Raw genomic sequence first — 47,157 nt, forward strand, 5'->3', positions numbered from 1 at the left:
TTTAGCCCACTGTTCTGTCGGGAAGGACACATCGGTTAAGTTCTCTTCCATTAATCCTTGAATATCCGCTAGCCAAAGTTCCATTGTCAGCAAATCGGATTCAACACTCGTTAACGATTCAGTTTGTGTCCTATCAAAAGCATTCAAGTCGGCGATTGTCTGGTCTCTTCGCTTCTTCGAATTTCCGATGCCTGTCTGGACGTCGCTGTCATTTAATTGGGGTAAGGTGGCAATGTCAGAAACCTTCGCGATAATTGCATTCGCTTCCTCTGTTAGACTCGCAGTCACCCTTGAAATTTCAGACAGTCCCTCTTCCACCTCTCCCAACAAAAAGCTTTCTTGAATATAGCCGTCCGGATTCGGTTCAAGCGCTTCGAGTGCACCTTTTATTTGGGAAAGGACGCTATATAAATTGCTTTTGAAGAGTTGCATGAACTGAAGGAACGGCAGATGACATTCCTTGTAAAAGGATCGGATTGCACTGCCACCCTTCCCTTTTAACTCTTCTTCCAGCCCCACAAGTTTTTGGATCGTCTCATCTATTTTCTTCATTTCCCCTTCGAGACGATCGAGCATTTCCTTATTGTTTTCAAGCCCTTCTGATAAGGTGCTGACCTTGAGGATTTTCATTCGATCGCTCCCTTCAGACCCATTGCACTTCCTGCCGCGGCAATCCCCTTCCCGATTGTTTCGTCGGCGGCCTGCACGAATTGAACTGAGTTCTCCGTTGTTTCTACATTTTTCAGCAGCAGCGTTTGGTAATTGGTCAGGAGTGTCTCCAATTTCGTTTGCAATTCAGTTAGTTTCGTTACGACATCCATTTGGTTTTGAGAGATGGCAGGTACGGCTGTAGGATCCAGCCCGTCTGTCGCCCCTTGGATTTCACCCAGTTTGCTTTCAACCTCTTCATAGACAATTTTCATTTCCGTCATGAGAAAGCCTCCTCTGTAGAACGTTCATCTAGCTTCATCTTTGTATACGGAGATTGACAAGAACCCCGTTTATTTACTTCCTTGCTTGGCGGTTTCCTTTGCCGCCGCTTCCTTTGCCGCCTGCTCTGCCAACAACCGGTCAATCGTTGCCTGGATACTTGCGATCTCGGCATTCAACTCTGCAATTTTCGCATCGATTGCATCGTACACTTTCGTAAATTGATCTCCGGAAAGCTCCACATAGGAGGCGTGAATATCCGCTTCCCGAATCTCATCAAATTCATCGGCGTGCTTGCCATGCCATGTCGTGAGGGTCAGTTCAGGCTCCATGCACTTCTTTTCGTTGTCGTGAAACTCGCTCTGCTTGCCGGAAAGTTCCCCTTTGCATGCTTGCAGCCTGGCCACATCGTTCATTTTTTTCGCCTTCAAGGCAATATAGAAACCTATCAAACTGTTTTCCTCCTTTTCCTCTCCCTGACAGGGGATTCCTGTATGGTTTTTGGAATGAACACGGTGAAGAGAATGACCGTTCCGATCACGATCAACAAAACGAATAGCAGGGTCCGGCCGTTGCTGTCACGCTGTTGCTCCACTGGGATATACGAACTGACAGTTGCCTCATTCTTGCGGACGGCTGTCTTGGTAAACAGGCCAATTTCCTTCGACCTTGCCGCGACGGTGCTTCTCTCCCCACGTACATCGGTCCTGAACAGATAGGAACTGTCGCCACGTGCAGGCAACCGGCGACTCCCGTCGAAATGCAAGTTGAATTGCTTCTCGGGGAGTGTATTTTTCATTTCGATTTTACCTGCATCATGTAAGTAATCAGTGTTCTTGTTAAACTTCAATTTCTCATAGAGGACCGGCTCCAAATCTTCGATCGAGCCATCTGTGGCGGCCGATCCCCTAGCCTGCATACTGAAAATGACGCTGCACAGTAGCACCATCACGACGATGGATTTCGCTGCTTTCATATCTCTTCCACTACTGGCGGTTCCCCATTTTTTGGCCGGTTCACAAAATATGAAATAGTTAACATGCAAATCGCTATTGTCGCTACGATGGCAGTTCCCCAGCCAAAGAGTGTTTCAGGGTCATATTTAATGGAGATAAACACTTTTGAAACCAAATCAGGAATTTTGATTTCCGGTACGCCAAGCACGAGTAACGGCATAATATATAGTCCCATCAATACGATGGACGCAAGCCACCCGAGTCCCAGGCTTATATCGAGTGCCGTTTTGATAATAGCCGATCCAGCGAGAAGTAACAGAATGGTGAAAATGGTCCACTGGATGGCACGATCGTCGCGTAGAATATACATATTCACGCTATATAAGCTGATGATCAAGCCCACTAGCAATGAAAGAATCGTAATCATTCCAAGGTCCCATAAAACGGAAGCCCCTTTAATTCGATGGGCGAAAAAGCCGATCGCGAGACTGCTGAGCAGCAAGATGATAAAGAGGATGAGTGGCGGCACTTTGGTCATCTCATCTGCCACGACTGCCTCTCCTTTCACTTCCAATGGGTTCACTAAATAGTTGAAGACATACCCGTTTTCTTGCCCATCCACGTAGGTGTTCGCCAAATAACTTTGAATGTCATCTTTGAATGCTGACATCTCTGTTAGATTTTTCTGCCATTTATTTCCGAACGCTAATGAGCTCTCTTTTATATCATTCGCTTTTCCATAAAGATCGGAAGCATAATTGACCAAGCCGTTTTGTCGCTCAGATAGTGAAACCATTTGACTACTTAAGGAAGCAAGCTGTGAACTGACATTTTGTTGGCCGCCCATGACTTGCCCTTCAGATACATTTTGAGCAGGTTCCCCTTCCGTCGATTGCAACTGTGCCAAAAGGGCGGATGCCTGCTCGTCGAGCGTATTCAGGTCGTTCTGCAGCTCAGTATGCTGCTCTTCCATTGATTTTTCATAACCGGACATGATTGCGGCAAATGAGGTGCTGACATTCTCCATGCTGAGTTCAGTTTCCGGAATGCTGGTGCCAAGATCTTTCCAGCTTTCCAATTCCTCAACATTGAGCTCCACAACCTCTTCCAGCATCTCCTTCGTCCTGTCATCCTGCAGCAGCTCTTGCTTTGTTGTTCCTCCTTGACGCTCTTCCAGCATGAATTCGTATTGATCTAACTTCGCAAAATAGGCTAGAAGCGAGTCAAAGTTAACATGTGCATTATTTTGCTTGAAGACATTACCGAGCTGCTCTTTTTCTACAGCTGATAATGCCGGATTTTTCAGCAACTCCTGTTCTTTCAATTCAATGGCATATCGGATGGCGGCCTGATCCGGTGTATTGTTTTCCAAAATCGTTTTCAGGCTCTCATATTTTTCGGCCAGCATCTCAAATGAAGCCTGCAATTCATTGAACTCCGAGGACGCGTTCCTGTAGTCACCCGTGTCTGTGCTAACCATCTCGTTAAGTGTTTGGGCCTTCGTCATGATGGCTTCGTTCAACGTTTGCATGTCAGATTCCAACTGGCTAATAGTAGTACCCAGCTGCTGGCTTGCTTCATCTTCTCCCAATTGGGATTTCAGCGAAGATAAGCCCGCTAGAATTGCCTGCATTTCCTGTTGTTCCTCCGCCAGATTCGGCGTTGTCCGGCCGGCTTTTTCTGTTGTCTTCGCCGCCAGCTGTTCTTTAATAGCGGCCCAGTCTTTTACATAAGGGAGTCCGTCAATCTGCCCGGAACCCGTCGACAGCTCGCCTTTTTTCCCGGCCTCCACTTCTTGGCCGACTCGATTGAATAATCGATAGGCATACCTGTCAATTGCTGTTCCTTGCACCGTCAGCAACTCTTCCACTTGACGGGATACTTGCTGCTGCCGCATTTCCGCCAAAGCGAGGAGCCGCTCTTTATTGGCATCGATCGCTTCATTCACTTCCGTGATGCGGGAATTCAGTTCCTCGTTATTCTCCTCCAAAGTTTGCAAGGACTCGTTGTAACGCTCCGTCTGCACAGCAGCTGCCTGTTTAATTTTCTCCAGGCTGCTGCTCTGCATATGGAGGAGCAGTTCCTTTTGTTCCGCCTGATAGTACTTATACTTCTCAACGTATGAAATGAACTCCGACAGTTCAGAGCTGAAAGCTTCTGTGCTTTGAATATGAGATGCGTGGGCTTCGCCTGCATTGCCGATCAGGGACCGGAGCCCTTCCACCTGCTCCTTCTGCTGTCTCATCTTTTCCGCCAATTGTTCGGAGCCCGGCATGTAGTAGGCTGACATGGCGTCGAGGAATTCGGTCTCCTTCGTCAGAATCTTATCGAATTCTTTTTTGATATGATCCATTTCATTGGCGACATAGCTCCAGTAAAGGGTAGATATTTTTTCATTCACCCGATTGGAGGCTTCATCTATCTCACGCAGAACTCGTTCCTTTTGCAATCCGTCCTTTTGCCGTTGCACTTGATACGTGAATTCCGCTTTTTCAGGACTTTGCTCATTGTAAGACATGACACGATTTGAAAAGTCGGATGGGATATAGACGATTGCATCGTACTGGTTGGATTTCAAGCCGTTTGTCGCCGTTCCTCGCCCCATCACTTTCCATTCGTACTCGGAATTGTCGGATAGGATGGAGACGACCTCCTTTCCCATCTCGACCGGTTCCCCATCTCTCGCAACGCCAAGATCTTCGTTAACAATGGCGATGATCCGCTTCTGATGGCCGTTCATATGCAATAGACTGCCGCCCATTAACTGAAAGAACAGGACGGGGACGGCGAGTATTACTAACAAACCGGCGATCAATTGTATTTTTTTTCGTTTGCTGCTATTCATTGCGCTATCTTCCTCTCCAGCTGGCATAAGGGCGTAAGTAGTTTCCAATCCTGGCCGTTAAGAATGTAGTGGGCATAGCCCATCGGCAACTCCGGCTCTTTGCGCTCGTAAGGGATTGTATATAAGGTCTGCTCTGATTTCCTCATGAACAGAACAGCCTGTCGGACCAGTTTCAGCTCATTCGTCAATACATCGTATCCTTTGGTCACTTCCGCATTGCTGATGGAGACGATGATATTGAAGCCTAGATGTGTATATTTCTTCATCAACTTCGCCAAGCGGTCTTGGATGCCGGCATCGACCGTTTGCAAGAATCTTGTATATCCATCGATAATGAAATAGGAAGGCAGGATCGGAGTCTGTTTCCCTTTTTGGAGATTCTCCAAATAGACTTGCTCCGTCCGCTCAAAGTAAAGCTCCACTACTTGCAGCCAATCTGTAAGCCGCTCCTTCGTTTCCAAATAGTCCACTTCATGTTCCTTGCCGAATTCGGCCAAGCCTCTGTCGAACGAATCGAAAATGCCGATGAATCCTTTTTCTTGCTCGTTCAATTGTTGGAGGAGCAATTTCAACAAGTTGGTCTTTCCTCTTTGCGGCTGTCCGATGATCAAGCAATGGTTTGTTTTTGTAAAATCAAGGACGATCGGCTGAACGGTATTTTCGTCCAATCCAATTGGCAGCTGTCCTGCTTTCAGACGACGATCCATATAGTCATAGAAATTGTTGGTCGTCAATTCAAGCGGCAGCATTGGAATCGACTTCGGCGTTCGGCATCCTTCGTACTTCATTTTCAACGAACGAACCGTTTCTTTCATGGAATCGAGTACTTCCCAATCATTTGCACCAGGTGCCGGCAAGTAAAGTTGGGCAAAATAGGACTCTTCCTTTTTGATCGCGGCTCTTCCCGGAAATGGTTCCAGATCAAACGGCAGTCGCCCAACAACACCAAATGCCTCTGACGAATCCATTAAGTAATGAACGATCTTCGTCTTCAAATTATTCATGAGGGACTGGCGAATGGATTGCGCCCTTGTCGTACTGACAAATAAATAAATCCCGAGCGCCTGCCCGTCTCTGCCGAACTGATTGATCGCAAGCTCGGTCTCTTCCATTTCCTCTCTGACAATATCGTAGTTATCGATGACGATAAACCATAACGGGAATGGTTCGTCCGCCACTTCGTTATACATCCGAATCGTGTTTACTTCGGCCTGCTGGAATGCCCGCTTGCGCTTTGTCATCTCTTCTGTGATCCGCTTGATCAGTTTCGTACGCTTCAAATCTTCCCCAAGGGTCAGATAATCCGCAGTGTGCGGAAGCTGCCTCAATGGCAGAAGCGAGCCATTACCGTAATCCAAAATATAAGCATGCGCCTGCTCCGGCGACAGCTTCTCACAGATGCCTAACAGCATCGTTAGAAGTGTATAGGATTTGCCGTAGCCCGGAGAGCCAAATACGCCGACATTTCCATCTTCCATTAGCTGATAGCCGATCTGGGTTTGACTCTGTTTCTCTGCTTCATCAATCATGCCAATCGGCACGGCTGCCGTATCCTTTTCAATCAAAGCCGGTTTTTCGATCCGCATAGCAAGAGGCGGCAGCCATGGACTTCTCAGCTTGCGAATCCCCATATCGTGTTGCGCAGATACAATTTTCTCCGTTACCACTTCAATTTCGGTAATTTTCGCTTTGCCTTTATCGGAACGTGTCCGGATGCCGGATAGTGGATACAGGCCGAGATCGGTCACGATAGCGATCTCATCCTCCCCCTCGAATGTCTCCTCTAAATACGGAGACCGGCTATACGCGGATTGGAAAAGTTCGTACACTTCATTGTTGCCGACTTGCATATAGCCCCGGCCAGTTACTGTAATGGAAGCCGCGTCATTATTTTTCAAGATTTCCTTACTATCGGATTCGTCTTGCACCTTCAATGCGACGCGGAAACGGGCATTACTCCAGATTTGCTCATCGATGACACCACCTGGCTTCTGTGTCGCCAGTATGAGATGGACACCTAAGCTCCGCCCGATACGCGCCGTACTGACAAGTTCCCGGATGAACTCCGGTTCTTCACTTTTCAACTCGGCGAATTCATCTGAAATAAGCAATAAATGCGGCATCGGCTCTTCAGCGACCCCTTCTTTATAGAGCGCTGTGTAATCATCGATGTGGGACACGCTGAACCGGTCAAATAGGATTTGCCTGCGTTTCAGCTCGCTCTTGATAGAGGTCAGCGCCCGCATACTGAAGTTTTTGCTGCCCTCGATATTCGTAATTGTCCCTAGCAAATGCGGGATTTTCCGGAAAGGCTGTGCCATCCCGCCGCCTTTATAGTCAATTAATAGAAAGGCGACTTCGTGAGGATGAAAGTTCACGGCGAGCGATAAGATCAATGTCTGAAGGAATTCACTCTTCCCTGAACCGGTCGTTCCTGCTAACAATCCATGAGGTCCGTGCGCCTTTTCATGTAGGTTCAATTCAACAAGCTCCGAATTTCCTTTCATACCGATCGGGACGGCAAGTGATTTCGCCGATTCATTAGATAACCAGAACTCATGGATCGGCAGCTGCTCCACTTCTTTCACGCCATACATTTCAAGAAAGCCGACCATTTTCGGTATGGAACTGACCATGCCGACTTGGTGGTTCAGCGTCTTCAACATCCGGGCAAACGTTTCATTCGTTCGGTCCTCCACCGTATCCAGGCGAAAGGGAATCCGGACAGCCCGTTTTTTATTCATGACGATTTCGCCTTCCCGCTCATTTAAATACCGGACTAGCGTTTTCGCATTCTCAGGTATCCATTCTTGGGCGGATGCCGTAAAAATAACGGAAATCCCGAGTTCCTCCAATTTATTGCCTTCCAAATACTCCAAAATCATATGTTCAGCAATTAATTGATAATCAGAGATGATAAATACCAGATGAGGAGAATAGATCACCTTTCCTTTGTTTTCATCCACATCCCGCTCCCTGATCATTTCATACAGAGAAGACAACAGCTGATCACGCGTCTGCTCGTTATGAATAAATCCTTTTGCATGCATATGCGGAAGCGTGAACTGTGGAAGCCATTTCATCCATTTCACCTTTGAATAATCGGCGTGCTTGCAAATGTAGATAAACCGCACATCATGATAGCTATGGAAAAATGCAAGCTGGCCGAGAATTTGATTCAACTCTTTTCGGATGATCGAATCCTTTCCGATCAGACCGACCATTCCGGAAGCGAGTCCTACTGTAATGGGTGCGTCCTGGATTTCCTTGAACGCTTCCTCCATCATCCGGGACTGTTCCAGCAAATCATCTGTATCCCGGTTGGCAAGCTCTGATGTCGACATCGTGATTCCGTAACTTGACGGCACACTGCCGGTTCCAAGGCGGAATTCGAACGCATCATGGCTATCCAGTGTCTTCTCCCAAATCCGGCCGGATAGTTGGTTCGTCATATGTTTCATTTGCTCGAAAGAAGGAAAGTGGAAAGCGAGCACATCCTTCTGTTTTTTTGCTAATGTATAAAGCTCTTCGCGCATATTGCGTAAATATGCTGTATAGACTCGCTTCCTTTTTTCGTTACTCTGTTTTCTTCTTTTCTTATCATTGAAATATTGAATCGTGGAAGTTATGAGCGTCACGGTGAACATGGTGACCGAAATGATAATGAAAATCCCACGTGGAATGAGAATCGCCACAAGCCCAAGCACGATGAGCATAGCAAGAGGCGGAGCAACAATGAGCCACAGCCCTCTTCCTGTATACTCACTTTCCTGCGTTGGAAATGTGATTGTCACTCGTTCATCCGGCAAATCGTAAATCATACGGGGGGTCCGGCGGTATTCAGGATAGAGCGCAGCCATTTCTGAAGCAGGCAGCTCCATTTCCGGAAGTACAGTTTGCACTGGCGTAATCGAACGGATTGCGAGCACATCCTCTTCCAGCAAACGAAGCTCCATACCACCCCACTGGAGGATATCCCCGCAAGCGAGCGCCGGACTCCCTTCCTGTTTTTCTCCGTTTATGTATAGAGGACAGTTCTTTTCCATCTCGATTCGCCAGCCTGTTGATAGTTTCAACAGTGAAAAACCGCCTGATGGCTTTCCGAGTGGATGCTCTGATTGGATGTTGCTGATTACCGCATCTCCATCCATCCCGACGGTTATTTCTTTTTCATCTCCGATAAAATACGCCTTTTCTTTCGATAACGATTTCGTTAAGCGTAATGTCAGCAATCGCCCTTTTCGTGAAACGGAAACACCGTCTTCCATTGATAAAATGCCGAGTCTCTTTCCGGATTCCCGTATCGCAAAGCCATCCTTCACTTCCTCAATGACAATCGAACCTTGCGGAAATGGAAAATCCAGCATGGTGATATCATCATCAACGGAAGAACCGATCGTCATGCGGTCAAAATCGTATTCATTGATCGGCACCCGTTGGTAATGCCGATCATAGAACAGCCAGAGTTCCAACATTATCCTCACCTACTTTCCAATGGCGATTTCTTTTATTCATCGTCCTCTTCTTCTACCATTAACTTTTCATACTCTTCTACTTCATGGTCGATATCTTGCAGCAGTTGCTGTTTTTCTTCCCCGGTCAAATCCCGATCTGCTTGGATTTCCTCCCGTCTTTTCAACAGCCCGTAGACGATCAATTCCCCGTCCTCCATGGACCGGGCCAAATCCACCGCTTCTTCCGCTTCCGCTCTCCCGATATAGATCCAGTACTTTAAATAATCTTCATCGGTCTGCAAAGTAATATTAGAGAGAACATTCTTTTTCTGTTCCTCATCCAGCCGTTCATTCGTCACGTAAGAAAGGGCGGCTTCGTACAGAACGACATAAGGCATGTTGTTTACCTGAAGAGGTTCCAGCGTCGTTACTACTTCGCTGTATCGGTGCGCCAAGAATAAATGGTGGCTCGTCATATAGGCATCTGTCGTCGGTTTAGTATAGATAAAGTAATAACATACGAAAATAAGTGCAGGGACTAGCAGGGCACCTAGACTGATGGCTGTAATTTTCCACGACTTCCATTTCTTCTTCGGCAGCTTGATATAACGTTTTTCATTCTCCTCAATCAGCTGAATCTGTTTCTTGCAAAACACCCGCAGCTCTTCCGGATCTTTTGCAGACAGGATCGATTGCTCCACTGCATTTAACGGCAGAGCATCTTGGTATTTGATATAGTCGTCAAACGTTCTGGAGTTGCTTACCGCCGCAGCGACCGCAGCTTTTGTTTCGGCCCAGACGCGGTCTGGATTCTTTTCCATCGGCGGTAGGGCATCAATCATTCCGTAATGTATGAAATAAGGTGTCATTCCTGTGTTGTACACGATATTTTCAGGACAGACAGCCAGCGTAATGCGATCGTAAGGATGCTTTTCCACCTTCTCAATTAATTGGTGGGCAAAGATCCATCTCGTTTTCATATTCTCTTGGCGCAACGCCTCAAACGGCTGATGCAATTCTGGAATGATTGCCGTTATGATCAATTCATCATCTGTCGTCGTGATCGCTTTAGGGATTTCTGGTTCGACTTCGCTTAGGAATTGGACGACCGACGGACTTTTGAGACCAATCCGTTCCCGTTGAAATGACAAGGTGATTTGATTTTCTTCCCGCCGCACTTCCGTATCGATTAAACTTTCGAAATAGGAGCTTTTCTGTTTCGACATCCCAATTCCCCTCACATGACTTCCACCCGGTCACCCGTCGTAATGCCGCACTCGGCCAGCGTCAGGTATCCCGGATACGCCTTATTTTTGTTGACAACTCGAATCCAATGCCCTTCCCGCTGCTTTTCCGAAATGGAACGGACCTGCCAGGCGATATCGATCAATTTCTTCAAGCTATGCAAATCGGATAAGCGAAGGTCGAATTCCTCGGCTCCATATCGCTTCACATCAATTGTCACTTCTACATACACGAGACTTCTCCCTCCAAGCAAAGAAGCGCCTTCCACTTAACAGAAAGACGCTTCCGAATACGTAACATATGGAATGCATTCAGCCGCGAATTTGACTTGCAACTTGTTGATCCGCGTCTTGAAGAGCTTCTCCTGCGCGATTCAACTGGATTCCAATCTCGCTCAATAACTCTCTCATTTCATTGAAGTGCGGCTTGAGGCGCTCATACTGTTCAGCAAACGCAACGCTGGAAGCACCTTCCCAGACCGATTGCAATTCACCGATCATCCCATCAAGACGTCCGATTTGAGAAGCGACCTCTCCAGACTCGTGGTTATAACGGTTTGCCATTGCCGATAGTTCTGCGGGTGTGACGCGAATAATTCCTGACATGCTTCATCTCTCCATTCAAAAAATTTTTTATAAAATAACTGCGTGGAATCACATAACCCACGACAGATATTTCAACTATGAATCTTTGAAAAGCTAGGTACTTACTGTAATCAATAGCACATACTTAAATTCATTGTCAAAAAACTTTAAAAACACGTATTTGCCGGATAGGAAAAGGGTAATGAGGTCTTGGTCATATTCTCCAATTTCCATCACATAACACTCTGTCATCCCGACTCGAAATATAAGTATTTATTTCCAAAAAGTCACAAGTTTTCTTACAATTTTAGACCTTTTGATTCATTTATGGCGAAATCATGTACATGAAGAGCAAAGAGAAAATAGACTGTACACCAACTTCCATATTGTGGTTAATCATACGACCTCAATTCGTACTGTAAATGTATAACAAATTCTTAGGATTCTATCGTGAATACATAAAAAAGCATTCCAATGCACAATAGGCATTGAAATGCTTCGTCGTCAGCTGATGAACTTTCGTAAAATTTCCTCGACGGTTCCTTCTGTTGTGGAATGCACCTGTTCACCCGCCCACATGGACATGAATTCCGGCTTCCCTTGTTTCCCCGCTTCGCTGCGTATCTTTTTCGTTAAATCGTTTTGAACTGGATAAGGCGCGATCCGTGCGTTCTGCATCATTTCGATAAATTCATTGTGAATGCCCCTCGCCATTTTTCCGGAGAAGGTATCGGTTAATACTGTACTTCCCGCTTGAGCCCGCAATACTGCCTGCTTATACAGAGGATGCGCCCCGCTTTCTCGGGCGGCGAGCAAGGCGGTCCCGATTTGCACAGCTTGTGCTCCATAGGTCAGCATTTGGTTCATTCGAGCCGCATCCGCGATTCCGCCTGCTGCGATGACTGGTATGGAAACAGCCTTAGCCACATCTTGCAGCAACGTTTGCAAAGGAATCAAAGGCAACCCAATAAAGGAGCCTCGATGCCCGCCTGCCTCACTGCCTTGCACGACAACAGCATCCAGCCCCGCTTTCTCGACAGCAAGCGCTTCTTCGACCGAAGTTGCTGTGCCGATCAATTGGACACCCGCTTCTTTCAAGATTTTTATGTCACCTGGCTTTGGCAATCCGAATGTAAACGAACAGACCTCCACTTTTTCTTGAATGATTACATCCAGTTGCTGTTCAAATTGAGAAACAGAAAGCGTCACGTCCCATAATGGCATCCCCAGCTTTGCACCGATTGGCTGCAATGCCTCATATGCTTCCTCGTACAGCTCTTGTTCCATCTGCATCTCTTCTGGAACAAACAAATTCACCGCGATTGGCCTCTCCGTCCGCTTCTTTACCGCCTGAATAAACTCCCGCGTTTCATCTGCAGACAAATAGCCTGCCCCAATCGAACCAAGCACGCCAAAGTTCGACGATGCCGCCACGAATTCGGGCGTCGTCACACCCGCCATCGGAGCTTGGATGATCGGATGCTCTATTCCTAACAGTTCCAACAGTTTCATTCGTGCACTCTCCCTTCTCTTCGGTAAATAAGAAATAGAAGCAACAGAGGTAGTAAAGGAAACAATGCTATCCATTTAACTGCATGGTTGACTCCCCAAAAATAATAGGAGATCGGCAAAAACATAACTGCACATAGAAGCAAGGCTCGTTTCTGCCTCGTCAACAAACCAAAAAAGAACAATAGAATTGATATGATCAATGCTGCCTGCCAAAGCACAACCGCCACAATCCATCCCCTCCTAGTCTTTTCTCCAGTCATACACATCTCGCCTGACATCCAATTTGTGGCCGTTGATGCGCACTGTATGGCTATCCAGCCACTCAATAGAAGCTTCATCCTCCCGATATTGCCAATAAATATTTTTCTTTTTATCTTTCTTTCTATGATAAACCACTTCAGCTCGCACCGCATAAGAAACGGTCGCTCCCCCATCTACCAAGTATGCCGTTACCGTATAATCACCACCGGGCGAGGACGACTCTGTTAAAAAGACCCCTTCGGGCAGCCGCTGCGTGTTGTAAAAGAATTGATACCAAATAATAGAGAGAACTACGGCGAATATTAGGAGCGGTATAAAAATCGTTATGATAATAGTAGATCTTTTCTTCATCGCTCTTTCATTCCCCTACAGGTAGGTAGCCAGACTTTTTCACGATTTCTTGTCCTTGCTTTGAGCGCATCCATTCAGTAAAGGATTCTACATGGGGATTGTCAGTTCCTGCGGTAATAAGAAGTACTTTGAATCGTTTCTTTCGCAAACTAATCCTCATCCCCTTGCCGATTGGTCTACTTACTTGAACCATTTGGCTATCAATTATAGTTAATTCCACTATTATCATTTTACCATAGGTAACTAAATTTCCCAGGAGATGTTTTTATTTAAACTAATATCATAGAACGAATCATTCGATAAATATTGAACAGTAAAATTAAATCATCTATACTCAATTAAAAGGAGATGTGCGTTATGAACACTTTATCGATTACCGGCAGAAAAAAGGAAACCTATATTGTCGAGCTTGAATACTCGTTGCTTTTGGAAAGTGCGTTAGGAATCGCTGCCTTCACCAACACCCCGTTGCTTGATACGCTGGAAAAAGAGAAGTCCTTTGAGATGCTTCGAAAAAATATGCCCGACCCATTGCTTGCGGAATTGAAATATGTCGAAGCGAATAATACATGGAAGAGTTTGCTGCAATTGTTGCACGTCTGCACGGAAAGCACATTGGAGGGATTTGCTGTATTCCTCAAAACTCTATCTGACAAGGAATTAAAGTATCACTGTTTGCCTTATACAGGAGGCAGGAACGAGAACACAAGAATTGCTGCCTCAACAGGAGACTTGAATGCTGTCAAACAGTTGCAGACCGTAACGGAAGACATTGGCTTTTTCCCTACTTACATAACGTTCATTCATGAAGTGAACGGAGACGACTTAAAGAAACACCTTACAAAGGTTCTCACCTTATGGCATGAAATTGTCGTTCTGCCTGAGGCGGATCAATTGTTAGCAATTGCCTCTCGGGATATGAAACAGAAGAGAATGATGCAGGAAAAGCTAAGTGCTGAAGAATTTGTTACGTGGGCGACAGGCGGTACTGAATATTCGCCTGAGCCGAGTGTCAGCCGGGTTTTATTAATACCACAAATGAGTTACCGACCGTGGACAATTGTCTCCGATATTGAGAATACGAAAGTCTTTTACTATCCCATTCCGAGTACCAGCATTTATCCGGACGATCCGTATCTTCCCGATTACCTGCTTATCCAGAAGTATAAAGCGCTGGGAGATGAAACACGGCTTCGGATGATTAAACTATTGTCCAAAAAGGATTACACGCTCAAAGAGATAGCAGAACAACTGAATATCGGGAAATCCACAGCCCACCACCATCTGAAACTGTTGCGCGCAGCGTCCCTTGTAGGAATCCGTTCTTCTAAATACGTGATGAAGCCAAAATCGATTACTTCGTTGCCTACAGAACTGCAACAGTATTTAGATTTCCATCCAGTTGGAGAAAACGAATGAAGGAGGGGATCACCCGCAATAAAAATTTCTTGTTGCTTTGCACAGGGGCGACGGCATCCGAACTCGCCGGTGCCTTTGGAACATTCACCAATTCGGTTCTCGTCTATGAACTTACGGGATCCAAACTGGCACTTGGAACCATGTGGTTGTTTTACTATGTCCCGTCAATTTTGTTCCAGCTCATCAGCGGTCCTCTCGTTGACCGCTGGAGCCGAAAATGGATCATGGTCTTCTCCCAATGGACAAGGGGCTTCATCTTCCTTCTCCCCCTTCTCATCATGAATTTTGGGAATTTGGAGACCTGGCATATCTATATGGTGCAGATTGTTATTAGCTTTATGACTCCCCTTTATGTTCCGGCGAGCCAAGCAATCGTACCTACCATTGTCCCAAGTGAAAATTTACCTTCAGCAAATGCCTTTTTAGATGGGATGACAAGGATGATGCTGTTCACGGCTCCAGTTCTAGGCGGTATTGTAATTCAGTCGCTCGGTTCTTCCTTAACTTATCTATTGGTCAGCGTTTTACTTTTGTGTTCAGGTTTTCTTCTAGTCTCTTTACAGGAAGAACGATACCCTTTATCCATTCGCAAGTCGTGGCTGGGACAGCTGCGTGAAGGGTTCACGTACTTCTTCAAAATGCGCATTGTCGTATGGTTGGGTATTTTTCTCGCGTTCGTCCAATTTGGGGTTGGCGTCACAATGGTCATCAATTTACCATACATCACGGAACTTTTAGGAGGAGATTATAAAGACTATGGATACTTCATGGCCGGGTTCCCATTCGGCTATATTCTCGGATCCTTTTTGATTGCCAAACTGCAAAAAATGAACAGACGCTATCTAATGCTGGGCTCATTAGTAATGGGGGGATTCACCTACATGGCCCTTGGTGTTGTCCACTCCATCCCTCTTGCTATAGCCTTTGAAGTGATAGCAGGTATTGTTATGGCTATCTTTAGCATCCACAATCTATCCATCTGCCAACTGACTATCCCCAATAACATGATGGGAAAAGTCATGTCTGTCCGGTTAGCCCTCATAAAATCCGCCATGCTGCTTGGCATACTGGCAGGCGGTGCAATCAGCGAACTATGGGGCATTCGTCCGCTGTACCTGTCAATCGGCTCCATTATTGTGCTCGTCTCTTTAGCAGGCATGGCGATGCCCTATTTTTCTTTTATTGACAAGCCAACCGCCCAAAATTCATAAAAAAATAGGACGGTCGTCTTGAAAGCAACCGTCCTAGCAGTGGGTTTATTCTCTCTTTAAAAATAATTTCTTCGTCAGGAAAAAGCCTGCCACCACATAAACCATTACCCATAGCGTATCCAGCCAAAAACCATTTCCAACCACATAGGGCGTGCCATCCGTAAAGTGAAGAATGACTTGATAAATAGGCGGAAACGGCAGCAATAGCCATTTGAAGAAGGATGCCTTTTCGACAATCCCTTCCGCTGCCAATGAAATAACGATGACGAACATGGCGGAAAGCCAGGCAAATCGTTTAGACTCTATTTTCAAGGTCGAGAAAAAAGAACCGACCAATACTCCGAAGAATCCGCATATTATATGGCCGTAAATGGCCGCCATGAGCTGGACTGGTTGAATCGGCTCCTTAAAGATTGAAAAAACGAGCGGGTATACAAGAGCGAAAGCCCCCAGGACAGCAGTCACCAGGAAACAGACGGCCCATTTCCCGATTAAGTAAGCACGTTTTCCATTTAGTTGGACAATCAATAAGTTTTTCTCGGTTTCATCTTCCAATGAAAAAACATTCATCGCTACCCATGTCATGACTAAATACATCGAAACACTTGTTATGACATAGCTGCTCATAATCGGAACGCCGCTGTATGTATAAAAAATAATGACCCAGGCTCCGAAAAGAGTGACCGGCGGTATGAAAGTCAAAGAACGGAGGTAGCTTTTCATTTGATATTGAATAAAACTCGACCGAATCATGATTTCACCTTCACTTCCAATATGGAACAATCCGCTCCCAGCAGTTTTCGCAACAGGTTGTCACTCTTATCCTCTTCCACCGTAATGACCGCCGTCTTTCCGTCAAAGTGTATGCGGTCAGATGGCACGAACGCCAAATCCTGTTCTTCTTGGAACTTCACGCGGATCAGTCTTTGCGGTTTCCTTTGCCTATGCGGCTGATAGATGCTCATTTTTCCAGTCTCTATTTGTAAGGTCTCTGTTGCAACCTGTGTGATTGGGCCTTCCTCATGTGCGGTGAAAATAATTGGTATCTGCCCTCGTAATTCGTGCAACAGGCTGACAAATGCTTTTTGCGCGCCTTGATCCAATCCTGTGAGCGGTTCATCCAATAGAAGGAGATCAGGCTGCATGAGAAGAGCCTGAATAATGCCGACCTTCTGCTTTGTCCCTTTGGAGCAATTGGCAAGAGGGGTATTCTGAAATGAACTTAATCCGAATAGATCCATGTACTTCGCAAGGAGCAACTCACTCTCCTTCGCCGAAGTATGGAAGGAAGCTGTTAACAATAAATATTCTTTCACTTTAAAGCGCAGCCCTTCTGGAAAATGCTCAGGGACATAGCCAATTTTGTTTGTGTTCCATCGTACGTCCCCATCGGTCGGTTCATAAATACCTGCCAGTATCTTCAACAACGTACTCTTCCCCGAGCCATTCCCCCCCTGAACGAATAAAATGGTATCCCGTGTGCAAGAAAACGTAACGCGTTGAAATAACGTGCGCCCGGCTACTTCTTTGCCGATATTTGTTACTTCCAGAACGACTTCCATTCCCATCCCCCATTTAACATTCACTTAAAGCACTAGTATACAGTAAATCTATTGGAAAAATAAAAAAACACCGGATTTCTCCGGTGCCTTTTTCCTACTCATGCAGTTCCCATTTTCACGCCGAGCTCTTTCAAATACTGACGATAGGCGATACTCATGCGATCACAGACAAGCGATAGTTCTACCTGCAAATCGAGTGGCAATTCTTCAGGTTTTTGATTTTCCACAACTGGCTTATCTTGTGCGAAAATTTCATCCTGGAATTGAATCAATGCTTCATCACTTAGACCTGTATCGTAATTAAATGACAGGATGCCATAGGCCATGGAACGATCCTCATCGATCGGGCGAACTGTCAGCAGGATGGTCATCAGTGTATTGTTCTCCTTGTCTCTCTTCGTAAAGCTCACCGTGAAAGGTCGATGGATTTCATAGGTGTAGTAGACATATTTCGGGATACCCGAGCCATCCGGATCCGGCTGATAAATCGCGATTTCATCGGAGAAGATACGGTCTCCTTCTTTGTGCACCTTGTAATCATGCACTTCCCGGTGTGATTCTGTCCCTAGTGCGCCGACATGAACGACCGCAAGATGGCCGACATCGAGAAAGTTTTCAATAATGCGCGGCGGCTTTGCGACCACTTCTTGAGGACCCCAGATGACATGATGGTAGCTCTCATCATTCATTGGCTTATATTCAAATAGCTCAGGATCATTCCCCGCAAGGTTCACCCAAATCAATCCATACTTTTCTACGCATGCATACGAAGTGGCCTTCGCTTTTTTAGGAATCGCCCGCCCTTCCGGAAGCTGCGGAATATGAACGCATGCCCCTTCATCGTCATACTCCCACGCATGATACGGACAAACGAGACAGTCATTTTTCACTTCCCCTAGCGAGAGGGCTGCCCCTCTATGGATACAAAGATCCTTGAAGGCGTGAACCCCTTTGCTGTTGCGGAAAATCGCCAGACGTTCTCCCATTAACACGACTTGGATCGGCGACTCCTTGACGTCTTCTGAACGGCATGCAACTAGCCAATCTTCCAGTACCACTTGATCATCTATCATTTTCATCGCTCCTTCTGTCTGCTTTGCTCTTTGGTTGCTTTACGTGTTTTTTGACCTTTGCGTTTAATCAATCTATCTACATAGTACGGGAAAATTCTATAGCCCGTCAACCCCAAACACGAACTATATTTAATACCAATATTTTTTTGTTCGTTTTTTATATACAAAACCGAATAAAAACTATATAATTCACTTGAAAAGTTCGTAATAAGCCAAAAAGAGAGGTTAGCAACTATGGAAAAGAAACCGGATGGCATCATTATTGGCGTCAATGAAAAAGTAAGCGCCCCAAAAGCCTTGGTTCTCGGATTACAGCACGTACTCGCGATGGACTTATATATCGCCCCGATCATCATTGCAGGACTTCTTTCTTTAACAGTAGAAAATACGTCTTTCTTTATCCAAATGTGTTTCTTCGCAACAGGCATTGCCACATTGATTCAAACCGGTGCCGGCATCAAGCTCCCTGTTGTGCAAGGGCCATCCTATGTTCCGGTTGGCGCCATTGCGGCAATCGGCAGTAAATTGGGACTTGGCGCTATCGCAGGGAGTTTGATTCCCGGTGCTATTTTTATCGCCCTACTTGGCTATCCTTTGAAATGGTTCGCGAAAGCGGTCCGCAAAACAATTCCTCCACTCGTTGGCGGAACGGTTATTATCATCGTAGGAATTGCGTTAATGCCGATCGGCCTGAATAATATTTTCCTTGCGGAAGGCAGTATTGGCACGAATATTATCGTAGCTTCCGTTTCAGCTATCATTGTGATTGTTTGTATGCTGCTCGGCCGGAGACTTGGCGGCATTGGTACCTTCTTCCGCTTGGTCTCTGTCATTCTCGCAATCGTTGGCGGCACCATTACGGCAAGCATTCTGGGAACCGTTGATTTCTCACCTGTCTGGGACGCAGCCTGGTTCTCCTTGCCATCACTATTGCCATTTGGTAAACCGGTCTTTAACACGGGTGCTATCATCTCCATGATTTTCGTCTATTTAATTATCTTGATTGAAACGACCGGTACCTGGTTTGTCGTCTCGACAGTAACAGGAGAAGAGCTTGACGAAAAGCGGTTAAACCGTGCTTCGTTCGGAGAAGGGCTCGGCTGTCTTGCTGGATCGCTCGTCGGCAGTACACCGATGACCGGCTACTCTTCCAATGCCGGACTTCTTGCAATTACAGGCGTCGCCAGCCGGACCGTCATCATGGTCAGCGGAGGGATTCTCGTCTGCCTTGGCCTAGTTCCTAAACTGTCGACTGCCATTACATGCATTCCCGAACCTGTCATCAACGGGATTTTCGGTATTGTCTGTGTAGCCATTGTTACGAACGGCATGAAAGTCATTCAACCTATTGTCATCGACGACCGCAATATGATGGTCATCGGCCTTCCAATCCTCCTGACAATCGCCGTCACGGTACTTCCGAAAGAAGTATTGGCGAACGTTCCGGACTGGGCCAACTATATCCTGTCATCCGGCATCACAGTCGGCGCGCTGGCTACGGTTTTATTAAACCTAATTATTCCTGTCGCCAAAAAGGAGAAAGCTGAACCGCAATCAATCGAATAAGAGAAAAGAGTGCAAACACGGATTGTGTCTGCACTCTTTTTTAGTTTTTATTCCAAAATGTCGCATACCCTGCCGACTTGGCCATCAGCCAGGCGTACTTTAATGCCATGCGGATGATAGCTGGAATTCGTCAACAAATCTTGTACGATACCTTCCGTTTTTGTACCTGTCCGCTGGTCCTTTTTTAAGATGACATTCACTCGCAGCCCGGGCTTCACGTCACTTCTATTCCGTCCGTCCATTTTGCATTTCTCCCTCTTTTTTAAATATGCATTGTACCACATGGGCTTTCCCTGTGTGGAGCTGCCCTTCCTCGCGATACACTTCTCCTATATAAAAGTGTTCGATAAAATGACTTTGAAAGCTTTGCAGCAGGTTAAGCGGTTCAACTAACAATGCCTCGTCACGCGGCCCGCCTGTCCCATAGCGCAGTTGATCCTTCGTGTATAGTTCACTGATATAGAGGCCACCCGACCGGAGTGATTGCTGAATTCCCTCTATTGTGCGTTTCATCACTTTTTCGGGAAAATGGCCAAAGACGTGAACAATGGCATCCCACTGTTCAAATCCCCACTCCACATCCGCCAAATCATGCAGCTCCGTCTTGACAGCCACTCCTTTTTCCGCTGCCAATCTCTGTGTCTTTTCCAGACCCGACTCGGCATAATCCCATGCCGTCACATCAAAGCCAAGCGTCGCCAAATAAACGGCATTCCGCCCCTCCCCTTCCGCGATGCATAGCACTTTGCCTTTCGGTATCTGCTTCGCCGCCTTGACGACGAACTGATTCGGCTCTTTTCCATAAACATATTCCTCTGTATCAAAACGTTCATGCCATGGATTCATCGATCATGCGTCCCTTCCCTCTGCATTTCTTTCAGTGTAGCACGGAATCCCACTGTAGATGGTTTCCTTACTCCTACGATTAGTCCGGTTTTAGGGCGCCTGATCAAAATTCTAGCGTTCGCATTAGGTTTATTGGCGTTCAGCTCGAGTTATTGGCGATCGGCTTGAGTTATTGGCGTTCAGCTGGAGTTATTGGCGTTCAGCCACGGTTTCTGGCGTTCAGCCACGGTTTCTGGCGTCCAACTCGATTATCTGGCGTTCGGCCACGGTTTCTGGCGTTCGACTTGATTATCTGGCGTTCGGCCACGGTTTCTGGCGTTCAACTCGATTATCTGGCGTTCGGCCACGGTTTCTGGCGTTCAACTCGATTATCTGGCGTTCGGCCACGGTTTCTGGCGTTCGACTCGATTATCTGGCGTTCGGCCACGGTTTCTGGCGTTCAACTCGATTATCTGGCGTTCAGCCGTGGTTTCTGCCTTTCAACTTGATAATCTGGCGTTCGGCCACGGTTTCTGGCGTTCAACTCGATTATCTGGCGTTCGGCCACGGTATCTGGCGTTCGGCCACGGTTTCTGGCGTTCAACTCGATTATCTGGCGTTCAGCCACGGTTTCTGGCGTTCGACTTGATTATCTGGCGTTCGGCTACGGTTTCTGGCGTTCAACTCGATTATCTGGCGTTCGGCCACGGTTTCTGGCGTTCAACTCGATTATCTGGCGTTCGGCCACGGTTTCTGGCGTTCAACTTGATTATCTGGCGTTCGGCTACGGTTTCTGGCGTTCGACTTGATTATCTGGCGTCCTAGTTTTTCTGGCATTGGCGTCCGGATTCTCACTTTTAACTCTAGTTTCTGTTATTCAGCTCCGGGCTTCTGCCGTTCAAACTAATTTTCATCGAAATGAAATTTTTTCACCACTTGACCCGTTATACTGAATGAAACAAATAAAGACATGCGCATGTCCGTTTCAAGCAAGGAGGTCACCATGGCAGAAGAGCAGCTTTGGATACGCCAAGTATTGGCAGGCGATAAGCAAGCGTTCGCTAACATTATTAATCGATATAAAAACCCACTATATGCAACCATTTTGCGGATGACCAAAAATCCGCAGGACGCTCAAGATCTTGTACAAGATGCTTTTATTAAAGTGTACCGCAATCTTCACAAATATGATGGAGGCGGCGCTTTTTCCGGATGGCTCTACCGGGTGGCCATCAATCATTGCATGGATGAGTTTCGAAAAAAGCAGTATTCCACTGTGCAGGTGCAACTGGACGAAGAAGCGATCATCAACCCCAATCATCCTGAAATCGTGTTTTTGAAAAAAGAGAAAAGCCGTCAATTGGAGCGACTGATCTCCACTTTGCCGGAGGACGAGCGACTCATCATCCTTCTTCGCTATGTGAACGAAATTAGTTACGAGGAGATTTCTGAACTGCTGGGCGTTCCTTTGTCTACCGTTCGGAATAAACTGCATCGGGCGAAGAAAAAGATGAGAGACACCGTGAAACGTGAAGGAGGTTTTTATCATGAATTGTCCAACGGGGGATAAACTTTCACAATATGTTGATTCTTTGCTGCCAAGCGAGGAGCATGCGGAAATCAAGAGACACGTCGAGACATGCAAGTCATGCCAAACTGTGGTCTCTGCTTACCAAGAAGAACAGGTCTTCCTGGAGGAGACTTTGAAGACGCCGATGTTGCCCGATCACTTCGCAGATATGGTATTGGATCAAGTAGAGCCTTACGAACAACCTGTAACAAAGCGCCGATTCAGCGCTTGGAAACAGGTTTCCGTTGCCGTTGCCGGAATTCTATTGGCTGTCGGCATTGGTGCAAGTCTAAATCCAAGCTTCGCAAAATTCATAGGCGGCTTGTTCTCCACTGACCAAGTCGATAACGGATTAAAAATAGCAGCGGATGCAGGTTTGGCTGAGCGAGTGAACTTACAAACAGAGGATCAGGGGCTGACGTTTGTTGTAGAAGATGTCATTGCTGATTCGTCTAGAATCTCGCTTTCATACAAAGTGTTGAATAAAGACGGCAAAGCGATGGATACCGATTTGCGGTTTTACGAATCGGGCAATACGGTCACCGCAACAAATCAAAATGGCCAACCACTGGAAGAATGGGGAACTGGCTGGCAAGAAGGAAGCGATTACGGCAACATTGAATTCTCTTTGCGTAGTCATGGCGATTCGGAGAACGTAACAATTCGTTTTGATTTGGTAGAACTCAATGGAGTCAAAGGCAACTGGCAGCTGGAAGTCCCTGTCGATTTGCATGAGAACCGCAAACTGACAAAGAAGATGGATTTGAAGAATGCTACTGGGATCCATCACGGTGTCCAAATCGATCTGAAAAAGCTGCAGATCGCACCTTCTTCAATAGAATTATCGTACGAGACTGTTTTTACAAAAGAGGAAAGAAGGAAATCAGAAGAGGCCAAACGAAAGTTTGAGGATATGTTCGGCAAAGATAGCATGGATTCGCTTGTCTTCGGAAACAACACCTCGATTGCCTATCATATTGAAAATGCGAAAGGTGACGTTATCTACTCTGCCGGCCGTTCCACAAGAGAGGAAACCGGTTTGCTGCGAGGAAGCGGCGAGGATATTGACATCACAGGAGGCACGGCTTGGATTGATTCCTTCGTCCCTAAAGGTGAAGAACAACTGACCTTTGTATTGGATGGAGTCTATAAAACGGAGCCGACTGACCTTTCTCTTGAATTTAAACCAAAGGACATTAAAAAAGATCCTGTTTCCTTCAGCTATAAAGGAAGTCATTTAACAATTAAAAGCGTGAAAAAGCCCCTTTTCAGCAAAGATAACTCTGTTGTGATCAAAATGGAAGGCGGCATGGTCTCGCTTGATGATGATTTCGGCAGCTGGATTGCTGTAGACGATCAAGGAAATAGCTACACCGGCAACTTCAATGGTTCCATTTTCGATGAGAAAGATAAAAACGGACGCCATAAGGCAGAGCTGGATTTAGTGTTGGAAGGGTTACAGGAAGTCCCGGAGGAATTAACGCTTTATCTCGTCACCAAACGAAGCTATTACCCAGTTGAAAAACAATGGAAAGTTCCGTTGACTGAAAAAGAGTAATACGCGATAGACTGCTGCTTGCCAGATGGCTTTGCAGTAGTCTTTTATATTTGCTTGTATAGCCAAGAATGGTTGTCACTAAATTGCCGCAATCAATAAAAGCCCCACTCTGCCGCAACCCGTTCACTCTTTTCAAGATTACGGCCAAGTTGGAAGTTTGACGAATAGTAGTAGACCCCCTAAACTATATTTATTAGTTGAGGGGGTCTACTAATTTGAAAGAGAAATTGAAAGAAGCCATTGATTTATTCGAGGAAGTCATGATCTACGGTTCCGAACAGGTCATGAAATCTGTCGATATTGATATTTGGAAAGAATATTCACCTGAACAAATTCAAGTGCTTAAAATTCTTTCGACCCAAGGACCGCTTTCGAATGGGAAGCTAGCTGAAATCCAAGGGGTTCATAAGAGCGCTGTTTCTATTCGCTTGAGGAGACTAGAGGAAAAAGGATTAGTCACTTCCTCCAAGAATCCTACTGACCAACGCACAAAGGTAATAGAACTGACTTCGTCGGGAGTAGAAATTCTTAGCCAATCGAATGAGGCAGTCTACGAAAGTATCGTTGAGTTATTTAACGGCCATATCAATGAAGAGGAAATAGATACGTTTGTAAAAACGTTCCGTAAACTAAAAGATATTTTACATATGAGAGGAATGTGACTATGAAACTCGTTTTGAAATTCAAGTGGCCGATTTTTATCGGTTTACTCGCCCTGACAGCAGCGCTTTTCATTCTATCACCGGATCTTGCCAAGCAAGCGGAAAATGCAGGCTCATTTCAGTTGCCAGATACAGCAGATTCGCAAAAAGCAGCTGACATTCTGGAGAAGGCTGGCGTTTCTGAAGAGACGATTTCACTCGTTTACACTCTTGATAAACCAGTCGATGACGCACGCAGGCAAGATGTTTCTGCCGTTGCCAAGAAAATAGAATCCCTTGGCAAACCAGTCAAGGCTGTTCTAAATCCTTTTGAAAACGAAGAACTGGAAGCACAGCTTGTGTCTGAAGACAAGAAGACCATTCTCGTCCCCGTCACAGTAGATGGCTCCCATGATGAAATCATTGATCTGGCGGATAAAATCCATGCTGACATTTTGCCGAAAGACGAAACTGTCTATCTAACGGGCGAAGCCATTATAAACAATGACGTGAATGTCAGTGCACAAGAAGGCTTAAAAAAGACGGAATTGATTACTGTCATCCTCATTTTTGGCTTGTTGCTAATTGTTTTCCGCTCAATCGTGACACCATTCGTTCCATTGCTGGCGGTCGGGATTTCCTACTTGCTCAGCCAATCACTCGTGGCCTTCTTCATTGATTGGTTCGGCTTTCCTGTGTCGAACTATACCCAAATTTTCTTAGTGGCCATTTTATTTGGCCTTGGCACTGACTATTGCATTCTTTTGCTCAGTCGCTATAAGGAAGAGTTGCTCGCGGGTCATGAAGTGGAAGAGTCCATTCTTAATACGTATAAAACAGCTGGCCGCACATTATTCATTAGCGCGACTGCCGTCTTTATCGGTTTTGCGGCAATCGGTTTCGCTGATTTCCCGATATTCAAATCGGCTGTCGCGGTAGCCGTCGGTATCGCCGTATTGCTTGTCATCTTGTATACAGTCGTTCCGTTGTTCATGGTTTTATTAAAGGATAAATTGTTCTGGCCATCCAAAGGGGCCGCCTCCCATAAAGACAGTAAAATTTGGATTGCATTCAGTAAGGTCTCGGTTTCCCGCCCCCTTCTGTCGATGCTCATTGTGGCGATCATCTCAATTCCATTATTGCTGACGTATGATAACGATCTTTCCTTCAACACAGTCGATGAAATCGATGACAGCAAGGAGTCGGTCATGGGGCTGAACCGGATATCGGATGCTTTTGGAGAAGGCGATTCATTGCCGGTCCAAGTCATTTTGAAAAAGAATGAACCGATTGTGAATGAAAAAGATATTACGTATCTCGAATCCATCAGTAAAGATCTCGAGAAAGTGGATGGGGTTAAAAGTGTCAGGACGATCACACGGCCGACTGGCGAATTGCTTGAAGATTTGTATGTAGATCATCAGATCACTTTAATGGCCGATGGGTTGGACGATGCCGTTGCCGGTCTTGCGGAGGTGCAAAAAGGACTCAAGCAAGTACAAGGTGGTTTGAATGAAGTAACAGGCCAATTGCCTGCCGGATCAGCTGCCTCTTCAGGCGGTGCTGGATTGCGTCAAGCTGCGGGCGGCATCGGGAAAATAAATGAACAGCTTGGTCAAATTGCAGGCGGGCTGGAACAAGGTATGCCAGCTGAACAGGCAGCCGGTGGACTGAAAGCATTGAGCGGCGAACTGAAAAAAGTAAGCAACAGTTTGTATGGTGCCGCCAACCAGCTGGATGGATCAACTGGACAGATTGGCGCTCTTTCCGGCGGATTGACGGAGCTAGCCAAAGGGGTCGAAGCTGCAAATGGAGGCCTCGGTGAAATCCATTCAGGTCTTTCGGATTTATCTGCCATGCTTCATGATATGGGTGATTCCAAGAGCGTCCAGGATACCGGCTTGTTCATTCCTGAAGGCACGCTCGATAATAAAGACTTTAAACAGGTGTTAGACCGCTATACGATTGACAATAAAACCGGGATTATTCTTGAAGTCATTCTGGAACAGGATCCATATTCCCGGGAAGCGATTTCAACTGTTCATGATATAAAAGAAACGATGGAGCGTTCTGTCATCGGCACACCTTTTGAAAAAGCGGATGTCGCGTTAAGTGGAATATCAGTCATGAACGCAGACTTGAGCGATATCTCGACGAAAGACTTTACCCGTACCGTAACCATTATGCTCGTTGGTTTGTTTGTCGTCTTGTTCATTCTCTTCCGTTCTGCGATCATGCCTGCTTATATGATCGGCTCGCTCCTGCTGACGTATTATACGTCCGTCTCCATTACGGAGCTGATTTTCGTAAACGGTCTTGGCTATGACGGCATCAGCTGGGCCGTGCCATTTTTCGGGTTCATCATGTTGATTGCACTCGGTGTGGACTACTCGATTTTCTTGCTTGACCGGTTCCGCGAAGAGAGCATTAACGGAAAGAACGTCCGGGATGCCCTGGTAACCTCCATGGCGAAAATGGGCACCGTCATCATTACTGCCGCTGTCATTCTCGCTGGCACATTCGGTGCGATGATGCCATCCGGCGTACTTAGCCTTGTGCAGATTGCGACAATCGTCATCACCGGATTATTGCTGTATGGTTTGATTATCTTGCCATTGCTCATTCCAGCTATTACGGTGTCGTTTGGACGCGGTGTCTGGTGGCCGTATCGAGGATAATAAAGACCTTAAAAAGCACCCGATCCTAATGTGATCGGGTGCTTCTTTCATTTTTTATATACGATGTCTCCTGCCACGACCGTCATGACCACGTCCGTATTCGGGATCTCTTCTGTCGGAATAGAGAACAGGTCTGCATTCAATACTGTAAAGTCCGCATCAAATTCCGGGGCAAGCTTCCCGCGCGACTCGGACTTCCCAATTGTCGCTGCACTGCCTGTTGTGAATAAACCGACCGCTTCAAAAGGAGTCAACGCTTCCTTCATCAAGTAACCTTCATGCGCAGCGCCCGGTTTCTTGCGAGCGATAGCAGCATAGATGCCAAGCAATGGATCGACTTCTTCAACAGGAGCATCTGAGCCTGCCCCACAAATGAATCCCTCTCCCATTAACCGTTTCCATGCATATGCCCAGTCAAGCCGATCTTCCCCTAGCCGTTCCATCACCCACGGAAAATCAGAAGAGACAAACACTGGCTGGATATCGAGGACTACCGGTAATTTTTTCATCCGTTCAACCAACTCATCCTGCAAGACATTGACATGGATGAGACGATCCCGTTTCCCCTCTGGAGCCGGGTGCTTTTCAATGGCATCCAGCGCTTTTTCAACCGCAGCGTCCCCGATTAGATGGACAGCGACAGCTTCCCCATGTTGCCGGGCGAGTGCCAGATGCTCATCAATTTCCCCATCTGTCAAAACGGCAGTGCCTGACGTAGACGGATCATCCGCATAAGGTTTGCTGAGTAATGCAGTACGTGCACCAAGCGCACCGTCAATGAAAAACTTCATTTCACCTGGATCGATCCACGGTTCATCATATGTCGCTTGATCTTCCATTAATTGAGCAAAGACAGTAGAGCGGCGCAGTAAATGCGCCCGGAATTTTTTCTTGTCTTCTCCAATGACATTCTTAAAGGCATTAAGCGGATTCCGGTAATCACCATAATAACCCAAATCGTCAGTGACTGCACCCGTCAGTCCGAGTGAATGTAAGTTGTCCACCGAAGTCGAAAGCGCCTTTGTCAATGAAGCCTCGGTCGGTTCTGGCACAAGACGCAGCAACCTGTCCATCGGGCCTTCCTTCAAGAAGCCGGTCGGCTCTCCATTGGCATCCCGCTCAATGACACCATCTGACGGATCTGGCGTATCTTTTGTGATTCCTGCCAAAGCAAGCGCCTTGGAATTCACCAGGGCTGAATGCCTGCAGGTTCTTTTTAAAATCATCGGCGAGCTTGTCACTTCATCCAATTCCTGCCGCGTCAAAATCCGGCGGTCAGCAAAATTGTTTTCATTCCACCCCTCGCCAATGAACCATTCATCCTCTTGTATATCAGGGTAGGCATTGTTCAACAGATCCAGCATCTCATCTGCGGATGTCGCTTTCGATAAATCAAGCCGGAGCAGCCTCTCCCCGTGTCCGATCATATGCATATGATTGTCAATGAAGCCCGGATAGAGCACGGCTCCTTGGAGATCCACTTCGGCATCCGCTTGCGGCGCCAGTTCGTCATATATGCCGACTGCTAGAATCTTTCCATTTTCCGTCAGCAATGCTTCTACGGTTTCGCCTTCTTGATTCATTGTGTACAGCGTCCCATTATGCCAAATAGTCTTCATTCGAATCCCCCTCTTCTCCCTTTATTCTAAACTTTCATGCAACATCCGGCAATCCTTTTAGACCAGTGCTATAATGAAAGCATCATATTTGGGAGGGATCGTATCATGCGAATTACCGTGTACTTGGCAGGAGAAATCCACACATCCTGGCGGGAAGAAATCAAACAGAAAGTGTTGGCGCTTCAGCTTTCCATCGACTTCGTCGGACCAATGGAAGATCATGACCGGTCGGACAACATCGGAGAAGAAATTCTCGGAAAACAGCCTGACGCTATCTTCAAGGATGCCGCTGCATCCAGCTTCAACAACCTGCGGACTGAAATCCTCTTGAAAAAGGCCGACCTCGTCATCGCCCTTTTCGGCGAACAATACAAACAATGGAACACTGCCATGGACGCCAGCAGCGCCATCGCTCTAGGCAAGCCGCTCATTTTAGTCCGTCCAGAAAAATTGCATCACCCGTTGAAGGAGCTTTCCCGCAAAGCCCATGTAACAGTGGAGACTGTCGATCAAGCCGTGAAGGCATTGCATTATATTTTTGATTGATCCCCTGTTGGCAAAGGAGGCCTGGCATTGAGCTGCCAGGCCTCTTTCTATTTAGTTCGGGCGAGAGGATAATCGGAATTCATTTACCACCGACTTGAGCAGCCTTACCACCGTCTCTGAGCCCTTTACCACCGACCTGCACTCCATTACCACCGTTTCTCAACCCTTTACCACCAACTTGCACTCCTTTACCACCGACTCTCCCTTTTAACACCGACCTAAACACCTTTACCACCGTCTCTCAGCACTTTACCACCGACCTGGACTCCGTTACCACCGACTCTCCCTTTTAACACCGACCTAAACACCTTTACCACCGTCTCTCAGCCCTTTACCACCGACCTGCACTCCGTTACCACCGACTCTCAACCCTTTACCACCGACCTGGACTCCGTTACCACCGACTCGAGCAACTTTACCACCGTTTCTCCCTTTTACCACCGACCTAAGCACCTTTACCACCGACTCTCAACCCCTTACCACCGACTTGAGCAACTTTACCACCGTTTCTCCCTTTTACCACCGACCTAAGCACCTTTACCACCGACTCTCAACCTTTTACCACCGACTTCCCCCACAGTACCACCGCATCTCAACCCCCAACACCCCACCCAGTTCCACCACCATCAAAAACACACACCATTTACAAACTCTTAACAATCCCTTCATACAAGCTCAACAATCCACGGGTACAATGAATAAACAAACCTCAATAATATGGGAGGCCATTCAAAAATGGTAGTTAAAGAACGGATTAAAGAAGCGCCATTCAGTGTCGTGAACAACGAGACTTGGAAGAAACCGATATATGAAACGCATGGTTTGAATTTATGGTATGGCACATCGCATGCCTTGAAAAATATAGAGATGAATATAAATGAAAAAGAAGTGACAGCCATTATCGGGCCGTCCGGTTGCGGGAAGTCCACTTATTTAAAGACGTTGAATCGTATGGTGGAAATCGTGGCGGATGTGAATATTTCCGGCAGTGTCACGTTCAAAGGGAATAATATTTTGGGTAATGCGATGCCTGTGGAGCTGCTTCGCGCGAAAGTGGGCATGGTGTTCCAGAAGCCTAATCCTTTTCCTAAATCGATCTACGAAAATGTCGCATTTGGCCCTCGCGTTCATGGCATCCGAAACAAAGCGATGCTCGATATGATTGTAGAAGACAGCTTAAAAAAGGCTGCGTTGTGGGATGAAGTGAAGGATCGCCTGCACAAAAGTGCGTACGGGTTATCAGGCGGCCAGCAGCAGCGGCTTTGTATCGCACGGTGCCTTGCCGTCGATCCAGAAGTGATTCTCATGGATGAACCGACGTCAGCTTTGGATCCGGTTTCGACTCATAAAATCGAAGAACTGATCAAAGCCATTAAGAATGATGTAACGATCGCGATTGTTACGCACAACATGCAGCAAGCTGCCCGCATTTCTGATCGCACTGCTTTCTTCCTGAACGGAGAAATCATTGAGTGTGATCGAACATCCACCATTTTTACAAACCCATCAGACAAGCTGACTGATGATTATATTAACGGCCGTTTCGGCTAACCCCCAGCATCCGCGAAGCAGCGGGTGCTTTTTTTATTCCTAGAAAAACGCAATACTTCTATCTAGTATTTTCGAATTGATTACCGCGTCCAACCCTTTACGAAACCTTTACAAGTTTCCCATACTCGCTTTACAAACGGCCTCTATACTATGAATTGAAGGCGATGCCTTTAAGACAAAAGCCATTTAGGGAGGACAATTCGAATGAAGTTCAACAAAGTTCTTTTATTCATGATCATTGCTGCATTTGCTGTCATCATGGCGGCATGCGGAACAGACAAAGAAAAAGAGGAAGACAGCTCCTCATCTGACAACAACTCCTCGGCAGAGGCCACAGGTAAAGAGGATCAGGAAAAAGCGGCAACACTTGAAGGAAGTGTCGTGATTGACGGATCGGGTACTGTATATCCGCTGATGGCCCGCATTGCTGAAGAATATATGACAAACGAACAAGAAGGCGTTTCGGTAGAAGTCAGCCGCGCTGGAACGAGTGCAGGCTTCAAGAAATTCCTAGTGGAAAATGGAACAGACTTCAATGACGCATCTCGCCAAATCAAAGACGAAGAAGCGGCAGAAGCAGAGAAGCTTGGCATTGAAGTAAAAGAAATGAAAGTGGCATTAGACGGTTTGACATTCGTTATTAATAAAGACAATGACTGGGCGAAGGAAATGACGCCTGAGCAGCTGATCAGCATTTTCCTTGCGGATGGCGGCGTAGAGAAATGGTCGGATATCAATCCAGAATGGCCGGATGAGAAAATCAATGCAATGGGTCCAAATGAAAACCACGGAACGTATGAGTTCTTCTACGAAAAGATTTTGGACAAACAAGATATGAACAGCTCTGTAAACTTGCAACAAGAGTATTCGACGCTTGTAAAACTAGTTTCGGAAGATAAAAACGGTATTGCCTTCTTCGGTTTTGGCTACTACGTCAATAACAAGGATAAATTGCAAGCAGTGAACGTGGACTTTGGCAACGGACCTGTCGAGCCAGCTCTTGAAACGATCGCAGAAGATGGCGATTACGCAGACTTTACACGTCCTGTATTCACGTACTTGAACGTGAACCATGCGAAAGAAAAGCCACAAGTCTTGGATTATGCCATCTATGTTATGAATAACATCAACCAGTTTGCCGGAGAAACCGGATTTGCACCGATTCCGGAAGCTGATGTGAAAGAAAATGTAAGCTTCCTTGAAGGCCTAAAATAATCGATTCAAGAATGAGAGCTGCTATCAGCTCTCATTTCTTATCAAAACTGCAATTTGGAAGGAGTATTATCATTATGGTAAATGGCGGTTTCTCTAAAAAAGATGTTAGCATCCGTGAAGTGATTGATCATAACCGCAAAACCCAGCACATCAAACGCAAGGTCGAAAAGGGGATACCTGTCGTTCTCTTTTTAATCGCATCGGTCTCCGTCATTACGACAATCGGCATTGTGTTCACCTTATTATCTGAGACCGTTGAATTTTTCAAACGGGTTCCGATTGCGGACTTTTTTACAGGAACCGTCTTAAAACCGCTCAGCCAAAATCCTGAGTTCGGTGTGCTCCCCCTTTTAACAGGTACGGTTATTTCATCTCTTATCGCCATGCTGGTAGCGGCGCCAATCGGATTAATGGCGGCGATTTATTTAAGCGAATATGCATCCGTCCGTGTACGCAAAGTTCTTAAACCAATGCTGGAACTGCTCGCAGGCATTCCGACCATTGTTTACGGTTTCTTTGCTTTCACATTTGTCACGCCTGTTTTAAAGAACTTGATTCCTTCATTAGAATCCACAAATATATTAAGTCCCGGCATTGTTATGGGTGTCATGATCATCCCGATGATCGCTTCCCTTTCGGAGGATGCCATGAGTTCTGTACCGCAAAGCATGCGGGAAGGTGCATTAGGATTAGGTTCCACTAAGCTTGAAGTGACAAGAAAAGTTGTTATTCCGGCTGCTCTTTCTGGTATTATTGCCTCTTTTGTTTTAGGTATTTCGCGCGCTATCGGGGAAACGATGATCGTGACAATCGCAAGCGGCAGCACAAAGAATTTTACGTTTGATGTGACTCAATCCATGCAGACCATGACTGCTTATATCGTTGAAGTGACAGGCGGCGATGCACCTGCCGGATCGACTGTCTATTACAGTCTGTATGCTGTCGCCATGACTCTATTTGCATTCACCCTTCTTATGAACTTGTTAGCTCGCTATGTCTCAAGGAAATTCAGGGAGGAATATTAATATGCAACTTAGTAATCAAACAATAATGATGAAAAAGATGAAATATCGGATTGGAGCGAATAAATTCGCCAAGCTCCTCTTCATGCTATCTGCTTTTTTCGGATTAGGCGTACTTGCCGTTTTGTTTTATCAAGTCTTTTCTCAAGGAATTCAATTTATCAATTGGCAATTCCTCACCGGTAAACTTTCAACGCAACCCGAACGCGCCGGTATTATGGGTGCTATTCTCGGCACGTTTTGGCTCATGCTTGTCGTCGTCCCTGTTACGATGTTTCTCGGAGTCGGCACAGCCATCTTCTTGGAAATGTATGCGAAGAAAGGCCGTCTGGTCGGTTTGATTCAAACGAACATTGCTAATCTGGCAGGGGTTCCCTCGATCGTGTACGGCATTTTAGGACTGACCGTTTTCGTGCGGCTGCTCGATTTAGGGAATGTCGTACTCGCAGGCGGACTTACGATGGCATTGCTGATCCTGCCAATTGTCATTGTCGCAAGCCAGGAAGCGATTCGTGCCATTCCAAGCCAAATGAGCGAGGGTTCCTACGGTCTAGGCGCCACCAAATGGCAGACGATTCAGCGGATCATCTTGCCAGCCGCCCTTCCTGGTATTTTGACAGGCGCAATTCTTTCCCTATCAAGAGCAATCGGGGAAACAGCTCCTCTTGTCGTCATCGGAATACCCGCCTTGCTCATTCCTTTCCCAGGCGGCATTCTTGATCGATTTACAGTACTGCCGATGCAAATCTACTACTGGACACTCGATTCCTCGCTCGTAGCGGAATATGCAAACCTGGCATCGGCCACGATCATCGTCTTGCTCATTACCTTGTTCGTGCTTAATTCATCCGCGATCATCATCCGGAACAAATTCCAGAAAAGCTACTAGAAAAACCGTCTAACGACGGTTTTTTTGCATTCTATTCCAAGAAAAAAAGCTGGTAGAACTCTCGGAGTCCTTCCAGCTTTCCTCTTATTCTTCCGTACCCATTTCAGAACGGACCACATCTGCAATTCGCTGCACATAGCGGGAGCAGTCGTGCTGATCCGGTGCTTCTACCATGACACGAACGAGCGGTTCGGTTCCTGAAGGTCTCACAAGCACGCGGCCGTTTCCTGCCATTTCGGCTTCCACGTCCTGAATCGTCTTTTTCACCGTTTCGTTTTCCGTCACTGCATTTTTATCTGTCACGCGCACATTGATCAGTTCCTGTGGATAGACAGTCATCTCACTGGCCAATTCTGATAGTTTCCGGCCTGTACGCTTCATGACATTGACAAGCTGGAGTGCGGTCAGCAATCCATCGCCTGTTGTATTGTAGTCAAGCATAATAATATGGCCAGATTGCTCTCCACCCAAATTGTAATTGCCTTTTTTCATCTCTTCTACAACATAACGGTCACCTACTGCGGTTTTGACACTCTTCATACCATGAAGGTCTAACGCCTTGTAGAATCCTAGGTTACTCATGATTGTGGAAACAATCGTATCCGACTTCAGACGCCCTTTCGATTGAAGGTGTCTGCCGAGTATGAACATGATCTGGTCGCCATCGACAATACGTCCTAATTCATCGACCGCAATGAGGCGATCCCCGTCCCCGTCAAACGCCAAGCCAATGTCCGCGCTTTTTTCCACGACAAGCTTGCTTAACCCTTCCGGATGAGTGGAACCGACGCCGTCATTAATATTCAACCCATTTGGTGATGCACCCATGGTGGATAAATCTGCGTCCAGATCTGCAAACAGATGAGTCGCCAAAGTCGAAGTGGCTCCATGTGCACAATCAAGCGCAACATGAATATCCGTGAAATCCTCGTCTACTGTCTGCTTCAAGTATTGAATATATTTATGACCGCCTTCGAAGTAGTCCGTTACCGTCCCGACATCTGCTCCGATTGGCCGTGGAAGCTGGTCTTGCTCCTCGTTCAGGAGCTTTTCAATTTCTTCTTCCTGCTCGTCCGTTAATTTGAAGCCATCCGCCCCAAAAAACTTAATGCCATTGTCGGCAACCGGGTTATGGGAAGCTGATATCATGACACCCGCCTGCGCGTTCATCGCGCGGGTTAAATACGCTACTCCAGGTGTGCTGACGACGCCAAGGCGCATGACTTCGATTCCGGTCGACATGAGACCTGCGATCAGTGCACTCTCCAGCATTTCGCCCGATATCCGGGTATCTCTTCCGACTAATACTTGCGCTTTATCTGTCAAGTCTTTGGTCAGTACATATCCGCCCAGCCTGCCTAATTTAAAAGCCAGTTCAGGTGTCAATTCTTTATTTGCAATCCCACGAACACCATCGGTTCCGAAATACTTTGTCATAATGATTCTCCCTTTCAACGCTATGCATTCTGTCTTTTATCAAGCTAACACGATTTCCAATGTCACTTCTTCATCAGAAAGCTTCCATGCGATGGCATCCGGCATTTCAGCCTGTATGGGAAACGTCTGCTCCCCTTCCGCATTTACTTTCGATGTATCGATGAAGAGATTGAAATCGGACGTCTTTAGTGAATTGATGACATCCTGATCAGCAGTTACCGTCACATCGACAAGCCCATTTAGGGGTTTGCTGAATGTGCTTTTATATTGTGGTTGAAGCCCTCTTATTTCTACAGGTACATTCGAAAATTTTTTTGTTACTTTCATTTGTACGGTCGTTTCTGTTTCAGAGTCTGGTTCAGTGTCCGGTTCGACTGAAGCTTCCGGGGGCGATTCATCTGAATTTGCCTCTTTCGTGACATTAATCGTTACTTTTATCTTTTCAGATGAAACGTTTTTGACCCCTTTCGGCTTTGGCAAGGTGACCTCATAAGTTCCCGACTCATTAATATCCGCCACATCCACATTGACTGCCAGCTCCTTAATCGGATCAAGGGCAGCCCGCGGGCCGAACAGCTTCACTTCTTTGGCATCGCTCGTTATGGAATTAATGGTGATACCATCCGCAGGGGTCCCTTTCTGCTTCAATACGATCGGGACTTCTTTATTGTTTTGTTCTATTTGAACTTTTACGGTCACTTCCTCAGGGGACATGGTCACATTTAACTTATTAAGCTCTCTATCAAGCACTCGCACTCTTGCTTTTTGCTCAAACGATTTATCAATTCCCTTTTCTTTTGTAGCTGAAACCTTAACAAAACTGATCGATTCAATGACACTTTTCGCACCTGTCACTTCAATGCTCGAAGGCTCCACTTCCATTTTAACAACATTATAATCCTCTGCAAGCAATCGCTCGTTCAATTCTGGATCGACCCGGAATGATTGTGTGATCTTTTCTTCAATTTTCACATCGACCATAGCGGGATCAAGTGTCACTTTCAGCTTGTCTGAAAGGTTTTCTGTTTTGATTTGCACCGTATGCTCACCCATAGTCGATTCTCTCAAATCCACTTTCAAGGAAAAGTCCCTCAACAATTTTGTCGACTGAACGATATTGGCTGGACCTTCTATCTTCATATTTACGGTTTCCGGAACACCCGTCACAACTAGGTTTTCGGTATCGTAATACACTTCTACTGGGACATCGCGAAGGATGTCCATGGTATCACCGATCGTCGTACTTGAATTATTTTCCTCTTCTGCCTGGACGGTGAAAAAGAAGAAAACAGCCAAAGCCAATGCTGTGAAGCGAAGAAACCAAGGGCGATCAAACAAGTTATCCATTTTTCCGCTTCCCCCATTTCCACAAAGAGGTATTTGTCTGTTCTATTTCCGGTCCGAACCAGACAGTCCGCAATTGGTTTTCAAATTCCTCCATGGATAGGTTCCGGTTAATGTCCCCGTTGACAGTTATACTGACAGCTCCCGTTTCCTCCGAAACTACAATCGTAATCGCGTCTGTCACTTCACTGATACCTAACGCGGCCCGATGGCGGGTTCCTAATTCCTTGGATATGAACGGGTTCTCAGACAACGGTAAATAGCAGGCAGCCGCCGCAATCCGATTTCTCTGGATAATGACAGCGCCATCATGCAACGGAGTATTCGGTATAAAAATATTGATGAGCAACTCGGACGATACATTTGAATTCATCGGGATGCCTGTCTCGATATAATCACTTAATCCCGTTTCCCGTTCAATCGAAATGAGTGCACCAATTCTACGTTTCGCCATATAGCTCACCGACTTGCTGAAGGCTTCAATCAGGCGATCACGCTCTTCCGCCTCTTGCAAGGCTGAACGTGAGAACAGACGGCCTCTTCCCAATTGTTCAAGTGCACGACGCAATTCAGGCTGGAACAAAATGATAATAGCGAGAAATCCAAATCGGAGTACTTGTTCCATCATCCACCTTAACGTATCGAGTCCTAGAAATTCCGTTAGGATGCGGACAATGAGGATGACGAAAATTCCTTTCAGCAGTTGGACCGCCTTTGTTCCTCGAATGATAGTGAACAATTTATAGAAGACGAACCATACAAGAAGCACATCCACAATGTTTTTCAGTATTTCAGCCGGACTTGAATTCGTTAATGATTCCCAAATAGGCATGTGCTCCCCTACCTTCATTTCCAATTTCTTATTTTTTAATTATAGCATACAGATAGTTACGCCGCCCCTTACAGATTGATTACAGTTGCGTAAGATTCACTTACCAAGCAGTAAAAGAATAAGGGTATATTTTGCATCTATTACTTCCAGTTTGACTTCTCTGCTTTGCCACTAAGCATGTTCCCGCAGCTGCAATAAAAAAACGATCGGGGGGCCCAAGAGCCTCCCCGGTCGCTTATTCACTATCGGTATGCGAATCTCCATCCTTGCCAGTATCAGAAGTAGGAAGTAGACCCTTCACAGTCGATTTGATTTTATACCAGAGCCAATCGAAAGCTTTATCAATTTCTTCACTCTTCCCTGTGACAATGGCTGTGGAAGCCATATATTTAGATCCATTGATAACAGTTACATCTCCGTCTACTTCACCTTCAATCCGGATATTGCCGTTCTTCACGACGATATCCCCTTTGACGGTCTCCCCTGCTGGAACGACAACGGTCTCGCCTTCAATGACAAGGTTCGGTTGTTTCGTTACCGAGAATTGCTGATTGTTATAGCTCGAAAAGAGTGTGGCGCTCATTAGTATGATAAACATAGCCGCCGCCGCAATTAACGGGTGCCTGCGGAGCAAACGATGAATACCGGCCTTTGGCTTCTCTTTCGGCAGACGGTCCATAACACCTGAAACAAAACCTTCAGGCGCTTTTACAGGCTCGGCGAATTGCAGAAAAGAAACAGCCGACTGCAGTTCATCCATCATCTCTTTACATGATGGACACACTGCTAAATGCTCTTTCAGTTCACGCTCTTCATCCCGACTGATATCTCCGTCTAAATACGCGTGCATATAGTGGATCATTGACTCACGACACGTATTCATCCTTTTTTCCCTCCTACATATTACCCATCTGTTTCCGAAGTGCTTCCCTTCCGCGGTGTACGCGGGTTTTAACGGTCCCTAGCGGCAATTCTAAAATATCACTGATCTCTTGCAACGGCAGCTCTTCCATATAACGAAGTATGATGACAGAACGGTATTTATCAGGAAGTCTTCCAATTTCGTATTGGATCCGTTCCTGTGTCTCCATCTTCTCCACTTCTTCTTCCGGTAAATCACCGGTGGCCGCAATTTGTGAGTACATGTTGAGCCCTTCCGTTCCGGGTACTTCCGCATCCAGATAATAATCCGGCTTTTTTTTCCGGATCCGATCGATGCACAAATTAGTTGCGATACGAAACAGCCAAGTTGAGAACTTTCTCTTTTGATCATACGTATGGATGTTCACGTATGCGCGTACAAAGGCTTCCTGGGCAATATCCTCCGCTTCCTGGCGATTGCCGAGCATCCGATAGCAGACCTGGTAAAGCCGATGCTGAAACATGGTGACGATCTCTTCGAATGCTTCATGGTTGCCTTTTAACACTTCATTTATTCGTTTATTGACCAATTCATCCAATGACTTTCATCCTCCGCTCCATGCGGCTGTGCCTTCTATACGAATGAAGGTATCAACAGGTTTCATTTTTTTCGATACTTTTATTTTAGCAAAGAGGAAGGATTTTTTCTTCCTTTTATCGAATATATTCTACTTTTCTAGCAAGGCCTAACAGAAAAACTTTTGACTCCCAGCTAATTAGTCGCATTCCCCTGATTAGACCGTGGCCGTAGCCAATATGTACCAACCACATTCCCACGCATTTTATCACACTGCAGGCCAGCTATGCAAAAAACCCGCCAAAAGAGGCGGGTTCAGTAATTAAATCAATTTTTCTCCGAAAAGGGAGCCCATTAAAGCAACAGCCACTTCAGCTGTTTTGTTCTTTTCGTCAAGGATTGGATTGACTTCCACAAATTCAGCAGATGTGATCATTCCGGAATCCTCCAGCATCTCCATAGCGAGATGGCTTTCCCGATAGCTGATACCGCCTGGCACCGGAGTACCTACGCCAGGTGTGTAAAGTGGATCCAAACCGTCCAGATCCAATGATAGATGGACACCATCTACTTCACGGGATTGCAAGTATGCGATGGCTTCCTCCATGACCGCTGTCATGCCGAATTTATCGATCTCATGCATAGTGAACACCTTAATGCCTAGCTCTTTGATGAGTTTCCGTTCGCCTGGGTCTACAGAGCGAGCCCCAATGATGACGATATTTTCCGGCTTCACTTTTTGACCTTCCCGGTGAAGATTGATGAGACGTTCATGCCCAAGTCCCATATTGACAGCGAGCGGCATGCCATGAATATTGCCGGACGGAGAAGTTTCGGCTGTATTCATATCAGCGTGTGCATCGTACCATATTACGCCAAGGTTCTTAAATGCATCTGCCAGGCCTGCGATGGTACCGATTGCAATACTATGGTCTCCGCCAAATACAAGGGGGAAACGGCCATTTTTCAATACTTGTGACACTCGGGAAGCAAGTTCTGTATTCGCTTGGATCACTTCATCCACGTTTTTTAAACGCTCGTCCTTTGGTTCCTTTTTTTCTACTGCGCTCACTTGCACATCGCCTTCGTCTTTTACTTCATGACCAATGGCCTCCAGCCTGCCAACCGCGTTAGCATATCGCATGGCACTCGGTCCCATGTCGACTCCTCTTCTATTTTGTCCTAGATCTAACGGTACGCCAATGATTGATATGTTTAGGTGCTTCATCAAAATTCCTCCCTTTTCTACATAACAACATTGTAAGACCTTCTGAATAATGGCTCAACTCGACATTTTCTCGAATATTTATGCGTTACAGACTCATCATCAATGAACAATCTTCGGCAGGAAGCGGCCGGCTGTAAAAATAGCCTTGTCCTTCTTGACAACCCAGCTCCAATAAGATTCTTGCTTGTTCTTCCGTTTCAATTCCTTCTGCAATGACATGCAAGCCAGCCGTTTCAGCAATCGTCACAATCGCTTTCACGATGGCGCGGTTATTTTCATTCACATCGATACCTCGAATGAAAGACATATCAATCTTAATCGTGTCAGCCGGCAATTCCTGAATATAACTAAAATTACTGTACCCCGTACCGAAGTCATCGATTGCTACAGTAATTCCAAGCGACCGGATCGCCTCCAATGTCTCTTTCATGTATTCCTTGTCAGCAAATGAACTCTCCGTCACTTCAATTTCAATTAATTCCGGCGCCACTCCGGTATAATGTAACACTTTTTTTATCCGATCCACCGTTTCCGGGTCTTCCAGCTGGACAGTCGACATATTAATGGCAACTCGAACAGGGGGATAGCCCGCTTCCTGCCAGGCTTTCGCTTGCTTACATGCCTCCTGGAAAATCCAATCCCCCAGTGGAATGATTAAGCGGCTCTCTTCAGCAAGTGGAATAAAACGATCTGGAGAAATTCGGCCTAGCTCCGGGTGATCCCAGCGGACAAGCGCCTCTACTCCTTTTAATTCGCCTCTTGCCAAATTCATCTTGGGTTGGTACTCCAATGTGAAGTACCCAAGCTGCACACTTTTACGAAGTTCACTCTCCAATAAAATGCGTTCTAGCGTTTTTGTTTCCGTACCTGGCTCATAAACTTTTAAGCCACTTCCTCCCATTTCCTTAACAAAATGCAAGGCTTTTTCAGCATTCTTCACTAGCTCAGACGCATTTCCTGCGTTTTCGGGATAAGAGGCAACCCCGTAGCTCGTCGAAAGGGAATAGGTACGATGGTCAATTTGTATCGGTGTCTCCACAACTTCCTTAATCCGATGCGTCATTTCTTCTGCTTGATTAACAGAACCTGGCAGGGTAAAAGCAAATTCATCACCTGAGATCCTCCCCAGCAGATTCTCTGTTCCTACGTGTTGCTGCAGCCTTTTAGCTATGACAGACAAAACATAGTCCCCTTTTTCATGGCCAAAGGATTCATTGACATACCGTAAGCGGTCAATATTCAAATGAACCAAACTGAAAGTCGATCCTGTTTTTTTGCAAGTCTCTACCTTATTCAATAACTGTTGCCGGAAAGAAATTCGGTTGTATAACGAAGTCAATTGGTCCGTATGCTCCAAACTTTGAATAAGATTCTCGGTTTCTTTTCGCTTTGTTACGTCTTGCATGGCGACAACCCAGTGCTGGAAATAGCGTCCTGGTTCTCGGATCGGGTTAACCAATACCTTCATAACGAGAGAACTATCACCACGACCCGCAATCTGTAATTCCATCTCATCCGGCTGCGTATCCTCTGCCAACATTTCAAGAAGACGATCAATGAGACCGTGATCTTTTTTCTCAACAAACGAATAGAATGTATCTTCATTGAGAGAAAGCGGATACCCCAGCAACTTATCAAATGATGGCGATACATATTGGAAACGGCCATGCTGATCAATGACAGAAATAAAATCGGATGCATTTTCGGTAATTAAACGGTACAGCTCTGCATTATCTAACATACTCTGTTCCATTATCTTTCTTTTCGTAATGTTGTAACGAAAAGCTATATATTGAACTGGCGAGTAGCCAGTTTCTCTAGTGATCGGAATTATTTTTGTATCCACCCAGTAATGCGTGCCATCTTTTGCGCGATTGCGGATTTCCCCTTGCCAGACATCCCCCCGCGCAATCGTCGACCACATATCCTGAAAGAACGAAGGGGAATGGTATCCGGAATTAACCTTGCGGTGAGTGGAACCGATTAACTCCTCCGCTGTATATTGAGAGATTTCACAGAACAGGTCATTGACATATGTTATCTTGCCAGCACGGTCGGTAATCGCAACAATCGCAGATTGATCGAGTGCATATGCGATATCCGCCAGCATTTCCACTGGACATTGTAAACTTTCTTCGCCAATCATGCTTTGCAACATCTTCACATAATCCTGCATACAATTACCTCTTCCTACAAGAGCTATTCCCGTCTTTTCATACACTAAGACGAGGACTTAATACCTACAATATACTATATAAATGACGGGAAGGCTTCATCCTTCTTGATAAATTTTATTTATTTGTGTCGAATTCGTGTAAAAGAGCATGAGCTGTGCATTTTTTCCTTGGAAATGCTACAGAGCAGCCGAAGGACAAACTTGAAAACACGAAAAAAGCCCTTCCTAAGTTGGAAGGACTTTCATTTATATCAGTAATAATAATGTAAAGGTTGGCTGGGGTAGCTGGATTCGAACCAACGAATGACGGAGTCAAAGTCCGTTGCCTTACCGCTTGGCTATACCCCAATATTGAAATCTTGTTCATTCACTTTCTTACTATGGACCATTTAACAAATTTCATACATTAAAATAACAAAATGGTGACCCCTACGGGATTCGAACCCGTGTTACCGCCGTGAAAGGGCGGTGTCTTAACCGCTTGACCAAGGGGCCGTATAAATAAAATGGTGGTGGGGGACGGATTCGAACCGCCGAACCCGGAGGGAGCGGATTTACAGTCCGCCGCGTTTAGCCACTTCGCTACCCCACCGATTTAAAATTGCGATAAGCTTCGCATGACTATGTCATCTGCTTTCGCATATATACGAGCTTTTTTAAGAATGGAGCTTCCAGCCGGGCTCGAACCGGCGACCTCTTCCTTACCATGGAAGCACTCTACCTGCTGAGCTATGGAAGCAGAGTTGTCCATTGAGAGCATTCTTCTCTCCTAGGCACAAAACCTATTGTAAGGTTGGTCATTTTAAAAGTCAATAGTTATTGAAATATTTTTTATTTAATTTGGCAATAAAAAACCACTTCAGCAAGTGGCAGCCTGTAAAATAAAAATGGCTCCGCAGGTAGGACTCGAACCTACGACCGATCGGTTAACAGCCGATTGCTCTACCACTGAGCTACTGCGGAATATTATGTATTGAGCACAAAAAGTAGTATACCACAATTCTTAGTTTTTTCAAGACTTTTTATGTGCTTGCCGTAACGACTTTTTTATATTATCACGGAGATTCATATTGGTCAAGCCTATTTCATAAAGTATTTTATTATCGTACTTCAAAGGGGTTCTACTATGAAGAAAATCATTATTCTAACTATCCTCATATGCGGGATTTTATTGCTCGTCCCGTTCACAAACAAACCCGCATTACTGTCCGTCTTCAAACTGACGGAGGAGCCGGAACATATTATTGTGCGCGGATCATCCGGTTCTGCTTTAACTGTCAACATTTCATTTGGAGACGTGGATGTCGAAAATTGGATCGCTAATTTAAAAGCCCCCTACCCGCTCTTGTTTCTCGATATGGATTGGGTCGATCGCTTTCCAGAGACAGTGGAGTTGATTAAAGAGAAGAACATTCCGGTTGCTCTTTTAGGACATCCCGGGGAAGCATATCACCAAAATACTGAATTGCTGATTGGCCAATTGGAACGATTTGAAAAAGTTTTCGGTTCACAACCGCTCTGGTTCCGAACGGCGGATGAGGATTTTCCTTATCCACTTCGCACTGCATTATGGGAAGCGGAAGTTAACGCACTTGGCTCTTCTGCCATTTACACTGGCGGAGAAGTTCCACCCGTCATCGAGGGAGAAATCCTATCTGTGCCGCTGCATCGTGAAGTCAGAGTATCGTTCGTAGATTTGAAGAACTTAATGGATAGCAGGGAATTTCACCCACTGGAAGATGTACTGTTTGCCATGTCAGCAAAAGTGAAGAAAATACCGAAATAGGGTGGATGCTCCTTCCATCTCAGGAAAGAACATCTACACAAAAGGCGGCTTGGAATCTAAAGATCCAACCGCCTTTTTCATGTTCATTATGATTTCGCCAATTTCCGCGCTTTTCGGCGCTCCTCTAATTTGGCTTTGTCCTCGTCAGATTTCCGATTATACTTAGGCAGCATTAATAATTGATATGCATTTACCGCAAGCAATGGGAATAATAAGATCGTCACCCATGAATCAATATTGCCGGAGCGAACCATTAACGCAGGCAGCCATTCAAGTGTCGTAATGACAATCATGAAAAACAAGGCGGAGATAAGGGCATGTTTTTTTGTCCACTTCGCTTTGTAATAAGCTGTGACAATGGAAGTAGCCAATAGTGTGAACAGCAACACTAAATATAATACCGTCCGTCCCGTATTTCCAGACGTCAGTTCAAATCTGAAGAAGATAAGATCAAACAGGACAACCGCGATGATCAGCAGCTGCACCCAATTCCATAATGTTAACGAGCGGAACATGTTCACCCCGAATTGGTGTACTGTCAAATAAGCAAAAAAGCCCATTTGTGCTACAACACTCATTGTAAAACCGAGAAAGATCATCCATAAAAAAGCGCCGATAAATTCCAGATATTCTCCGGACGCCACATATTGCGAGAAGAATTCCCACCGGACAATCAGCCCTGCAATTGCCGTGATCCCTCCTCCAATTAACAATGCATTAAAAAAGAACTTTACCCAATTTCGTATTGTCACTACATCGTTCCCCTTTTCAATTGCTTCCATAAGTGTATCAACGTTTTTGCAAAAAATCTATTTCATTGTGTGATCTATGCATATTACGCACCATATTGTGAACAATAATTGAAAAAGCAGCTGGAAGGGAATTTGATATCCATGAGAAAGAAGTGGATCTTTATCGTCGCTTGTGCGTTTCTGCTGATGGGCTGTACTCAGCAGCAGCAGAATCCGAATTATGACGAAATGAAAAAGATGATGACCGATGCACTGCAAACCGAAGATGGAAAAAAAGCACTCCGGAAAACATTAAGTGACCCTGAATTTAGGGAACTGATTGTGTTGGAGCAGCCGGAAGTGAAAAAGTCCATTGAAGATACACTGCTGTCGAAAAAGGGCGAGGATTTCTGGAAACATGCGTTTGAGGACCCAAAATTCACAGAAGCTGTTGCCAAAAGCATGAAAAAACAGCAACAAGATATTATGTCACAACTCATGAATGATTCATCATTCCAAAAGGAAATGCAGGATTTCTTTGCTCAACCGGATATGCAGAAGCAAATGGAAACGATATTAAAATCATCCGAGTTGAAAAAACAGATGGAAAAATCCGTTGAGGATACGATCAACAATCCACTCATGCAAGCCAAGTGGCAGGAACTGATTTTAAAAGCCGGAGAAGTCACACCGACTAAAAGCGAGGATAAAGGTGGGGGCGGCCAAGGTGGCGGAAGCGGAGGAGGAGGAGAAAAAGGCGGAGGAGGCCAATAAGCCTTCCCCGCCTTTTTTCATTTCGTCTTTTCAATCACTTCTGAAGCAATCTGCTTATAAATCGAGCCAATTGGATGATCTTCCCCATATACCGATGGCGCAAAGTCACTTTCATTCCAATCAGGCTGTCCTAAAGGTATCTGCCCTAACAATTCTGTACGCAGCTCTTCAGCAAGCTTCGGGCCGCCTCCTGATCCGAAGACGTACTCTTTCTCTCCCGTTACCTTCGATTCGAACCATGCCATATTTTCAATGACACCTAAAATCTCATGTTCTGTCTGAAGTGCCATAGCACCTGCTCGCGCAGCTACGAATGCAGCGGTTGGATGTGGAGTAGTAACAACAATCTCCTTGGATGATGGAATCATCTGGTGGATATCAAGCGCCACATCCCCCGTGCCCGGCGGCAAGTCCAAGATAAGGTAATCAAGAGGACCCCATTCTACATCTCTGAAAAATTGGTCCAGCACCTTACCTAACATCGGACCGCGCCAGACGACCGGCGCATTATCTTCAACGAAGAAGCCCATGGAAATGACCTTGACGCCAAATCGATCGACCGGGATGATCCGGTCGCCGCGAACGATCGGCAAATCAGTGATCCCCATCATATCTGGGATGCTGAATCCATAAATATCCGCATCAATTAAACCGACCTTTTTGCCAAGTCTGGCAAGGGCGACTGCCAGATTGACAGAGACAGTCGACTTGCCAACACCGCCTTTGCCCGAAGCAATCGAAATGAAGGTAATATCATTTAAAGGAGAGAGCAAGTCTTGCGTCTCTGCTTCCGTTGCGGTTCCTCTGAATTTCTCAAGTGTTTCGGCTGGCAGTTCTTCAAAGCGAATTCCAACTGAATCGGCTCCTGCCGCTTTTAATACTTCGACAACTTTCATTTGCAAAGCCATTTGTTCCGCTGTATTAATTTTAGCTATGGCCAGCTTCACACTGACGTGCGCTTTTTCCTCTTTTACGGACACATTTACAATTCCGCCTGTCTCGGATAACGGTCTATGTAGAAACGGATCTTGTAATTCGCCGACAATGTCACGGACGTTCTGTTCTGTCAACACGATAAAACACTCCTTAGAGGCTAATTTTCTCCTCTAAGTATACCATAGTACAACTCATACAAAGCGGGTATCTGCTTCATCTCTCTTCTAAATCATAATATTGAATGATTCCTTCTACGATGGAGTCGGCCACTTTGGCTTGGTAAGCCGGATCAACGAGCAATCCGCGTTCTTCCGGATTGGAGATGAAGCCTGTTTCAACCAACACAGAAGGCATAGGAACTTTTTTCAATAAATAGACCCCTTTAATCGAGA

44 protein-coding genes and 5 tRNA genes are annotated in these 47,157 nt (G+C 45.9%); 16 read left to right on the plus strand and 33 right to left on the minus strand.

The genetic code is table 11. The features are described from left to right. The 11 genes from NCCP2222_RS04900 to NCCP2222_RS04950 form a co-directional block, all read right to left on the minus strand. A partial coding sequence (locus NCCP2222_RS04900; RefSeq protein WP_248510134.1) for a ribonuclease YeeF family protein occupies positions 1–630 on the minus strand: 630 nt, incomplete at its 3' end. After that, the gene (locus NCCP2222_RS04905) at positions 627–932 is read right to left on the minus strand and encodes a YwqI/YxiC family protein (protein ID WP_248510136.1); all 306 of its coding nucleotides are present in this window, start codon (positions 930–932) and stop codon (positions 627–629) included. The genes NCCP2222_RS04905 and NCCP2222_RS04900, both read right to left, overlap by 4 nt. A 69-nt stretch (positions 933–1,001) precedes the next feature. Further along, entirely contained in the window at positions 1,002–1,382 is a 381-nt protein-coding gene (locus tag NCCP2222_RS04910; RefSeq protein ID WP_248510138.1) for a YwqH-like family protein, read from the minus strand. Then, positions 1,379–1,906 (minus strand): type VII secretion EssA family protein, encoded by a 528-nt coding sequence (locus NCCP2222_RS04915; RefSeq protein ID WP_248510140.1) that lies wholly within the window; start codon positions 1,904–1,906, stop codon positions 1,379–1,381. Before NCCP2222_RS04915 ends, NCCP2222_RS04910 begins: the two co-directional genes overlap by 4 nt. Further along, positions 1,903–4,731 (minus strand): type VII secretion protein EsaA, encoded by a 2,829-nt coding sequence (gene esaA / locus NCCP2222_RS04920; protein WP_248510142.1) that lies wholly within the window; start codon positions 4,729–4,731, stop codon positions 1,903–1,905. Before esaA ends, NCCP2222_RS04915 begins: the two co-directional genes overlap by 4 nt. Next, the gene (gene essC, locus NCCP2222_RS04925; protein ID WP_248510149.1) at positions 4,728–9,206 is read right to left on the minus strand and encodes a type VII secretion protein EssC; all 4,479 of its coding nucleotides are present in this window, start codon (positions 9,204–9,206) and stop codon (positions 4,728–4,730) included. Before essC ends, esaA begins: the two co-directional genes overlap by 4 nt. A gap of 32 nt (positions 9,207–9,238) precedes the next feature. Next, positions 9,239–10,411 (minus strand): type VII secretion protein EssB, encoded by a 1,173-nt coding sequence (gene essB, locus NCCP2222_RS04930; protein WP_248510150.1) that lies wholly within the window; start codon positions 10,409–10,411, stop codon positions 9,239–9,241. A gap of 11 nt (positions 10,412–10,422) precedes the next feature. After that, on the minus strand, positions 10,423–10,662 hold the full coding sequence (gene yukD, locus NCCP2222_RS04935) for an ESX secretion system protein YukD (RefSeq protein WP_238083624.1): 240 nt from the start codon (positions 10,660–10,662) through the stop codon (positions 10,423–10,425). Between the two features lie 79 nt (positions 10,663–10,741). Then, entirely contained in the window at positions 10,742–11,035 is a 294-nt protein-coding gene (locus NCCP2222_RS04940) for a WXG100 family type VII secretion target (protein WP_207959066.1), read from the minus strand. A gap of 483 nt (positions 11,036–11,518) precedes the next feature. Further along, positions 11,519–12,601 carry an NAD(P)H-dependent flavin oxidoreductase gene (locus NCCP2222_RS04945; protein WP_282570659.1) on the minus strand — a complete coding sequence of 361 codons (1,083 nt, stop codon included), beginning with the start codon at positions 12,599–12,601 and terminating at the stop codon, positions 11,519–11,521. Between the two features lie 165 nt (positions 12,602–12,766). Next, positions 12,767–13,138: a DUF5412 domain-containing protein gene (locus NCCP2222_RS04950; RefSeq protein WP_248510154.1), complete on the minus strand. Its 372-nt coding sequence runs from the start codon at positions 13,136–13,138 to the stop codon at positions 12,767–12,769. Positions 13,139–13,495: 357 nt separating this feature from the next. On the opposite strand from NCCP2222_RS04950, the gene NCCP2222_RS04955 reads away from it, so the two are divergent. After that, positions 13,496–14,557, plus strand: a complete 1,062-nt coding sequence (locus tag NCCP2222_RS04955; RefSeq protein ID WP_248510156.1) for an ArsR/SmtB family transcription factor — start codon at positions 13,496–13,498, stop codon at positions 14,555–14,557. After that, the gene (locus tag NCCP2222_RS04960) at positions 14,554–15,768 is read left to right on the plus strand and encodes an MFS transporter (protein WP_248510158.1); all 1,215 of its coding nucleotides are present in this window, start codon (positions 14,554–14,556) and stop codon (positions 15,766–15,768) included. Before NCCP2222_RS04955 ends, NCCP2222_RS04960 begins: the two co-directional genes overlap by 4 nt. Positions 15,769–15,813: 45 nt before the next feature. Here the strand turns inward: NCCP2222_RS04960 and NCCP2222_RS04965 are convergent, their stop codons facing one another. The 3 genes from NCCP2222_RS04965 to NCCP2222_RS04975 all read right to left on the minus strand — a co-directional run bounded on the left by NCCP2222_RS04965 (position 15,814) and on the right by NCCP2222_RS04975 (position 18,403). Continuing rightward, positions 15,814–16,521, minus strand: a complete 708-nt coding sequence (locus NCCP2222_RS04965; RefSeq protein WP_248510161.1) for a hypothetical protein — start codon at positions 16,519–16,521, stop codon at positions 15,814–15,816. Continuing rightward, positions 16,518–17,330 carry an ABC transporter ATP-binding protein gene (locus NCCP2222_RS04970; protein WP_248510163.1) on the minus strand — a complete coding sequence of 271 codons (813 nt, stop codon included), beginning with the start codon at positions 17,328–17,330 and terminating at the stop codon, positions 16,518–16,520. Before NCCP2222_RS04970 ends, NCCP2222_RS04965 begins: the two co-directional genes overlap by 4 nt. A 98-nt stretch (positions 17,331–17,428) precedes the next feature. Next, complete coding sequence (locus tag NCCP2222_RS04975) at positions 17,429–18,403, minus strand: aromatic ring-hydroxylating oxygenase subunit alpha (RefSeq protein WP_248510165.1); 975 nt, start codon at positions 18,401–18,403, stop codon at positions 17,429–17,431. A 234-nt stretch (positions 18,404–18,637) separates the two neighbouring features. Here NCCP2222_RS04975 and NCCP2222_RS04980 point away from each other — a divergent pair, with 234 nt between their 5' ends. After that, positions 18,638–19,969, plus strand: coding sequence for a uracil-xanthine permease family protein (locus NCCP2222_RS04980; protein ID WP_248510167.1), 1,332 nt, complete (start codon positions 18,638–18,640; stop codon positions 19,967–19,969). A 47-nt stretch (positions 19,970–20,016) separates the two neighbouring features. Here NCCP2222_RS04980 and NCCP2222_RS04985 read toward each other — a convergent pair whose 3' ends face one another. Beyond that, positions 20,017–20,211, minus strand: a complete 195-nt coding sequence (locus tag NCCP2222_RS04985) for a YwbE family protein (protein ID WP_248510168.1) — start codon at positions 20,209–20,211, stop codon at positions 20,017–20,019. After that, on the minus strand, positions 20,195–20,815 hold the full coding sequence (locus NCCP2222_RS04990) for a class I SAM-dependent methyltransferase (protein ID WP_248510169.1): 621 nt from the start codon (positions 20,813–20,815) through the stop codon (positions 20,195–20,197). The genes NCCP2222_RS04985 and NCCP2222_RS04990 overlap by 17 nt, the downstream gene beginning before the upstream one ends. A 164-nt stretch (positions 20,816–20,979) precedes the next feature. Here NCCP2222_RS04990 and NCCP2222_RS04995 point away from each other — a divergent pair, with 164 nt between their 5' ends. The 6 genes from NCCP2222_RS04995 to NCCP2222_RS05020 all read left to right on the plus strand — a co-directional run bounded on the left by NCCP2222_RS04995 (position 20,980) and on the right by NCCP2222_RS05020 (position 27,241). Continuing rightward, positions 20,980–21,303, plus strand: coding sequence for a hypothetical protein (locus NCCP2222_RS04995; RefSeq protein WP_248510170.1), 324 nt, complete (start codon positions 20,980–20,982; stop codon positions 21,301–21,303). Continuing rightward, the gene (locus tag NCCP2222_RS05000; RefSeq protein WP_248510171.1) at positions 21,281–21,619 is read left to right on the plus strand and encodes a hypothetical protein; all 339 of its coding nucleotides are present in this window, start codon (positions 21,281–21,283) and stop codon (positions 21,617–21,619) included. Before NCCP2222_RS04995 ends, NCCP2222_RS05000 begins: the two co-directional genes overlap by 23 nt. Before the next feature lie 178 nt (positions 21,620–21,797). After that, positions 21,798–22,364 (plus strand): RNA polymerase sigma factor, encoded by a 567-nt coding sequence (locus NCCP2222_RS05005; protein ID WP_248510174.1) that lies wholly within the window; start codon positions 21,798–21,800, stop codon positions 22,362–22,364. After that, positions 22,342–23,922: a DUF4179 domain-containing protein gene (locus NCCP2222_RS05010; RefSeq protein ID WP_248510177.1), complete on the plus strand. Its 1,581-nt coding sequence runs from the start codon at positions 22,342–22,344 to the stop codon at positions 23,920–23,922. The genes NCCP2222_RS05005 and NCCP2222_RS05010 overlap by 23 nt, the downstream gene beginning before the upstream one ends. 215 nt (positions 23,923–24,137) lie before the next feature. Then, entirely contained in the window at positions 24,138–24,584 is a 447-nt protein-coding gene (locus NCCP2222_RS05015) for a MarR family winged helix-turn-helix transcriptional regulator (protein WP_248510180.1), read from the plus strand. A gap of 2 nt (positions 24,585–24,586) precedes the next feature. After that, a complete protein-coding gene (locus NCCP2222_RS05020) occupies positions 24,587–27,241 on the plus strand; it encodes an MMPL family transporter (RefSeq protein ID WP_248510182.1) in 2,655 nt (884 codons plus the stop codon). Between the two features lie 47 nt (positions 27,242–27,288). Here the strand turns inward: NCCP2222_RS05020 and NCCP2222_RS05025 are convergent, their stop codons facing one another. Continuing rightward, positions 27,289–28,860, minus strand: coding sequence for an amidohydrolase (locus NCCP2222_RS05025; protein WP_248510183.1), 1,572 nt, complete (start codon positions 28,858–28,860; stop codon positions 27,289–27,291). A gap of 105 nt (positions 28,861–28,965) precedes the next feature. Here NCCP2222_RS05025 and NCCP2222_RS05030 point away from each other — a divergent pair, with 105 nt between their 5' ends. Next, positions 28,966–29,406, plus strand: coding sequence for a YtoQ family protein (locus tag NCCP2222_RS05030; RefSeq protein WP_248510184.1), 441 nt, complete (start codon positions 28,966–28,968; stop codon positions 29,404–29,406). 300 nt (positions 29,407–29,706) lie between these two features. Here NCCP2222_RS05030 and NCCP2222_RS05035 read toward each other — a convergent pair whose 3' ends face one another. Further along, positions 29,707–29,868: a hypothetical protein gene (locus NCCP2222_RS05035; RefSeq protein WP_248510185.1), complete on the minus strand. Its 162-nt coding sequence runs from the start codon at positions 29,866–29,868 to the stop codon at positions 29,707–29,709. Between the two features lie 273 nt (positions 29,869–30,141). On the opposite strand from NCCP2222_RS05035, the gene pstB reads away from it, so the two are divergent. The 4 genes from pstB (at position 30,142) to pstA (ending at position 34,083) form a co-directional block, all read left to right on the plus strand. Beyond that, a complete protein-coding gene (pstB, locus tag NCCP2222_RS05040; protein ID WP_248510186.1) occupies positions 30,142–30,957 on the plus strand; it encodes a phosphate ABC transporter ATP-binding protein PstB in 816 nt (271 codons plus the stop codon). A gap of 204 nt (positions 30,958–31,161) precedes the next feature. Beyond that, complete coding sequence (locus NCCP2222_RS05045) at positions 31,162–32,172, plus strand: PstS family phosphate ABC transporter substrate-binding protein (RefSeq protein ID WP_248510187.1); 1,011 nt, start codon at positions 31,162–31,164, stop codon at positions 32,170–32,172. 74 nt (positions 32,173–32,246) lie between these two features. Continuing rightward, positions 32,247–33,197: a phosphate ABC transporter permease subunit PstC gene (gene pstC / locus NCCP2222_RS05050; protein ID WP_248510189.1), complete on the plus strand. Its 951-nt coding sequence runs from the start codon at positions 32,247–32,249 to the stop codon at positions 33,195–33,197. Between the two features lies 1 nt (position 33,198). Continuing rightward, a complete protein-coding gene (gene pstA, locus NCCP2222_RS05055; RefSeq protein WP_248510191.1) occupies positions 33,199–34,083 on the plus strand; it encodes a phosphate ABC transporter permease PstA in 885 nt (294 codons plus the stop codon). An 84-nt stretch (positions 34,084–34,167) separates the two neighbouring features. Here pstA and glmM read toward each other — a convergent pair whose 3' ends face one another. The 12 genes from glmM to NCCP2222_RS05115 form a co-directional block, all read right to left on the minus strand. Further along, a complete protein-coding gene (glmM, locus tag NCCP2222_RS05060; protein WP_238083594.1) occupies positions 34,168–35,520 on the minus strand; it encodes a phosphoglucosamine mutase in 1,353 nt (450 codons plus the stop codon). Between the two features lie 39 nt (positions 35,521–35,559). Continuing rightward, the gene (locus NCCP2222_RS05065) at positions 35,560–36,867 is read right to left on the minus strand and encodes a CdaR family protein (RefSeq protein ID WP_248510192.1); all 1,308 of its coding nucleotides are present in this window, start codon (positions 36,865–36,867) and stop codon (positions 35,560–35,562) included. Continuing rightward, a complete protein-coding gene (cdaA, locus tag NCCP2222_RS05070; RefSeq protein WP_248510193.1) occupies positions 36,860–37,696 on the minus strand; it encodes a diadenylate cyclase CdaA in 837 nt (278 codons plus the stop codon). Before cdaA ends, NCCP2222_RS05065 begins: the two co-directional genes overlap by 8 nt. Positions 37,697–37,931: 235 nt before the next feature. Next, complete coding sequence (locus NCCP2222_RS05075) at positions 37,932–38,579, minus strand: anti-sigma factor family protein (protein ID WP_248510194.1); 648 nt, start codon at positions 38,577–38,579, stop codon at positions 37,932–37,934. A gap of 13 nt (positions 38,580–38,592) precedes the next feature. Next, the gene (gene sigW, locus NCCP2222_RS05080) at positions 38,593–39,156 is read right to left on the minus strand and encodes an RNA polymerase sigma factor SigW (RefSeq protein WP_248510203.1); all 564 of its coding nucleotides are present in this window, start codon (positions 39,154–39,156) and stop codon (positions 38,593–38,595) included. Between the two features lie 300 nt (positions 39,157–39,456). Beyond that, positions 39,457–40,362 (minus strand): arginase, encoded by a 906-nt coding sequence (rocF, locus tag NCCP2222_RS05085; RefSeq protein WP_248510205.1) that lies wholly within the window; start codon positions 40,360–40,362, stop codon positions 39,457–39,459. A gap of 85 nt (positions 40,363–40,447) precedes the next feature. Beyond that, positions 40,448–42,538 carry a sensor domain-containing protein gene (locus tag NCCP2222_RS05090; RefSeq protein ID WP_248510207.1) on the minus strand — a complete coding sequence of 697 codons (2,091 nt, stop codon included), beginning with the start codon at positions 42,536–42,538 and terminating at the stop codon, positions 40,448–40,450. A gap of 273 nt (positions 42,539–42,811) precedes the next feature. Next, positions 42,812–42,886: transfer RNA gene (locus tag NCCP2222_RS05095), tRNA-Gln, on the minus strand. Between the two features lie 72 nt (positions 42,887–42,958). Continuing rightward, positions 42,959–43,033, minus strand: a tRNA-Glu gene (locus NCCP2222_RS05100). A 12-nt stretch (positions 43,034–43,045) separates the two neighbouring features. After that, positions 43,046–43,130, minus strand: a tRNA-Tyr gene (locus NCCP2222_RS05105). A gap of 71 nt (positions 43,131–43,201) precedes the next feature. Then, positions 43,202–43,277, minus strand: a tRNA-Thr gene (locus NCCP2222_RS05110). 149 nt (positions 43,278–43,426) lie between these two features. Next, a tRNA-Asn gene (locus NCCP2222_RS05115) sits at positions 43,427–43,501 on the minus strand. Between the two features lie 163 nt (positions 43,502–43,664). Here NCCP2222_RS05115 and NCCP2222_RS05120 point away from each other — a divergent pair. After that, entirely contained in the window at positions 43,665–44,324 is a 660-nt protein-coding gene (locus NCCP2222_RS05120) for a polysaccharide deacetylase family protein (RefSeq protein WP_248510209.1), read from the plus strand. Between the two features lie 86 nt (positions 44,325–44,410). Here NCCP2222_RS05120 and NCCP2222_RS05125 read toward each other — a convergent pair whose 3' ends face one another. After that, the gene (locus tag NCCP2222_RS05125) at positions 44,411–45,076 is read right to left on the minus strand and encodes a KinB-signaling pathway activation protein (protein WP_248510211.1); all 666 of its coding nucleotides are present in this window, start codon (positions 45,074–45,076) and stop codon (positions 44,411–44,413) included. 141 nt (positions 45,077–45,217) lie between these two features. Between NCCP2222_RS05125 and gerD the strand changes: the two genes are divergently transcribed. Further along, entirely contained in the window at positions 45,218–45,829 is a 612-nt protein-coding gene (gene gerD / locus NCCP2222_RS05130) for a spore germination lipoprotein GerD (protein ID WP_248510213.1), read from the plus strand. Between the two features lie 17 nt (positions 45,830–45,846). On the opposite strand, the gene NCCP2222_RS05135 is transcribed toward gerD, so the two are convergent. Together NCCP2222_RS05135 and NCCP2222_RS05140 are read right to left on the minus strand one after the other, a co-directional pair. After that, positions 45,847–46,902, minus strand: coding sequence for an Mrp/NBP35 family ATP-binding protein (locus NCCP2222_RS05135; RefSeq protein WP_248510214.1), 1,056 nt, complete (start codon positions 46,900–46,902; stop codon positions 45,847–45,849). A gap of 76 nt (positions 46,903–46,978) precedes the next feature. Then, entirely contained in the window at positions 46,979–47,119 is a 141-nt protein-coding gene (locus tag NCCP2222_RS05140) for an N-acetylmuramoyl-L-alanine amidase family protein (RefSeq protein WP_375709167.1), read from the minus strand. Positions 47,120–47,157 lie beyond the last annotated feature (38 nt).

The organism is Sporosarcina sp. NCCP-2222 (assembly GCF_023168145.1).
In the GTDB taxonomy this organism is placed as follows: domain Bacteria; phylum Bacillota; class Bacilli; order Bacillales_A; family Planococcaceae; genus Sporosarcina.

Bases quoted from the DNA above. Each gene is read 5' to 3' on its own strand.
- essB (WP_248510150.1), bottom strand. From the start codon at position 10,411: ATGTCGAAACAGAAAAGCTCCTATTTCGAAAGTTTAATCGATACGGAA.
- NCCP2222_RS05010 (WP_248510177.1), top strand. From the start codon at position 22,342: ATGAATTGTCCAACGGGGGATAAACTTTCACAATATGTTGATTCTTTG.
- NCCP2222_RS05025 (WP_248510183.1), bottom strand. From the start codon at position 28,860: ATGAAGACTATTTGGCATAATGGGACGCTGTACACAATGAATCAAGAA.
- NCCP2222_RS04940 (WP_207959066.1), bottom strand. From the start codon at position 11,035: ATGTCAGGAATTATTCGCGTCACACCCGCAGAACTATCGGCAATGGCA.
- NCCP2222_RS05075 (WP_248510194.1), bottom strand. From the start codon at position 38,579: ATGAATACGTGTCGTGAGTCAATGATCCACTATATGCACGCGTATTTA.
- NCCP2222_RS04990 (WP_248510169.1), bottom strand. From the start codon at position 20,815: ATGAATCCATGGCATGAACGTTTTGATACAGAGGAATATGTTTATGGA.
- pstC (WP_248510189.1), top strand. From the start codon at position 32,247: ATGGTAAATGGCGGTTTCTCTAAAAAAGATGTTAGCATCCGTGAAGTG.
- NCCP2222_RS04965 (WP_248510161.1), bottom strand. From the start codon at position 16,521: ATGATTCGGTCGAGTTTTATTCAATATCAAATGAAAAGCTACCTCCGT.
- NCCP2222_RS04975 (WP_248510165.1), bottom strand. From the start codon at position 18,403: ATGATAGATGATCAAGTGGTACTGGAAGATTGGCTAGTTGCATGCCGT.
- NCCP2222_RS05045 (WP_248510187.1), top strand. From the start codon at position 31,162: ATGAAGTTCAACAAAGTTCTTTTATTCATGATCATTGCTGCATTTGCT.
- NCCP2222_RS05005 (WP_248510174.1), top strand. From the start codon at position 21,798: ATGGCAGAAGAGCAGCTTTGGATACGCCAAGTATTGGCAGGCGATAAG.
- NCCP2222_RS04945 (WP_282570659.1), bottom strand. From the start codon at position 12,601: ATGGATAGCATTGTTTCCTTTACTACCTCTGTTGCTTCTATTTCTTAT.
- NCCP2222_RS05065 (WP_248510192.1), bottom strand. From the start codon at position 36,867: ATGGATAACTTGTTTGATCGCCCTTGGTTTCTTCGCTTCACAGCATTG.
- NCCP2222_RS05120 (WP_248510209.1), top strand. From the start codon at position 43,665: ATGAAGAAAATCATTATTCTAACTATCCTCATATGCGGGATTTTATTG.
- NCCP2222_RS04960 (WP_248510158.1), top strand. From the start codon at position 14,554: ATGAAGGAGGGGATCACCCGCAATAAAAATTTCTTGTTGCTTTGCACA.
- pstB (WP_248510186.1), top strand. From the start codon at position 30,142: ATGGTAGTTAAAGAACGGATTAAAGAAGCGCCATTCAGTGTCGTGAAC.
- NCCP2222_RS05030 (WP_248510184.1), top strand. From the start codon at position 28,966: ATGCGAATTACCGTGTACTTGGCAGGAGAAATCCACACATCCTGGCGG.
- NCCP2222_RS05090 (WP_248510207.1), bottom strand. From the start codon at position 42,538: ATGCAGGATTATGTGAAGATGTTGCAAAGCATGATTGGCGAAGAAAGT.
- NCCP2222_RS04980 (WP_248510167.1), top strand. From the start codon at position 18,638: ATGGAAAAGAAACCGGATGGCATCATTATTGGCGTCAATGAAAAAGTA.
- NCCP2222_RS05140 (WP_375709167.1), bottom strand. From the start codon at position 47,119: ATGCCTTCTGTGTTGGTTGAAACAGGCTTCATCTCCAATCCGGAAGAA.
- pstA (WP_248510191.1), top strand. From the start codon at position 33,199: ATGCAACTTAGTAATCAAACAATAATGATGAAAAAGATGAAATATCGG.
- cdaA (WP_248510193.1), bottom strand. From the start codon at position 37,696: ATGCCTATTTGGGAATCATTAACGAATTCAAGTCCGGCTGAAATACTG.
- esaA (WP_248510142.1), bottom strand. From the start codon at position 4,731: ATGAATAGCAGCAAACGAAAAAAAATACAATTGATCGCCGGTTTGTTA.
- NCCP2222_RS04970 (WP_248510163.1), bottom strand. From the start codon at position 17,330: ATGGAAGTCGTTCTGGAAGTAACAAATATCGGCAAAGAAGTAGCCGGG.
- NCCP2222_RS04985 (WP_248510168.1), bottom strand. From the start codon at position 20,211: ATGGACGGACGGAATAGAAGTGACGTGAAGCCCGGGCTGCGAGTGAAT.
- gerD (WP_248510213.1), top strand. From the start codon at position 45,218: ATGAGAAAGAAGTGGATCTTTATCGTCGCTTGTGCGTTTCTGCTGATG.
- NCCP2222_RS04955 (WP_248510156.1), top strand. From the start codon at position 13,496: ATGAACACTTTATCGATTACCGGCAGAAAAAAGGAAACCTATATTGTC.
- NCCP2222_RS04950 (WP_248510154.1), bottom strand. From the start codon at position 13,138: ATGAAGAAAAGATCTACTATTATCATAACGATTTTTATACCGCTCCTA.
- essC (WP_248510149.1), bottom strand. From the start codon at position 9,206: ATGTTGGAACTCTGGCTGTTCTATGATCGGCATTACCAACGGGTGCCG.
- NCCP2222_RS05020 (WP_248510182.1), top strand. From the start codon at position 24,587: ATGAAACTCGTTTTGAAATTCAAGTGGCCGATTTTTATCGGTTTACTC.
- rocF (WP_248510205.1), bottom strand. From the start codon at position 40,362: ATGAAGCACCTAAACATATCAATCATTGGCGTACCGTTAGATCTAGGA.
- NCCP2222_RS04905 (WP_248510136.1), bottom strand. From the start codon at position 932: ATGACGGAAATGAAAATTGTCTATGAAGAGGTTGAAAGCAAACTGGGT.
- glmM (WP_238083594.1), bottom strand. From the start codon at position 35,520: ATGACAAAGTATTTCGGAACCGATGGTGTTCGTGGGATTGCAAATAAA.
- NCCP2222_RS04915 (WP_248510140.1), bottom strand. From the start codon at position 1,906: ATGAAAGCAGCGAAATCCATCGTCGTGATGGTGCTACTGTGCAGCGTC.